39 protein-coding genes, 1 tRNA gene and 2 pseudogenes are annotated in these 42,142 nt (G+C 69.1%); 20 read left to right on the top strand and 22 right to left on the bottom strand.

What is annotated here, in order from left to right; all coding sequences use genetic code 11:
• Positions 1–211: 211 nt before the first annotated feature.
• Entirely contained in the window at positions 212–1,225 is a 1,014-nt protein-coding gene (locus ACTWQR_RS47635; RefSeq protein WP_443233577.1) for an NAD-dependent epimerase/dehydratase family protein, read from the top strand.
• On the opposite strand, the gene ACTWQR_RS47630 is transcribed toward ACTWQR_RS47635, so the two are convergent.
• Positions 1,226–2,554, bottom strand: coding sequence for a DNA-binding protein (locus tag ACTWQR_RS47630; RefSeq protein WP_443233576.1), 1,329 nt, complete (start codon positions 2,552–2,554; stop codon positions 1,226–1,228). It lies immediately after the preceding gene.
• A 268-nt stretch (positions 2,555–2,822) separates the two neighbouring features.
• Here ACTWQR_RS47630 and ACTWQR_RS47625 point away from each other — a divergent pair, with 268 nt between their 5' ends.
• The 7 genes from ACTWQR_RS47625 to ACTWQR_RS47595 all read left to right on the top strand — a co-directional run bounded on the left by ACTWQR_RS47625 (position 2,823) and on the right by ACTWQR_RS47595 (position 9,891).
• The gene (locus ACTWQR_RS47625; protein ID WP_443233575.1) at positions 2,823–3,365 is read left to right on the top strand and encodes an ATP-binding protein; all 543 of its coding nucleotides are present in this window, start codon (positions 2,823–2,825) and stop codon (positions 3,363–3,365) included.
• 236 nt (positions 3,366–3,601) lie between these two features.
• Entirely contained in the window at positions 3,602–3,916 is a 315-nt protein-coding gene (locus ACTWQR_RS47620) for a hypothetical protein (protein WP_443233574.1), read from the top strand.
• Positions 3,917–4,717: 801 nt separating this feature from the next.
• Entirely contained in the window at positions 4,718–5,641 is a 924-nt protein-coding gene (locus ACTWQR_RS47615) for a zinc-dependent metalloprotease (protein ID WP_443233573.1), read from the top strand.
• 6 nt (positions 5,642–5,647) lie between these two features.
• Positions 5,648–6,736, top strand: a complete 1,089-nt coding sequence (locus tag ACTWQR_RS47610) for a D-alanine--D-alanine ligase family protein (RefSeq protein WP_443233572.1) — start codon at positions 5,648–5,650, stop codon at positions 6,734–6,736.
• A 23-nt stretch (positions 6,737–6,759) separates the two neighbouring features.
• Complete coding sequence (locus tag ACTWQR_RS47605; protein WP_443233571.1) at positions 6,760–7,758, top strand: threonine/serine dehydratase; 999 nt, start codon at positions 6,760–6,762, stop codon at positions 7,756–7,758.
• Positions 7,736–8,470, top strand: coding sequence for a C39 family peptidase (locus ACTWQR_RS47600; protein WP_443233570.1), 735 nt, complete (start codon positions 7,736–7,738; stop codon positions 8,468–8,470). The genes ACTWQR_RS47605 and ACTWQR_RS47600 overlap by 23 nt, the downstream gene beginning before the upstream one ends.
• Positions 8,471–8,493: 23 nt before the next feature.
• A complete protein-coding gene (locus ACTWQR_RS47595; RefSeq protein WP_443233569.1) occupies positions 8,494–9,891 on the top strand; it encodes a UDP-N-acetylmuramoyl-tripeptide--D-alanyl-D-alanine ligase in 1,398 nt (465 codons plus the stop codon).
• On the opposite strand, the gene ACTWQR_RS47590 is transcribed toward ACTWQR_RS47595, so the two are convergent.
• Complete coding sequence (locus tag ACTWQR_RS47590) at positions 9,888–11,336, bottom strand: UDP-N-acetylmuramate--L-alanine ligase (RefSeq protein ID WP_443233568.1); 1,449 nt, start codon at positions 11,334–11,336, stop codon at positions 9,888–9,890. The genes ACTWQR_RS47595 and ACTWQR_RS47590 overlap by 4 nt on opposite strands.
• 182 nt (positions 11,337–11,518) lie before the next feature.
• Between ACTWQR_RS47590 and ACTWQR_RS47585 the strand changes: the two genes are divergently transcribed.
• Entirely contained in the window at positions 11,519–11,974 is a 456-nt protein-coding gene (locus tag ACTWQR_RS47585; RefSeq protein WP_443233567.1) for a hypothetical protein, read from the top strand.
• A gap of 68 nt (positions 11,975–12,042) precedes the next feature.
• Entirely contained in the window at positions 12,043–12,366 is a 324-nt protein-coding gene (locus tag ACTWQR_RS47580) for a hypothetical protein (RefSeq protein WP_443233566.1), read from the top strand.
• Positions 12,367–12,582: 216 nt separating this feature from the next.
• On the opposite strand, the pseudogene ACTWQR_RS47575 reads toward ACTWQR_RS47580, so the two are convergent.
• Positions 12,583–14,139, bottom strand: a pseudogene (locus ACTWQR_RS47575) (glycoside hydrolase family 13 protein); the annotation flags it as partial.
• On the opposite strand from ACTWQR_RS47575, the pseudogene ACTWQR_RS47570 reads away from it, so the two are divergent.
• Positions 14,139–14,778, top strand: a pseudogene (locus ACTWQR_RS47570) (IS256 family transposase); the annotation flags it as partial. The pseudogenes ACTWQR_RS47575 and ACTWQR_RS47570 overlap by 1 nt on opposite strands.
• 53 nt (positions 14,779–14,831) lie before the next feature.
• On the opposite strand, the gene ACTWQR_RS47565 reads toward ACTWQR_RS47570, so the two are convergent.
• The 5 genes from ACTWQR_RS47565 to ACTWQR_RS47545 form a co-directional block, all read right to left on the bottom strand.
• Positions 14,832–15,758 carry a hypothetical protein gene (locus ACTWQR_RS47565; RefSeq protein ID WP_443233565.1) on the bottom strand — a complete coding sequence of 309 codons (927 nt, stop codon included), beginning with the start codon at positions 15,756–15,758 and terminating at the stop codon, positions 14,832–14,834.
• Positions 15,759–16,011: 253 nt separating this feature from the next.
• Positions 16,012–16,623: a hypothetical protein gene (locus tag ACTWQR_RS47560; RefSeq protein ID WP_443233564.1), complete on the bottom strand. Its 612-nt coding sequence runs from the start codon at positions 16,621–16,623 to the stop codon at positions 16,012–16,014.
• A 902-nt stretch (positions 16,624–17,525) separates the two neighbouring features.
• Entirely contained in the window at positions 17,526–18,263 is a 738-nt protein-coding gene (locus ACTWQR_RS47555; protein WP_443233563.1) for a DUF2637 domain-containing protein, read from the bottom strand.
• The gene (locus ACTWQR_RS47550) at positions 18,256–19,215 is read right to left on the bottom strand and encodes a tyrosine-type recombinase/integrase (protein WP_443233562.1); all 960 of its coding nucleotides are present in this window, start codon (positions 19,213–19,215) and stop codon (positions 18,256–18,258) included. Before ACTWQR_RS47550 ends, ACTWQR_RS47555 begins: the two co-directional genes overlap by 8 nt.
• A 117-nt stretch (positions 19,216–19,332) precedes the next feature.
• Positions 19,333–19,406: transfer RNA gene (locus ACTWQR_RS47545), tRNA-Pro, on the bottom strand.
• A gap of 70 nt (positions 19,407–19,476) precedes the next feature.
• Between ACTWQR_RS47545 and ACTWQR_RS47540 the strand changes: the two genes are divergently transcribed.
• Together ACTWQR_RS47540 and ACTWQR_RS47535 are read left to right on the top strand one after the other, a co-directional pair.
• Entirely contained in the window at positions 19,477–19,884 is a 408-nt protein-coding gene (locus ACTWQR_RS47540) for a nuclear transport factor 2 family protein (RefSeq protein ID WP_443233561.1), read from the top strand.
• Positions 19,885–20,079: 195 nt separating this feature from the next.
• Positions 20,080–20,505 (top strand): excalibur calcium-binding domain-containing protein, encoded by a 426-nt coding sequence (locus ACTWQR_RS47535; protein WP_443233560.1) that lies wholly within the window; start codon positions 20,080–20,082, stop codon positions 20,503–20,505.
• Positions 20,506–20,561: 56 nt separating this feature from the next.
• Here ACTWQR_RS47535 and ACTWQR_RS47530 read toward each other — a convergent pair whose 3' ends face one another.
• The 5 genes from ACTWQR_RS47530 to ACTWQR_RS47510 all read right to left on the bottom strand — a co-directional run bounded on the left by ACTWQR_RS47530 (position 20,562) and on the right by ACTWQR_RS47510 (position 25,340).
• Positions 20,562–21,374 (bottom strand): MurR/RpiR family transcriptional regulator, encoded by an 813-nt coding sequence (locus tag ACTWQR_RS47530; protein ID WP_443233581.1) that lies wholly within the window; start codon positions 21,372–21,374, stop codon positions 20,562–20,564.
• Between the two features lie 291 nt (positions 21,375–21,665).
• Entirely contained in the window at positions 21,666–22,589 is a 924-nt protein-coding gene (locus ACTWQR_RS47525; protein ID WP_443233580.1) for a glycine betaine ABC transporter substrate-binding protein, read from the bottom strand.
• An 83-nt stretch (positions 22,590–22,672) separates the two neighbouring features.
• Positions 22,673–23,362 carry an ABC transporter permease gene (locus tag ACTWQR_RS47520; protein ID WP_443233559.1) on the bottom strand — a complete coding sequence of 230 codons (690 nt, stop codon included), beginning with the start codon at positions 23,360–23,362 and terminating at the stop codon, positions 22,673–22,675.
• Positions 23,359–24,024, bottom strand: a complete 666-nt coding sequence (locus tag ACTWQR_RS47515; RefSeq protein ID WP_443233558.1) for an ABC transporter permease — start codon at positions 24,022–24,024, stop codon at positions 23,359–23,361. Before ACTWQR_RS47515 ends, ACTWQR_RS47520 begins: the two co-directional genes overlap by 4 nt.
• The gene (locus tag ACTWQR_RS47510) at positions 24,021–25,340 is read right to left on the bottom strand and encodes an ABC transporter ATP-binding protein (protein WP_443233557.1); all 1,320 of its coding nucleotides are present in this window, start codon (positions 25,338–25,340) and stop codon (positions 24,021–24,023) included. The genes ACTWQR_RS47515 and ACTWQR_RS47510 overlap by 4 nt, the downstream gene beginning before the upstream one ends.
• A gap of 306 nt (positions 25,341–25,646) precedes the next feature.
• Between ACTWQR_RS47510 and ACTWQR_RS47505 the strand changes: the two genes are divergently transcribed.
• The 4 genes from ACTWQR_RS47505 to ACTWQR_RS47490 all read left to right on the top strand — a co-directional run bounded on the left by ACTWQR_RS47505 (position 25,647) and on the right by ACTWQR_RS47490 (position 29,807).
• Positions 25,647–26,648 carry an ornithine cyclodeaminase family protein gene (locus ACTWQR_RS47505; RefSeq protein WP_443233556.1) on the top strand — a complete coding sequence of 334 codons (1,002 nt, stop codon included), beginning with the start codon at positions 25,647–25,649 and terminating at the stop codon, positions 26,646–26,648.
• Positions 26,645–28,219, top strand: a complete 1,575-nt coding sequence (locus ACTWQR_RS47500) for an HAL/PAL/TAL family ammonia-lyase (RefSeq protein WP_443233555.1) — start codon at positions 26,645–26,647, stop codon at positions 28,217–28,219. Before ACTWQR_RS47505 ends, ACTWQR_RS47500 begins: the two co-directional genes overlap by 4 nt.
• Positions 28,216–29,136 (top strand): amidohydrolase family protein, encoded by a 921-nt coding sequence (locus tag ACTWQR_RS47495; RefSeq protein ID WP_443233554.1) that lies wholly within the window; start codon positions 28,216–28,218, stop codon positions 29,134–29,136. The genes ACTWQR_RS47500 and ACTWQR_RS47495 overlap by 4 nt, the downstream gene beginning before the upstream one ends.
• A 134-nt stretch (positions 29,137–29,270) precedes the next feature.
• A complete protein-coding gene (locus ACTWQR_RS47490; protein ID WP_443233553.1) occupies positions 29,271–29,807 on the top strand; it encodes a hypothetical protein in 537 nt (178 codons plus the stop codon).
• A gap of 211 nt (positions 29,808–30,018) precedes the next feature.
• Here ACTWQR_RS47490 and ACTWQR_RS47485 read toward each other — a convergent pair whose 3' ends face one another.
• The 6 genes from ACTWQR_RS47485 to ACTWQR_RS47460 form a co-directional block, all read right to left on the bottom strand.
• A complete protein-coding gene (locus ACTWQR_RS47485; RefSeq protein ID WP_443233552.1) occupies positions 30,019–31,050 on the bottom strand; it encodes a hemolysin family protein in 1,032 nt (343 codons plus the stop codon).
• A complete protein-coding gene (locus ACTWQR_RS47480; protein ID WP_443233551.1) occupies positions 31,047–32,381 on the bottom strand; it encodes a hemolysin family protein in 1,335 nt (444 codons plus the stop codon). Before ACTWQR_RS47480 ends, ACTWQR_RS47485 begins: the two co-directional genes overlap by 4 nt.
• Before the next feature lie 507 nt (positions 32,382–32,888).
• The gene (locus tag ACTWQR_RS47475) at positions 32,889–33,869 is read right to left on the bottom strand and encodes a threonine ammonia-lyase (protein WP_443233550.1); all 981 of its coding nucleotides are present in this window, start codon (positions 33,867–33,869) and stop codon (positions 32,889–32,891) included.
• A 389-nt stretch (positions 33,870–34,258) separates the two neighbouring features.
• A complete protein-coding gene (locus ACTWQR_RS47470; protein ID WP_443233579.1) occupies positions 34,259–34,684 on the bottom strand; it encodes a BlaI/MecI/CopY family transcriptional regulator in 426 nt (141 codons plus the stop codon).
• A gap of 192 nt (positions 34,685–34,876) precedes the next feature.
• Positions 34,877–35,014, bottom strand: a complete 138-nt coding sequence (locus ACTWQR_RS47465) for a hypothetical protein (protein WP_443233549.1) — start codon at positions 35,012–35,014, stop codon at positions 34,877–34,879.
• Positions 35,015–35,362: 348 nt separating this feature from the next.
• Positions 35,363–36,835 (bottom strand): beta-1,6-galactanase, encoded by a 1,473-nt coding sequence (locus tag ACTWQR_RS47460; RefSeq protein WP_443233578.1) that lies wholly within the window; start codon positions 36,833–36,835, stop codon positions 35,363–35,365.
• A 705-nt stretch (positions 36,836–37,540) separates the two neighbouring features.
• Here ACTWQR_RS47460 and ACTWQR_RS47455 point away from each other — a divergent pair.
• From ACTWQR_RS47455 to ACTWQR_RS47445, 3 genes are all read left to right on the top strand, one after another.
• The gene (locus ACTWQR_RS47455; RefSeq protein ID WP_443233548.1) at positions 37,541–38,368 is read left to right on the top strand and encodes an LLM class F420-dependent oxidoreductase; all 828 of its coding nucleotides are present in this window, start codon (positions 37,541–37,543) and stop codon (positions 38,366–38,368) included.
• Positions 38,369–38,468: 100 nt separating this feature from the next.
• Complete coding sequence (locus ACTWQR_RS47450) at positions 38,469–38,924, top strand: TIGR03668 family PPOX class F420-dependent oxidoreductase (protein ID WP_443233547.1); 456 nt, start codon at positions 38,469–38,471, stop codon at positions 38,922–38,924.
• 104 nt (positions 38,925–39,028) lie between these two features.
• Positions 39,029–39,430, top strand: coding sequence for a ChaB family protein (locus tag ACTWQR_RS47445; protein WP_443233546.1), 402 nt, complete (start codon positions 39,029–39,031; stop codon positions 39,428–39,430).
• Between the two features lie 156 nt (positions 39,431–39,586).
• Here the strand turns inward: ACTWQR_RS47445 and ACTWQR_RS47440 are convergent, their stop codons facing one another.
• The 3 genes from ACTWQR_RS47440 to rfaE2 all read right to left on the bottom strand — a co-directional run.
• Positions 39,587–40,483: a glycosyltransferase family 2 protein gene (locus ACTWQR_RS47440; RefSeq protein WP_443233545.1), complete on the bottom strand. Its 897-nt coding sequence runs from the start codon at positions 40,481–40,483 to the stop codon at positions 39,587–39,589.
• On the bottom strand, positions 40,476–41,462 hold the full coding sequence (locus ACTWQR_RS47435; RefSeq protein WP_443233544.1) for a glycosyltransferase family 9 protein: 987 nt from the start codon (positions 41,460–41,462) through the stop codon (positions 40,476–40,478). Before ACTWQR_RS47435 ends, ACTWQR_RS47440 begins: the two co-directional genes overlap by 8 nt.
• Positions 41,459–42,142, bottom strand: a 684-nt coding sequence (rfaE2, locus tag ACTWQR_RS47430) for a D-glycero-beta-D-manno-heptose 1-phosphate adenylyltransferase (protein ID WP_443233543.1), incomplete at its 5' end; no start/stop codon positions are given. The genes ACTWQR_RS47435 and rfaE2, both read right to left, overlap by 4 nt.

Raw genomic sequence — 42,142 nt, 5'->3', positions numbered from 1 at the left:
CAGCGGCCGTTCTTTCGTGCTTCGTTACTCGACATCTCGAAGCGTGAAGAACGGCCGCGTCACGTGCCGCCGGTTTCCGAGGATCTCAGCAGGTCGAGTGACCTGCGACGTTAAACGCCAAGCTGAGGATCACCATGAGTCTGAGCAGACCGCGCTGAGGAGTCGCCTGCCCCGCTTCCGCTATCGGGCCTTGGCGGGCACGATCAGGTACATGAGGCTTTTGATTATGGGCGGAACGTGGTTTCTGGGCAGGTGCATCGCTGAGGGGGCGATCGCCCGAGGGTGGTCGGTGACCACGTTCAACCGGGGCCGCTCAGCGGAAGACATCGCAGGGGCGGAGACGGTACGTGGCGACCGAACTGTGCCCGGCGACATCCACGGCCTGGCCGAGCACGGACCGTGGGACGCGGTGATCGACACCTCCAGCTCGGATCTCGCGCCGCGTGACGTCCTGCTCGCCTCGACGGTCCTTCGCGAGAAGGTTGCGCGATGGGTGCACATCTCCACGGTCTCCGTCTACGCCGGCTGGCCTCACCAGCACCTCACCGACAACTCGGCGCTCCTGGAATGCCCGTCAGACGCTGATGAGACGTACGGCTACACAGGCGAGGACGGAAGTCCTACCAAGTACGGGTTCCAGAAGGCCGGCGGGGAACGAGCGGTACTCGAAGCGTTCGGCGAGCGAGCTGTCTTCTTGCGCCCGGGCGTGATCCTCGGCCCTGGGGAGTACGTCGGCCGCCTGCCGTGGTGGCTGACCAGGACCAAACAGGGGGGACCCATCCTGGCTCCCGCTCCAGCCGACCGGCGCATCCAACCCGTCGACGTCCGCGATGTGGCGGTCTTCGCCTTGGACCAGGCCGCAGCTACGGGCAGCGGCGGTTACAACGTCACCCATCCGGAAGGGATCACCTTCGGCGACTTCCTGAGGGAGTGCGTGTCCGTGACGAGCAGCGTGGGGTCTTTGGAGTGGGTGCAGCCGGAGATCTTGGCGGAGAAGGGGGTGGCCCAATGGACCGAGCTGCCCTTGTGGCGTACGCACGCAGGCGTGTGGTCGGTTGATTCCAGTCGAGCGGCAGCTGCCGGTCTGCGATGCCGACCGATCACGGAGACGATCCGAGACACATGGGCGTGGTTGGCTGACGAGGGGCGTCCCGTGGACCACCCAAGGTGGGGGGCACACGGGATCGCGGCGGAGAAGGAGGCGAAGATCCTCGCCTCGTTGTGATCAGGCTTCTAGAGCAAGCAGTCCTACGTGCGGACCGAGCCGGTACGGCGGGGAGACGCGTGTGAAGTCCTCGATGCGCTCACACAATTGCCGAGGGAGCTGAGCTCCGTGGTACGTGGGTTGAGAAAGGTGCAGGCGCACTCGAGCCGTGCGTACCACGATGCCGGTCATGCGCTCGTCACCGGGGATGTCCCATACCGGCTCCAGTGCCTCGGCCGCGCCTTCGACGTCGTTGGACGCAAGGCGTGCCAGGGCAAGGTCGGCGGCTGCGCTGCCCAGGACGTGCGTGGACTGCGCTTCCTGCGGCTTCTGGGCGAGAAGCACGAGCGCGCGGCGTGCTGAGGCTTCGGCTTGGCCGCTGTCTCCGATGAGGAGTGCTGTAGTGCTGTTGGACATGGCCAACCGCTCGGCAGAGAAGCCGAACTCTCCGCCCACCGTGTCGTGTAGATCGTCACGCTGGTCGCGGCCCGCCTCCTCGGAGAGACGGATTGCGTGCTGCGCGGATTCCACGTCGCCCAGGTGAGCGTAGGCGCGGCCTTGGATCGCGTACAGGCGATGCCGCGCAACGTCACCAAGACCGCCGTGCACGAGAGCACGATTGGCCTTGGCCACAGCCTCGGTGGTCTCACCTGTGTGGTACGCGATATAGGCCAGGGCACCGTCAGCGAACGCCTGCAACGGGTCAAACCTCGAGGTCTCCGCGTACATCGCAGCGGTCCGAGCGAAGCTCCTCGCGCTCGTGAGGTAGCCCAAGTTGAATGCGGCCGCCGACAACAGTGCCGTTACCTGGCCGTTCAGGATCAGTAGCTGCTGTTGCTGCGCAGGGACCTGCGTCCTGTCCCGTTGACGCTCTACTTCCTGCCGTAGCGCGTCGGCCTTATCGAACGCCTTCAGCGGGGTGATGCTGTGGTACCCCCGGGCGAGGGTCACCACTTGGTCGCGGATCTCGTCAATGGTGTTGTCGGAGATGGAGGCCGTAGCGGTCGCATCGGCGCTCTCATGGGCTTCACGTGCGGTCATTTGGATTCGTTCTTCCAGGTTGTACGCGGGTGCCTGGGGATCGACGGCCGTGGACGGGGGCCCGAACAGCTGGTCCGCGGTATAGCCGGGGAACATGGCCTCAAGAATCTCGCAGGTCTCGGCGCTGGGCAGGCCCACGAGCCTGCCGCCAGTCCAGCGCCGGAACTGGCTCTCACCGCAGGTCGGGTTGTCTGGGCTCCTGCCAAAGAGCTTGACCCCGATGTCGGTGAACTCCTTGTTGAACCGGCGGTAGGACGTTTTGTCCCGATCGACCAGCCACTTCAGCAGTGTCTTCGGCCCATCGCCCATATCGCCCCCAGTGTTCGGTGCCGCCGTCCTGCGGCGTGCCTGCGGATCGATCCCTTCCTGGGAAGGGGATACCGCCAAGCAGCGCCGTCACAACAAGGCCTGGATAGAAGCCATTTCAAAGCTACCCCGAGGCCACTCCTGTCGCTCAGAAGTGGTCCAGAGGCCACCCATTGAGACATGGCGGAGCTACCTGGGCCGGGGGAACGCTGAGCGCCAACCTTCGCTGAGAGTGCAAGTCCGAGCACAATCGTGAACCAGGGAGTCCCCCATGCCGCCCAGACCTGACGGAACAACCAGCTTGATGGAAGCGCCGTCGCGTCGACCTCAGCATGGGCCCACGGACGTAATCCCGTCCTTCGACGTCGCGATCCTCGCTGAGCCATCTCGCGTTGAGCTCGCACGGCGCATCGCGACAGCATGGTTGAGGCACGTCTGCCGGATGCCGGCTCCCCGGGTGGAAGCTCTTCGCAGCGTGGTCTCGGAGCTGTGCACGAACGCAATCCTGTACGGCGAAGCCGGGTCGATCGGGCTCCGAGGCCGGATGCAATCGCATGACCGGGTCCGCCTCGAGGTCCTCGACTGGTCGCCCTCGGCCGTTCCTTCGCCACAGCCGGTCGGCCCGGAGGCAGAAGGCGGGCGCGGACTGTTGCTGGTTGACCTTCTTGTCGCGGACCTTGGCGGCACCTGGGGTTTCAGCAAGGACGGCACCGTCTCCTGGTGCGAGGTTCCCATCCACGCTCGACGCCGACACTCGCCCCCGCCCACGGCTCCCTCATCGACCCCGGAGATCCCCCGATGTCCTCGTCCGTAGCGCGATTCCCAGCGCGCTCAGCTCAACCGGAGGCCCCGTCCGAAGCCTCGGCGGCCAGCGAGCAGGAAGACTGCGCGGTCCTGATTCCGCTACCCATTCCCATCCCTGAGGACCCGGTGTGGGCGTGGACGACGTCCTTCGACGCGACTCCGCAAGCCAGCCGGACAGCACGCATCCAACTGCGGTGGCGCCTGACCGCCGCGAGCTGTTTCGCGCATATCCACTCAGCAACCGAGGTGCTCAGCAAGCTCGTTGACAACGCCGTCCAGCACTCGGACACGTACACAGGCGACAAGATCAGGGTGCGCGTGTTCATCCTCCGGACGAACGAACTCCTTCTTGAAGTGAGCGACAAGCGCAAGGACTTCCCGAACTTCCACGAGGCGATCAGCTGGGAGCCTGACCTGAATGGGCGTCCTCGGGGCCTGTGGTGGGCGCGCTACTTCGGAGCTCGTATCTCCTACGGCCCCGCAACGGACAACGACGGAGGGACCCTCCCGGGCAAGTCCGTCACAGCCCTGCTCCCGCCCACTCAGGCGGTGCCGGAGTGATGGCGACACAGCTCCCTCGCCGCGACGTTGACCCGGGCCGGGAGATACCGCCCGCGGAGGCAGTTCGGTTCGAGCCTCGCGCCTTCACGATCCGGCCTGACGAGGTCAACCGCGAATTTGCTGATCTCGGCACTCGTGTCAGAGGCCTCCAGGACCTGCAGCATGGGAGCCCCCTTCAACTCCCGCTGGGCGGAAACCTGTTCGATGCTGTGATCACCGCGAACGGCCCCGACGCGTGCTCAGTCGTGAACGCACTAGACGAAGTGCAGCGCGAAGACGGCGGCCCGGTCGATGCCTGCGGCCCGGTCTTCGAGGACCCCGCACGGTCGTTGTTTGTATGGCTGGTCGCGCCTGGCACGAGTGACCGGTGGCAGCCGCACCGGTACGCCGCGTGTCTGGGCCGGCCTCGCCAGGTCGTGTTGCCGCCGCTGGACCAGACGAGACCGCCCGGCGCGTACTGGCTGCGGCCGTTTCGGCGCGACCGGATCGTGCCCCCGGCCCCTCTGCGGGAGTTGCTCGACCATTTCCGCCCCGGGCCCGTGCCTCACGAAACGCTCCTCGGAGCGGCGTCGAGCGCAACCTTCTGATCTCCGCGCGCGACGACGGTGATCACCTCGGACCCGTCGTCGCGCGCGGGCACCACACCCCGCCGTCGAGGCCTGGCCTTGGCTCCCCGCTCGGCGGCGGGGGCGCGACATGCAGCACAAGACCCCCCTTCGCTCCCCGGGGCATGACGGTGGCCCGGGGAGCGAAGGGCCCAACCACACCGACCAGACCAACCACTTCTTGACAGGACCACCAGTGACCGTATTCACCATTCTCGCCGCCACCCGCCGCCACTCCGACCTGGGCGAACGGATCTCTGCGATCCTGCATACGGTGGCCCCGATAGTGGAGGAGACCACCAGTCTCTGTCTCCCGCCGGAGGTCCGTTTCCGCCTGGTGACCCCGACGATGTGGCGGGACGAGTTCCGGCAGAACCGGGAGCGCGCCCTGGCCCGCGACGTCGCCGACCTGGTGGATCTACCCGAGGAGATCAACCGCGTACGTGCCGCTCTCAAGGTCACCAGTGTTGTCCCGGTCCTGGTCTGGCCCTTGATGCTCGCCATCACCGTGAAGGCTGCCGACGGCCAGAGCGAGACGATCATCGCACCCCGGGCCCTGCACCACGGCGGGGTGGCCGACGAGCCCCTTCTCCACCAGGTGGTTGCTCATGAGCTGGTCCACCAGCTGCAAGCCGAGGCCCGGAGCGGCGTGGTGTGGCGAACCTACTTCGCCCGCCTGAGGGAGATCAGGCCGAACGGCGTCGTGGCCATCGCCGAGGGACACGCCCAATGGGCCGACCAGCAGGTCACGGAGCGGTTATTCGGTGAGCCGACCGATCACCGCACGCAGGCCCGGCGGTCCTTGCGCTACCGGCTCCACGAGCGTACCCCGCGCATCCGCCGACTCCGCCCGCCCCGCGCACTGTACGAGCAGGGAGCCCGCCTCATCGCACACACCGTCGAAGTGGGCGGCACCGACCTGGTCAATCGGGTGTGGAAGGACGCAACTCTGCTGCCCACCGACGGGGAGATCGCCGACCCCGATGCCTGGACCGACCGCCTCTCCGGACGACAGGAACGCATCGGGACGGAGCAAAACGGATCCGGTGGTCAGGGCTGTGTCCACTGTGGCACCACCACGGGTGGCTGTACCGACCCGAATCGCCACGGCCTGATGTAAGGCCGTGTGTCCCGCCCGGACCCGGGGCTCTGCGTCGAGCCTGCCGGACGGCAGATCGACCCCCTCAGCCGCTATCTCGGCCCCGACGCGGCAGCGTTCGCCGAGCAGAACCTGGAGATCACCATGCGCATCGCCCCCTTCCGCCCAGACGAGTTCACCCAACCCGTTGCCGTGGTCACCGGTGGCTGGTCACAGGAGCGCGATCGTTCCCTCCTGTCCGGCACCACCGTCGCCGACACCCTGGCGGACATGGGCATCAAGACCCGCTCCCTCGACCTCGCGGAACGCGAGGAGCTGCTCGATGGTCTGGACGGCGTCGGCGTGGCGTTCCTCGCCATTGCAGGCCGCGGAGCGGAAGACGGCCGTCTGCAAGGGCTACTGGAGACGCTCGGCGTCCCCTACACCGGCTCCGGCGTACTGGCCTCCGCCGTCGGCATGAACAAGCTCCACTCGAAGACGTTAGTCGCGGCCGCCGGCGGCCGTGTTCCCAGAGGGGTCAGGATCGCCCCTACGGCTACGGCCGAAGACGAGGCCGCACGCATCGAGCAACTCGTCGGCCTGCCAGTGATCGTGAAACCGGTCAGTGAAGGCGGCTCGATCGGGTTGCAGGTGGCCACGACCGTGGAAAGTCTCGCCGTCGCGCTTCTGGACGTCGCCGAGGGAGAGCTGATGGCGGAAGCGTTCCACCCGGGGCGGTCCGTGAGCGTCGGCGTCCTGGAGGACCCCCTCGGTGCTGTCCACGTGCTGCCGCCCCTGGAGGCCCAGACACCCAACGGCGTGTACTCGTACGCCGCGAAACGTGGCACCGCCGCGTGCGACTACCACTGCCCGGCGCGGGTCAGCCCCGAGACTCTGAAAGATCTACAGCGCCAGGCCGAGACTGCTCACCGAGGACTGCACTGCTCCTCGCACTCGCGGCACGACTTCGTCGTCAGCGATGACAATCAGGCGTGGTGGCTGGAGGCCAACACACTGCCCGGCCTGTCGCAAGGAGGGAACTTGGCCCGCATGGCGCGCGCCGACGGCATCTCGTACGAGGAACTGCTGCTGCACATCCTGCGCGGCGCGAACATCGACCGCCGCGCACGCCCGTAGAAGACGAGGCCCCTCCCGTGACGATGACGCTCACTCACGTCCTGCACGCCGTTGAGTCCCTGCGCGGTGTCACCGTACGCACGCCCATGCTCACCTCGACGGCCCTGGACCAGCAGGTGGGCCGCAGGGTGTGGGTGAAGGCGGAAAACCAACAGCTCACCGGCAGTTTCAAGGTGCGCGGCGCGTACAACGCGCTGACTGCTCTGGGCGCCAAGGACCGGCGTCGCGGTGTCATCGGCGCCTCCTCCGGCAACCACGCCGCCGCCCTCGCGATGGCTGCCCACCTGTACGAGGTGCCGGCCACCGTGGTCGTCCCCGAGGACGTGCCCGCCGTGAAGAGGCAGGCGATCGAGGCCCTCGGGGCGCGCATCGTCACCTACAACCGGTACACCGGCCGTCGCGAAGCCCTGGTCCACGAGCTGGCCCGCCGTCACGGCCTGGCGATCGTGCCCTCCGCGAACGACGAACGGGTCATCGCCGGGGCGGGCACGGTCGCCTGGGAGATGCTCCAGGAGGTCCCCAACCTGGTGGCGATTCTCGTACCCGTGGGCGGGGGCGGACTCGCAGCGGGCACCGCGCTCGCCGCGACCGGCCACGACCCGCAATTCCAGGTGTTCGGGGTCGAGCCGACCGTCGCCGACGACACCCACCGCTCCCTGCGCATCGGCCGCCGCATCCGCATCCCGCCGCCGGTCACCATCGCCGACGGGCTCGGCCACGCGGAGCCCGCCCGCATCCCCTTCGAGGTCAACCAGCGCCTGCTCACCGACATCATCACCGTCCCCGAGGACGCGATATCCGAGGCGATGGCCTACCTGTGGCACCACCTCCGCCTGGTGGCTGAGCCGTCCGGCGCGGTCGCGCTCGCCGGACTACTGCAGGCCACCGACCGCCTTCCGGATGGCCCGATCGGCGTGGTCGTCTCCGGCGGCAACGTCGGCTGGACCACGTACCGCACCCTGTTGGACATCGCCATGAACCGAATGGAGACCCCGCCCCATGCCGCCCCTGTGCTGCGCTGACACGCACACCCCCGCTCTCATCCACCATCCGGTGCCGATCGTCACCCAGTACGCCACCGCCGATCTGATCGGCCCGATCGCCTACGACGGGTACGACCCCGCCGATGACCCGAACTGGCAGATGACCGGCGCACCCTCCCAGGCGGCGTATGGCCGCTGGTGTCGCCACATGTGCGGTATCGCCTGCCTGCGCATGGCACTCCTGCACCGCGATGGCCAGGCGCCGAGCCTCTTCCAACTCCTGGCCGGCGCCCGCCAGTACGGCGGGTACGTCAAGCAAGACGACGGCACGGTGAAGGGCCTGATCTACGCGCCGTTCGCGACGTACGCGCACGACACCCACGACCTGCCGGTGACGGTGCACGGCACGCTCGACCTGGGCGAGCTCGTCGACCTGCTCGATTCGGGGCGCATGGTGATGGCCTCGGTCTCCAAGGAGATCCGCCGCCCCGAGACCGATCCTGAGCGGCGCGGCGGCCACCTCGTCCTCGCCATCGGCCGCCACAAGGACGACATCACGTTCCGCAACCCCTCCGGCCACACCCCGAACGCCCGCGAAGCCACCCTGCCCACGGGCCTGTTCGGCGACTTCTTCGGCGGCCGTGGCCTCTCACTCGAGCTGCGCCGTCCCCCACGGCACACCCCCACGCACGCCCCCGTCGTAACGGGCATTGCGTCCGCGGGACCGGTAGCGTCCACACCGATCACTTGACCAGGGAGAACACTGTGCAGCCCATGCTCTTGTCGACCATCGCCGAGGCCGTCGATGGACGGCTCGCCGACGCCCCCGACCCGCATGTCGTCGTCGACCAGCCAGCCGTGTTCGACTCGCGCGAAGCCAGGCCGGGCGCGCTGTTCATCGCGCTGTCGGGGAACACCGCCGACGGCCACGACTACGCTCATGCCGCCGTCAAGAACGGCGCCATCGCGGCCCTGACCACCCGCCCGGTCGGCGTCCCCTCCGTCGTCGTCGACGGCGACGTCCTGGCCGCCTTCGGGCGCCTGGGCCGCTACCTCGTGCGCCACACCCTCACGAACACACAGGTTGTGGCGATCACCGGCTCGGCGGGCAAGACCTCCACCAAGGACCTCATCGCCCAACTCCTGCCCGCCGCTGGGCCGACCGTGGCCACGCCGCAGTCCTTCAACAACGAGATCGGCCTGCCGCTGACCATCACCATGGCCGACCCGACCACCCGCTACCTGGTCCTGGAAATGGGCGCACGCGGCATCGGCCACATCCGCGACCTCACCCGCATCGCCCCGCCCCACATCAGCGTGGTCACCAACGTCGGCACCGCCCACGTCGGCGAGTTCGGCGGCCGCGACAACATCGCCCAAGCCAAGGGCGAGATCATCGAAGCCCTCCCCGGCGGCGGGCTCGCCGTCCTCAACGCCGACGACCCTCTTGTGCGCGCGATGGCCAACCGCACTCGCGCACGCATCGTCACCTACGGCCTGGCCCCGGAGGCCACCGTCCGCGCCGCCGACGTCACCCTCAACGAGCAGGGCCAGCCGTCCTACACCCTGCATACTCCCGAGGGCAGCGCCTACGTGCACCTGAAGTTCGTGGGCCGACCGCAGGTGCACAACAGCCTCGCCGCGGCTGCCGTCGCCCGCGAAGCCGGACTCCCCCTCGGCCAGATCGCCGAACTCCTGTCCGCCGCCACCACCCAGTCACCCTGGCGGATGGAGACCCACACCCGGGCCGACCACGTCACCATCGTCAACGACGCCTACAACGCCAACCCCGACTCGATGCGCTCCTCGCTCGACGCCCTCGCCGCCATGGCCCGCGGCCGCGACCAGCGCGCGATCGCCGTGCTCGGCCGGATGAACGAGCTGGGCGACGACGCACGGACCGCGCACGAGGACATCGGCCGCCACGCGGCCACGCTCAACCTGGACCAGGTCATCGTGGTGGGAGGGGACGAGGCCGGATGGATGCAGCAGGCCGCCAGCGACGCCGGGGCTCACGCCGTACACCTGCCCGATCAGGAGACCGCGCTGCAACTACTGCGCTCCACCCTCCAGCCCGGCGACGTCGTTCTCGTCAAGGCAAGCCGCGGGGTCCAGTTGCAGCAGCTCGCCCAGGCACTGCTGCAACCGGACCCCGGGACGGCGGGCGCCTAGACCGCCGCGGCGGCCAGCTCCACCAGCGCGGCCCTGAGCACCGGACCGGACTCGATCAGGTCACCGGTGCCGATGAGCACCACCACGTCGCCCGGCCGTGCCGCGTCAGCCGCCCAGACCACCGCCTCGGCCCGGGCCATCTCCACCGCCCGGACCGTGCCCCCGGCCTCGCGGACGAACCCGGACAGCGCCTGCAGCGACCTCTCCCGGACGCCGCGGGCGCTGCCCGTCAGCACCACCTCGTCGCAGCCGGCCAGCGCCGTCCCGAACTCGGCACCGAACGCGTCGAGCCGGACCTCGCCGGAGGGCTGGAACACCGCAAGTACCCGGCCCTGCCCGCCGACGAGGGTGCGTGCGGCCGCGAGATCCGCCGTCACCTCGTCGGGGTGGTGGGCATACGAGTCGTACACCCGCACCCCGGCCGCCTCACCGGCCGAAGTCATGCGCCGCCGCACACCCTCGAAGGAGCCCAGCTGCTCCACCGCCACGTCGCAGTCCTGGCCCAGCACGTGCAGGGCGGCCAGGGCCCCGGCGGCATTCAGCAACTGGTGCACGCCCGGCACCCGCACCGCCAGCTCGAACTCCAGCCAGCCCGGCCCGCACAGCACCGCCGTACTACGCCCGCCCGCGCTGACCACGTCCGCCAGCCGCCAGTCCGCCGACGCCGACACCCCGAACGTCACCATCCGCGGCCCGTCCCCGGCCATCACCAGACGGGACGCGAGCTCGCGGCAGCCGGGCGAGTCACCGTTGAGCACCAGCGTGCCGCCCGGCCGGATGCCGCGCACGCACGCCTCGTACGCGTCGACGTGATCGATCTGCGCGGCGTAGTTCTCCGGGTGGTCGTGCGTGACGTTCGTCAGGACCGCCACGTTCAGCACCATGCCGATGTGCGTACGGTCCGACTCGTCGATCTCCGCGACGAAGAACCCGCTCCCGCCCGCGCGGCCGCCGCTGGCCGGGCCCTCGAGGTCGGCACCCACCATGTACGACGGGCTCTGACCCATCCGGCTCAACGCGAACGCCAACATCCCGGCCGTACTCGACTTGCCGTGCGTCCCCAGCACGCCGATCGCCGTCCTGTCGGCCATCAGGGCGTTCAACGCCGCCGACCGGTGCACCACGGGCATGCCCCGCCGCCGCGCCTCGCGGATCTCCGCGTTGTCCTCACCGACGGCGTGCGTGAACACGACCGCGCTCGCATCCACCGGCACCTGCGCCTCGGCGTGCCCGGTGTGCACGGTGACGCCCAGACCGGCGAGCACCTCCAGTCCCTCGCTCGTCCGGGCATCGCTGCCGGAGACGGTGAATCCGCGCTCGGCACACACCCGCGCCACCGGCAGCATCCCCATGCCGCCGATACCGACGAAGTACGCCCGGCTCAGGTCGACCGGCAAGCCGGTCGACACACTCGGAGTGATCTTCGGGACTGCGGTTTCTGCCATGAAACAGCCTCCTCGGGAACGGCTCGCGCCGCCTCAACTCGCAACCAGCACCGCCTCGTTGGGCGACGCACGGCCACCGTCCCGCCCCGCCTCGTGTACCGTCTACGACCTGCGATGTTGCGAACGCCTTCGCAACACCACCCCACGCCTCAGCCCAGCCTCGTGCGCCCCACGGGCGCGCTATGAGCACTCCGAACTACCCGCTCGCCCTCGCCCTGGCCTGGGCCGGCTGGGGCAACAGCGAGACCGCCCGCCGCATCAACGCCCGCGCTCAACAAGAAGGTCACCGCAGCATCGCGGTCGACCGCTCCCGCGTGGGCCGATGGATCCGACACGGGGAGAAGCCCCGTCCGCCCGTTCCCGCACTGATGGCCGAACTCCTCACCGAGCGCCTGGGCCAGCCCTACACCCCAGAGTCGCTCGGCCTTGCCCCCGGCCGTCGCGTGCACGTCCTTCTCGACCCACTTGAACACGATGCCCTCATGGCGGTCGCCGCAGCCGCGAATATGCCGGTCGAGGCATACGTCCGCGCCCTGCTCCGCTCCGTCCTCGCCCCACACCACGAGACGGCCCGATCACCTCTTCTTCCAGGTCGACGCGCCCCGTCCCGGCGCGCAGACCGCTTCCAAGCGCAGTAAGGCGGGCTGCAGTCATCGACCTCGGGTTGCCCCGCGCTGTGATGGCGGTGCCGTCGAAATCAGGCCGGTTGCCGGAACTGGGGGGCGGCGACGCCCGCGCGGACACCCCCGCACCGGTCCCCTACCCGGCCGCCTGCCGGCCACAAGCCTGGTCAGCGGCAGCGGCCATCGCCCTCATGACCGCGCTGACCGGACTGGAGCCCGACGTACCCGCGGGCCGCCGCCTCCTCCTCCGCCCGACAGGCACACTCCCCGTCGGCGCACTGACCGTCACAGGACTCACCCTCGCCGGAGAACAACTCGACGTCGCCATGGGCACCGACGGCCGGATCGCATCGGTTAGGGCACCTGCGAGACTGATCGTCGAGGAACACACGGCGCCGCGCTCCTGAGGATCACGCCGGCAGACCGGTGCCACGACCGTTTCGCCGGAGTCAGCGGCGACTCGGCGGCGGACCTGCCGCCACAGGCAAGGCCCAGTTGCCCAGCCTGAGCAGCGAGGATTAGCCGTCTGCCTCGCCGGGGGGCTAGGGCCTGCCCGGCCAGCGGGGAGTGACACCGGACAGACCCTGGCTGATTGAGGGGCCGTTACACCCTGCTACGGGCTGCTATGCCCGGACCCAAGCTGCCTGGTCGGGTGCCAGCAGGCCGTCCTGGACGGGACTACTGGCCAGCAGGACCGAGGTGTGGTCGGGCAGCTGGTACGGCTCACCGGAGAGGTTGACCACGCAGACGAAGCCGGGGTCGCGGCTGAAGGCGAGGACTTCTGCGGGCGCGTCGAGCCAGGTCATGGTGCCGTCGCCAAGGGCGTCGTGCTCGCGGCGCAGCTTCAGGGCGGTGCGGTACAGCTCCAGCATCGAGGTCTCGTCGCCGGTCTGTGCCTCCACGGTGCACTCGCTCCAGTCCGCGGGCTGCGGCAGCCAGGGTGCGGCATAGGCGTCCTCGGGGCTGAAGCCGAACGGCTCCACTTGTCCGGACCAGGGGAGCGGGACGCGGCAGCCGTCGCGGCCCCGGTCGGTGTGGCCGGAGCGTTCCCAGATGGGGTCCTCCAGGACGGACTCGGGCAGGTCCTCGACTTCGGGCAGGCCGAGTTCGTCGCCCTGGTAAATGTAGGCGCCGCCGGGGAGAGTGAGCATCAGCAGGGCTGCGGCGCGGGCGCGGCGGGTGCCGAGTTCCAGGTCCGGGGGGCCTTGGGGCTGGTAGCGCTCGTTGGGCACCCACCGCGCAACCGTCTTGCGGGCGTAACGGCTGGTGTGGCGCATGACGTCGTGGTTGGACAGCACCCAGGTGGCCGGCGCGCCCACGGCCCCGAGCATGGCGAGGGAGTCGTCGATGACCGCGCGGAGGTCCTTGGCGTCCCAACTGGCCGTCAGGAAGTCGAAGTTGAACGCGGTGTGCAGGCCGCCGGGGCGGACGTAGGCGGCGAGGCGTTCGGGGGTGTCGGCCCAGGCTTCGGCGACGAAGGCCCGGTCGTCGGCGAATTCGTCGGCAACCGTGCGCCAGGTGCGGTAGATGTCGTGGACCTCGTCGCGGTCCCAGTGCGGGTGCGGGTGCGCGGTCTGTTCCGGTGCCAGGTCGGGCAGTCCGGGGTCCTTGATGAGTCCGTGGGCGACGTCGATGCGGAAGCCGTCGACGCCCCGGTCGAACCAGAACCGTAGGATCGACTCGAACTCGGCGTGCACGTCCGGGTGTTGCCAGTTGAGGTCCGGTTGTTCGGGGGCGTACAGGTGGAGGTACCAGTCGCCGTCGGGCAGCCTGGTCCACGCCGGGCCGCCGAAGGACGAGACCCAGTTGTTCGGGGGCTGGGCGCCGTCGGGGCCGCGGCCGGGCCGGAAGACGTAGCGGTCGCGCTCCGGGCTGCCGGGGCCTGCGTCCAGCGCCGCCTGGAACCAGGCGTGCTGGTCGGAGGTGTGGTTGGGCACGATGTCGGGGATGATGCGGATCCCGTGCTGGTGGGCTTCCTCGATGAGCCGCTCGGCGTCGGCGACCGTGCCGAACAGCGGGTCGATGGCCCGGAAGTCGGCCACGTCGTAACCGCCGTCCGCCATCGGGGCCTTGTACCAGGGGTTGATCCACAGGGCGTCCACGCCGAGCGACTTGAGGTAGGGCAGGCGGGTGCGAAGGCCGGCGATGTCGCCGACGCCGTCGCCGTCGGCGAAGCTGCGGCGACAGCGAGTCCAAGGCGTTCTGGACGAAGTTCCTGCGGTCCTTACGGGCCCGCGGCCTGGAGAATGTCCAGCTGGTCATCTCCGACAGCCACAGCGGACTGGTGGCCGCGATCCGCACCGTCTTCCTCGGCGCCGCCTGGCAAAGGTGCCGGGTTCACTTCGTGCGAGACGTCTTCAGCGTGATCGAGAAGGGTTCCGCGGAGATGGTCGCCGCCACCATCCGCACCATCTTCGCGCAGACCACCGCCGAGGCTGTCCGCACCCAGCTGGACGTGGTCGCCGACATGCTCGGACGACAGTTCCCCCAGGTCAAGACGATGCTGCTGGACGCTGCGACGGACATCACCGCGTTCGCGGACTTCCCGCCGGCCCACTGGAAGAAGATCTGGTCCACCAACCCGCTGGAGCGGCTGAACCGGGAGATCAAACGCAGGGCCGACGTCGTCCAGGTCTTCCCCAACCCCCGCGGCTCTGGACCGGCTCGCCGCCGCGGTCCTGGCCGAACTCCACGACGAGTGGCAGGTCTTCGACCGCCGCTACCTCTCCGAAGGCTCCATGGCCGAACTCTTCACCGCCAACCCAACCGAGGACGACCCGCAGCTTCCCCCGACCGAACCCAACCAACTCGGCCAGTGACTACACCACTGCAGGGCACATGACCCAGAGTTCAACGAGGAGAACCATGCAGATCACGCCTGATCACGGTTGCGGGAGCTGGTCTGCTTCTTCGGTCGCCGCTTGCTCGGCTTTCCACCCTTTAGTACGGCCTTTGGAGGCTTTACCTCGGTCGGCCCAGCCGACCTGCCACCCATGCGCGAGCTGGTCGCAAGAACTTCGTTAATGATCTGCTGCCGCACTTCCGTCGCACGCTCGGCATCTAGGCTTTCAGCGAGTCGTTCGGCCGTCAGATAGTAGCTGTTCAGAACGGGCTGATCGAAGTATCGGTTCAACTGGCCAACCGACTCTTTATACATGGCCAAATATGTTTTGGTGAGATAGCCAGACAGGAGAGTGGTGAACGCGGCGAGAGCACCGATGAACCAGCGGATCTCCTCCAATGGCACGTAAACCCCTCCGAAAGCAGCACACACCAGGAGGAACAATCCAACACCCATCGCCACCCGGGAAGACTTGAATGCCTTGTCGGCTTGCTCTGTAACAATCCGGTGGTAGGTGCCAATCTGCCCTTGGTTGAGTTCCATGAGGGTGGCCAATTCGGTGGCCTTCTTTAGCTTCTCTATAATATTGCGTTCATACTCCTTCTGCGCCTTCAAGGCTTCCGCGAAGCGCGCATTCTGATTCTTCATATACTGCCGTCGCGTGATCAGCCACGGAACGCCGACGGCGAGCAGGACGAAAGAGCTAAGAGCCAGGATGCCCACAATCCAGGCCACGGGCAGTTTCTCCGTGTCGCCCTGAAGTCTTTCTGAACCAGTCGATGAAGCAGTTAATAGAGTGGCAATGATGAAAATTGCATAGGTAGTGCACGCAACCCCTACAACAATGCCCAGCCTCCTGAAGCTGTTCGGCACCCCGGTGTACTCATTGACCTGAACGCCACGAAATGGTCCGCTAAAAGTTCCACCCCTGAAATCGAGGTGATCATCGTCAGTCATTTTAAGCCCCCTGATCAGCAGCGAGAGCCTAGCGCAAGACGGACGGCGAGGGACTCGGTTCCCGGCACAGGTGGCATCTAGCGCGGTGGCGTTGTGTTGCGCCCTCAAGCCGCCACTGTCGAACCGATCCTCTTGGCGGGTTAGGCAGGGCGCCATCTTGATCACCTTGCGTCAGAGTCATCGCGGACATGGAGGCACCGCACTTACCTCGGACAACTCCATCAACGCTCAGATGCCCAACTATCCGGCTAGATCACGGGCCTGTAGAGGGTGTGACACTTTGAAGGAGCCGGAGGCAGCCCTTACCAAATCCAGTGAGGATCCACTGTTCTTTGTCAGGTCCGCCCCCGCCGAATACGCCGATTGCGCCGTCAACAGCAAGCCCTTCGGCTACAAGCAGGGCAATCGACGCGTCCAAGACGTCATCAAAACCGGGGAGCTGCCCAAGTATCTCGGTCCTCGGCCAGCCCTGCCAGCGCCCATTCCCAGGGATGTCTCGCTGGGTGTCAGCGGGCCTCAGACGTGGTTGCCCGTTCAGCAGCGCCATGAGCTTGACTTCTTGCGCCTCAATTCTCGCGAGGGCGCGAACGCGAATCCGCTCCGCGTCAACTTTAGTGTCGTCCTGGACTCCACTGGCGAGACAGCGTCCCAGCGCGTAAATCTTGGCCTCCAGGGAGGTCTCCATAGCGGCTTGAACCGTTTCGGAAAGCAGGGCAAGCAGTTCAGGGCTGGTCTCTATCGTTTCAGAGAAGCGGTCGATGCTGGCATTGGCAATATCAGCCGCGACGACCAAGACTTGCGCCGCCTGCTCTTCCCTGCGCCTGACTATCAACCCAATCAACCGCCGCGCTGTCTCGCTGATCACTTCCTGCGTGATAGCACCAGCGACTGCGCCAACAGGCCCTGCCACGGCTCCGCCGACGATTGCTCCGCTTGCGCCGGCCGACAGTCTCACAGCCGCCTCAGCGGCTTGTCTTCCCCTCGACTCCTCTGCCACGCAAGTACCCTAGGACTCAGGGCACTTGGTCCGCTGGTGATCCACACTTTCGCCCCCCGGGGACTGCACAGGGGACGATTCCCTCGCTGCTGCCTTTTGCGTGTGAGGGGCGTGTGTATCGAAGAAGATCAGACACCCAGCAAGACTCCCCCGCAGGTCAGAGACCCAGATAGACATGGCATGAGCATGCTCTCCGGAGCCGTGTGCGCAGGTTCGAATCCTGCCGGGGGCTCGAACCTGTGCAGTTCCTGGGATGCTGCGGTGTCAGTTCCGAGCCATGGCAGTTCGAAGAGCGGCCTTAAAGCTGCCTTAAGCGCGTTATCGAAAGCCGTGAGCAGGCGACCCGAGCTGCGCTTTCGGTACCTTCCGGCCACGTGGCGAAGGCGGGGGTGTGCATCCAGGCGACGGCCTGGACCACGCGGGAAGAGACGCCGGCGCGCTGCCTGCAATAACGAGGGACGTGCAGGCCTTCATCCTGGCGAAGGTGTGCTCGACGCGGACCCGCATCTTGCGGTGGGCGGTATCGTCCGACTCCTCGCCCTTCAGCAGCCGCCGTCCGGGGCGGTTAGATCCTGCCTCAGCCATAAGTCGGCAGATCAGCAGCTACTAAGAAGTTACTAAGCCGCTACTAAGCCCCTTGCAGCAACCATCCAGTTGGCGTGACGCCGTGCCCTCCACGTGCCTTGGTCGGCGGCGATGAGCCTGAAACAGCCGACCGGCAGGCACTGCAGGCCACACGGCCCCGGTCTCCGCACGGCCTGCAGTTGCCCCTAGCGGGGCACAGCGTGGAGCCCGTTTGCGACTTCCGATGCGCTCCCTGCGCGTAGGACGGCGACCAGTGCGCGGGATCGTGCGGCGCCGATATGCAGGCGCTTGCGGAGCGTCTCAGCGGAGATCGGCCGCCGGTGGGTCTGCCAGTGCCGGGCATCTTCCGCCCGGGCGCGCTCGAGAAGATCCTGACCCTCGCCAGCCCGGACGGCAGGCTCGCCCGCCTGCACCCTGCGCAGCCGCCCGCCTGCGGGGCCAGGCCCGCCTGCCGGCGCACTCGGCGCATCGGTGGCGACAGCGCGGATACCGCTGATGGCCTGCAGCAGGCCGGGGCCGACCCCTGCCCAGCCGATCAGCAGGAGCGGGCCGACCGCGTCGAAGCCCGCCCGCCCGTACGCACCGACGAGCAGCGGTTCGGTGACGTTCAGGGCGAGGGTAAGCAGGCTGGACAGGAGCAGCAGCCTGCGGGCCGGGCGCAAGGCCGCGGCAGGGGCGTCATAGAGGGCGAGGTAGCGGATCGCCAGCAGTAGCGCCAGGACCGACAGGTCCACGGCCGGCGCGACAAGCGGGGCCACCCAGGCGGACACCCCCAGCCGCAAGGCCAAGGTCCACACATTGCCGAAACCGAAGAGGAAGGCCAGGCCCACCACCGCTCCCGCAATCACGGTGACAGCGCGGAAGGCCAACTGCTGCTCGCGCACCGCGCACCGCCGCACCGGCATCACTCCGGGCTCAGACATGATCACCAACCCCGATCCGCTGGTGGGTTTCCTGGGCCCGTTCGGCGGCGGCGCTGGCGCCATAGCGGCGGGGCATCTCCTGCGAGGTCCAGCCGAGCAGCAGCATCAGGTCGCCGGTGTCGGCGCCGGCGCGCTTCCATTCATGGGCGAAGGTGTGCCGCCACCGGTGCGCATGCACCTTGGCCAGCCCGGCCGCGAGGCCCCGCCGCTTGAGCATGATCTTGATGCCGTTGGGGGCCAGCGGCCGCATCCCCCGCTCGGCCAGCCACAGATCCGGCAGGTCGGCCGCCTTGTGCTTGGCGCGGGCCCGCAGATAGCGGCTGACGGCCCGCGCGGTCTTCGGCCCGAACCGCACGCGCCGGTCTTTGCTGCCCTTGCCGTGGTAGTGGACGGATTCGGTAGTCAGGTCGATGTCGTCGAGCATCAGGTTGCCGACTTCGGACAGGCGCGCTCCGGTGTTGCAGTACAGCCGGATGATCGCCTCGTCCCGCAACTGCACGAAATCCCTACCCTTGCAGGTGCCGAGGACCTTCGTGGTCTCCTCGTCACGGATGACCGGGACCAGCTTCTGCGGCATCTTCGGCTGCCGGACCCGCTCCATCGGCGACCGGTCGATCTCGCCCTCATCCAGCATCAGCCACTTGAAGAACTGCTGCAGCGCTTTGTGCTTGTTCAGCGCGGTCGACGCCGAACGCGTCTCGATCATCCACGCCTGGAACGCCTCGACGTGCGCTCGCGTGACGTCGACCGGATCCTCGGCCGCGTCATCGGCGTCCGGATCCGGCGCATACTCCCCCAGGTAGCGGCCCAACTGCGCGGCCGCCAGCAGATAGTTGTACCGGGTGGTCTCCGGATAGTTCCCCGACCGCAGTGAGCGGTCCCAGTCGCGCAGGAAGCCCGACCAAGTCGTCGACAGCTCCGCAGTGATCTTGTCCAGGTCCAGCAGCGGCATCCTCGCAAACCTCCGAGTAAAGGCGCCTATGAGCGGCGTGCTCAACCTCGAAGATCGGAAACGACCCATACGAAAAGGGCCCCCACAGGCTTTCACCTGCGAAGACCCTTCACACTGTCGGGACGACAGGATTTGAACCTGCGACCCCTTGACCCCCAGTCAAGTGCGCTACCAAGCTGCGCCACGTCCCGATGTGCCCGACCGTGGAGTTCCACGTGAACACGCAGGTAAACCCTACCGTACGTTGACGAGAGGACACTCATGCCGCTCAGCCTCGAAGACCGTACCGCCATCACCGAACTACTCTCGACGCACGGTCATTTGTTCGACGCTGGAGAACTGGATCGGCTGGACGAGCTGTTCACGGCTGACGTCATCTATGACATCAGCGATTTCGGACAGGAGCGGCCCTTGGCGGGAATCGCCGAGATCCGGGAAGCCTCGCTCGCTCTGGGGTCGGCGAATCCGGTCGGGCATCACGTCACGAACGTTGTCCTCGCCGAGTTGGACGAGGGACGCGTACGCGCCCTGTCCAAGGGGATCGGCATCAACGCGGACGGCACGAGCGGCAGCGTGACGTACGAGGACACAATCGTGGCCGGCGACGGAGGTTGGCGCATCAGCCACCGCAAGGTTCTCGCGCGAAGGGTTCCGTTGGGCGGCAAGTGAAGCGCCCCCACCCTCCATCCCCCACTCCGCACCACAACTGGCCCTTCACACTTTCATCACAGTTAGGCCACCAGTTGCCCATGCGGCCTGCCGTGCCCGGTCCGCCCCCATACGTTCGTCCCTTCTGGGCAAAACCTTGGGGGATTCGTGTCGCAACATCCGCACTGGGCTCCACAACCACAGCCACAACCGTCGGTGGGCCCGAGCCCGAAGTGGGCGCGCAAACGCTACGTACTGCCCGCCCTCGGTCTCGCCTTCTTCATCGGCATAGGCGCCGGCGCCGGTAGCGGAACCGACTCCGACCTCGCGGCAGCCAAGCCGAAGCCGGCCGTCACCGTCACTGCCACGGCGACCGCGACCGCGACGGAGACCGCCGAGCCGGAACCCGCCGCCACGGTCACTGTGCGGGCGACGAAGACCGTGAGGGCGACCGTCACGGCGCAGCCGGCCGCGGGCGGCGGTTCCGACGACGACAGCGGTTCCGGCGGGAGCGGCGGAGACGTGTACTACGCCAACTGCAGCGAGGCGCGCGCGGCCGGCGCCGCACCCGTGCATCTCGGGGAGCCCGGCTACGCCTCGCATCTGGACCGCGACGGGGACGGCGTCGGCTGCGACACCTGACCCTGGCTCTGCCCCTGTCCCGCCTGTCCTCCGGTCCGGTACGAGAGGTCAGACGCTCAGTTGACGAACAGTCCCCGTGCCGCCGCCCGCGCGTCGAACTCCTCCAAGCGGGCCTGAGCGTCCGGCAGACCGTCGCACATGGCCTCCAGGAGGACCTGGCCGAGCAGCATGGGGGCGCTCACCGTGTCGAAGACCAGGCCGGTGCCCACGGCGGCCGGGAGGAGCAGGTCGCTGTGGGCGGCCACCGGGGCGAACGTGCCGTCGGCGACGGTCACCACGGTCAGCCCTGTGCCACGGGCGTGGTCGAGCGCGTCGAGGACCTCGGTCGGATGGCGCGGCAGCGCGAAGCACAGGAGTGCGCTCGCGCCGGCGTGCCGGGCCGCGTCGATGCGGTCGGCGAGCAGTGAGCCGCCCTCGTCGAGCAGACGCACGTCGGGGTGCACCTTTGCAGCGAAGTAGGCGAAACCGCGTGCCTGGGCGGCGGAGGCGCGCAGTCCGAGCACCGGCAGCGGCCGGGAGGCGGCGAGCAGTCGGCCCGCGCGTTCCACGGGCCCGGGGTCGGCGAGCAGGGCCGCCAGATGACTCAGATTGTCGATCTCTGCCTGTACCGCTTGCTGATACTGGTTGGTCGACCGTCCGTCCGCGGCCGTACCGACGGGTGCGAGGTCCCGCAGGTGTCTGCGCAGCGCCGGATAACCGTCGAAGCCAAGGGTGACCGCGAAACGTGTCACCGACGGCTGACTCACCCCGGCCAGGTGCGCCAGTTCCACGCTCGACAGGAAAGGTGCGGCCGCCGGCTGCCGGACCAGGCAGTGGGCGATGCGGCGCTGCGTCGGCGTCAGCCGACGCCCCTCGAAGAGCTGGTGCAGCCGTGCGGACGCGCCGACCCCATGGGGCGTACCAACGTCAGTACCGCGGCCAGTACCAGTACCAGCACCAGGGCCACCGTCGACACCGACGTCGGCTCCGGCTCCGTCCGTATCGCTCACCTTGATCCCCCAGCCTGTCGTACGAGTCCCGAGCTCCCCCGCGTGGTGCCAGTAGTGCCAGGAGCGCTGGGGCGGACGGTGATCGTGCGGCCGAATCCACCACCGGCACCGTCCGCCCCGGACACGAATGCTCCAAACAGGTCCGGACAACCGGTCCGGACAACCGCCCGGTCAGCTCGCGAGGCCGGCCTTCGTCAGCCATTCCTCGGCGACGGCGCTGGCGTCCTCTTTGTCGTTGACGAGCTTCTTCATCATTTCCAGCAGGTCCTCGGTGGTGAGCTTGGCCGAGATGGCGTTGAGCGCCGACTTGGCCTCGTCGTTGACCGCGGACTTGTAGACGAGGGGCGTGACGTTCTGGGAGGAGAAGAGGTTCTTCGGGTCCTCCAGCACCACCAGCTTGTCCTCGATGATGGCGGGATCGGTGGTGTAGAGGTTCGCGGCCTGGACCGTGTCCTCCTTGAGCAGCTTCAGCAGTGTGCTCTGGGCACCCGCGTCGAGCGGCTGGAACTTCCCGAACTCGACTCCGTAGATCTTCTTCAGGCCGACCAGGCCCTGATTGCGGGTCTTGAACTCCGAGCCGCCGCCGATCGTCATGTCGCCCGCGACGGGCTTGAGGTCGGCGAGGGTCTTGAGGTTGTGCTTGGCGGCGATATCAGCGGTGACGGTGACCGAGTCCTTGTCCTCGGCCGCGGCGGAGTCGAGGATCTCCACCGACTTCGGCAGCTTCTGCTTCAGCTCGGCGTTGATCTCGTCGGTGGCCGTCGCGGTGCTCTTCGGGTCGACCGCCACCGCCAGCAGCGCGCCGTTGTACTCGGGGAAGACGCTGATGCCGCCCTTGACCACCTGGTCGTAGTAGACCTCGCGGGCTCCGATGTCGAATTTGCGGGTCACCTTCAGCCCCTTGTCCTCCAGGGCCTGGGCGTATATCTCCGCAAGCAGCTGGTTCTCGGGGAAGTTCGCCGAGCCGACGACGATGGCCTTGCCGTCGCCACTGTCGCCGCTGCTGCCCGTCAGCGGATTGCTGTCGTCGTCACTGCTGCCGCAGGCGGTCAGCGCGAGTGCGGTGACCAGGGCGAACGCGGCACCGCGGTACATGTTTCTCATGGGTGTTTCCTTTCTCAGGAGCTCTCAGGAGCCGTCACGAGCTATCAGGAACGCGAGCTCAGGAATTCAAATACTCAGGATCTGGTCGCCGAACCTTGCAGACCCGGCGAGACGATGACGCGCCGCAGCGCGGTGAAGAGAGCCTGGACGATGAGCGCCAGAATGACGACGACGGCGGATCCGCCGATGACCAGTTCGTAGTTGTTGCGGGCGAGTCCGTCCACGATGAAGCGGCCCAGACCGCCGAGACCCGGATACGCGGCGACGGTCGCCGTGGCCACCACCTGGATCGCGGCGACCCGCAGCCCGAGCAGGATCAGCGGCAGCGCCATCGGCACCTCGACCTTCAGCAGGACCTCCCACCCGGTCATGCCCATCCCCCGCGCGGCGTCCCTGGCGTCGGGGTCCACGCCCCGGACTCCCTCGAAGGTGTTGATGAGGATCGGCGGGACCGCCAGCGCGACCAGGGCGACCAGTACGGGCGTGGTGCTGAGCCCGGCGAGCGTGACGACCAGCACGACCAGGCCGAAGGTGGGGATGGCCCGCGCGAGGTTCGCCACGCTGGCGACGGCGAACGCGCCACGGCCGGTGTGCCCGACCAGCAGCCCGAGCGTCAGCCCGATCAGCGTGGCGAACAGCAGCGACAGGCCGCTGTAGGTGAGGTGCTCCAGGAGCCGGTTGGGGATGCCGTCGTCCCCCTTCCACTGCTGGGACGCCGTCAACCAGTCGCCTACGAGCTGGAGTTGGTTGAAGAGATCGTTCATGCCTTCGCCCCTTTTCCGCGGGCCCATGGGGTGAGCAGCCGCTGGGCGAGTACCAGCAGGGCGTCGGTGGCGAGGGCGAGCAGCATGATCAGTACGGTCGCGGTGATGATCGGGGTCGGGAAGTCGAGCTGGAGGCCACGGGTGATGTAGTAGCCGAGACCTCCCTGGCCGATCAGCTGCCCCACGGCGACCAGGCTGATGGACGAGACCGCGGCGACCCGCACGCCGGCGACGACGACGGGTACGGCGATCGGAAGTTCGACCTGGACGACACGGCGCACCGTGCCGAATCCCATCGCGGTGGCCGCCTGCCGTACCGGTTCGGGGACCGACGCCAGCCCGTCCACGACATTGGGTATGAGGACCGACAACGTGTAGAGCGTCAGCGGGATCATCACCGTACGTTCGGTCAGCCCCGTGTACCGGACGAAGATCATGAACAGGGCCAGTGACGGGATCGAGTACAGGATGTTGGACGCCGTCAGAGTCGGCGGGTAGAGCCATCGCCAGCGGTGGCAGAGCATGCCCAGGGGCACGGAGATGATCAGTCCGAACAGCACCGGCAGGAGTCCCAGCCGCAGATGGACACCCGTGTAGTCGGCCAGCTCGCCGAGATGATCGCCGATCCATGCCCACCGGATCAGCGGTTCGCCGTCTCTCATCGCTCGCCACCGCCCGCGCTGCCGGTGGCCGCGTCATCCGTGGCCGCGTCATCCGTGGCCGTGTCATCCGTGGCCGCTTCCGCCTCGGCCGCTCCCACCTTGGCCGCCTCGGCCGCCGAGTCTTCGACGGCCTCCGCCTCCGCCTTGGCCACGTCGGCCTCGACCGCCTCGTCGCCGACCGCTTCCGTACCCGCCGCCTCGGTCTTGACCGCCTCCGTCTTGACCGCACCGTCTCCCGCCATCGCGGCGGACAGTTCGTACGCGTCCGCGACACCCATGACCGCGCCTTCCGCGTTCACCCCCACCGCGAGGCGGGAGGGCGACAGGAGCGCCGAGTCGAGGGCGGCCCGCGCCGAGTCGAGGGCGAGGCTGAAGGTGTGGCCGAGCGGTATCAGGGTCGCGTCGGCGAGCGTGCCGCCGTCCGGCAGGTCGGCGACGGCGGCCCAGCCCAGCGGTCGCCGGTCGGCGTCGACGACGAGCACCCAGGGCTCGTCGGCCGCGCGGGCCTGCGCCGTCGGGGAGGTCGCCGACAGCACCAGACCGTCGCGCAGCGGCAGATCGGCCGCCTTGACGAAGGACAGCCGGCGGATGCCACGGTCCTGGCCCACGAAATCGGCCACGAAGTCGTCGGCGGGGTGCGCGAGCAGACGCTCCGGAGTGTCGAACTGCGCCAGCTTGCCCCCGGTACGGAACACCGCGATATTGTCGCCGAGTTTGATCGCCTCGTCGATGTCATGGGTGACGAACACGATCGTCTTGTGCAGCTCCTTCTGCAGCCTGATGAACTCCGCCTGCAGCTCGCCTCGCACGATGGGGTCGACCGCGCTGAACGGCTCGTCCATCAGCAGCACCGGCGGGTCGGCGCCCAGCGCCCTGGCCACCCCGACGCGCTGCTGCTGTCCGCCGGAGAGCTGGTACGGGTAGCGCTTGCCCATCTCGTTCGGCAGCCCCACCAGCTCCAGCAGCTCAGCCGCCCGCGACCGGGCCTTCTTCCGGCCCCAGCCGAGCAGCAGGGGCACGGTCGCGATGTTGTCCAGGACGGTCCGGTGCGGAAAGAGCCCGGCGTGCTGGATGACATAGCCGATGCCACGGCGTAGCTCGGGGGCGGCGACCTCCCGGATGTTCTGGCCGCGCAGGCTCACCGTCCCGGCCGTCGGATCCACCATGCGGTTGACCATGCGCAAAGTCGTGGTCTTGCCGCAGCCGGAGGGACCGACCAGGACCGTGATGCCGCCCTCGGCCAGCTCCAGGGACAGGTTGTCCACGGCGGTGGTGCCGTTGGGATAATTTTTGCTCACTGCGTCGAATCTGATCAAGGCTGCCCCTTACCCGGCTGCATATCTTCATGCAGAGTTGTGGGTGGCTGAATGAGAGTCAATGTTCTTACGTAAAGGGCACGTTACGTTCGCCCAACGAAGCGAAAAAAGCGCCCGGAATGCACGCGTTTCCCAAGTGATGCCCCTTTCCGTGTCCGTCGCCGCCGACCCGACAGCCGCCCTCGGCAGACACGCACTCCGGTCACGCCGCCGGCCTCGTACGTCGCCATTTCGGATGTTGTCGGACATAGCTAGACGCATTCAGACGCAGTGAGACATGACGCAGTGAGACATAGGGAGACACTCATGGAACCGATCTGGTTCACCTTCCTGAACGGCTCGGACGTCGACCGGCTCGAACTGTCCGACACCGAGGTGCTCGACGCCGTCGAGCAGGGGCTGCGTGCCCAGGGCCTCGGGCAGACGGTCATCGAACCGCGCGTCCACCTCATGCCCGATCCCGCGTTCAACGGTCACTTCAACGTCCTCCGCGGCTATGTCGCCCCGCTCGGGTTGGCCGGAGTCAAGATCGTAGGCGACTACGTCGGCAACTACGAGGCCGGGCTGCCGTCCGAGATGGCGCTGCTCAACCTCTTCGATCCGCGTACCGGGATGCCGGTCGCCGTGCTCGACGCCACCGCCATCACCGAGATGCGCACCGGTGCCATGACCGCGCTTGGAGCACGCCATCTGGCCCGCCCCGACGCCAAGGTGCTCGGCCACATCGGTGCCCGCGCCACGTCGTACTGGAACGTCCGCCTCCTCGACCGGATCTTCGACCTCACCGAGATACGCGTCCACTCGCGCCGCCCCGAGAGCCGTAAGGCCTTCGCCGAGCGACTGGAACGAGACCTGGGCAAACCCGTGATCGTGACCGAGGACTGGAAGACGTGCGTCGAAGGCGCGGACATCGTGGTGGAGGCGTCCCGGCTGGACCGTCCGCAGCCGCTGCTGAAGACCGAATGGATCGCCCCGGGGGCCCTGGTCGTACCGTACGGAACGATGAGCGCCGTCGAACTCACTCTCACCGACATCATGGACAAGATCGTCGTCGATGACTGGGGCCAGTGCCGGTCCGGGCAGTTCGGTGCCCTGCGTGCCCACGTCGAGTCCGGCAGGCTCAGTGAGGAGACCCTGCAAGGCGAGCTGTGCGAGATCGTGGTCGGTGACAAGCCCGGCCGTGAGCGCGCCGACGAGACGACCCTGTTCTGGCACCGTGGACTCTCGCTGTCCGACATAGCCCTGGGAGCCGCCATGCTCAAGAAGGCCGAAGAGCGCGGCCTCGGTCAGAAGCTGCGGTTCTCATGACGGGCACACTCCCCGCTCCCCCGCCCGCCCCCCGCCCCGCCGCCGGTCCCCCGGTCGTCATCGACGGCCGGACGCTCACCTGCGACGACGTCATCACCGTCGCCCGACACGGCGCCCGGGTCGTGCTGGCGGACGAGGTGCTCCCCAGGCTGGCCCGCGACCGCGCCGTCGTCGACGACATCGTCGACCGCCAGGTGCCGACCTACGGTCTGACGACGGGGCTGGGCAGCCGGTCGTCGTACGCGCTGCCACGCGACGAACTCGGCGAGTTCAGCGTCCGTACGGTCCGGGGCCGGGCCAACGCCGTCGGCGATCCGTTGCCCGTCCCCGTCGTACGCGCCGCCGTGCTCGCCCGCGTCAGCGGCATCGCGGGCGGTGGCAGCGGAGTGCGGCCGGAGCTCCTGCGGCTGCTCGTCGCCATGCTCAACTCGCGCGTGCATCCGGTGGTACCCGAGGTGGGGTCGATCGGCGCCTCCGACCTGTGCCAGATGGCCCATGTGGGCCTGGTCGCCATCGGCGAGGGCCGCGCCGAACTCTCCGGCGAGGTCCTCGACGGCGCGGAGGCACTGCGACGGGCCGGTCTGGCCCCCGCCGAACTCGGCCCGAAGGACGGCCATGTGCTGTGCAGCGCAAGCCCGTTGGCCGCCGGTCAGGGTGCCCTCGTCCGCCATGAAGCCGCGGCCGTGCTCACCCTGGCTCAGGCGGTCACGGCGCTCACCTTCGAGGGCTTCCGGGCGAACACCAGCCCGCTCGACGACCGGGTACTGCGCACCCGTCCGGCACCCGGGCAGTCCCGGGCGGCCCGCGAGCTCCTCGCCCTGCTGGACGGCGGTGAGCTGAGCGATCCCCGGAACGCGCGTCGAGTCCAGGACCCCGTCAGCCTGCGCTGCTCGGCCCAGGTGCACGGCGCGCTGCACGCCGCCCTGGACTTCACCGGTGCCGCGCTCGAACCGGAACTCAACGGCTGCGGCGACAATCCGGTGGTGCTGGCCGGCACCGGCGAGATCCTCTCGTCCGGCAACTTCCACACTCCGGCCCTGGCCCTCGCCCTCGACACGCTCGCGCTGGCCCTGACCCAGACGGCGTCGATCTCCGCCGAGCGCATGCGGCGGCTCCTCGAACCCGGCGTCAGCGGACTGCCCGCCAACCTCTCGCCGTACGGTCCGGAGCGTTCGGGCTTCGCGCCGCTGGCCAAGACGGCGCAGGCCCTCGTCGCAGAGATCCGTATGCTGTCCGCTCCCGTCTGCACCGACCCCCGCCACGGCGCGGACGCCGTCGAGGACGACTCGACCAACGCGGCGCTCGGGGCACGGCGGTTGACGACGATGCTAGTCCGGCTGCGGCAGCTGCTCGCCGTGGAGGCGGTGGCCGCCGCCCAGGCCGTGGACCTGGCCGCACCGTCCGCCCTCGGCCGCGGCCCCGAACTCCTGCACCGCGCGATCCGCGAGCTCGTCCCGGGCCTGGACGACGACCGGCCCTGCGGAGTGGACGTGGACCTGGTGAGCCGCGACGTTCTGGGCTCCGACGACGTACGGAGCGCACTGCGCGCCTTGATGAGAGGAGCATCGTGACCAATGTCGACGTGCACCAGCATCTGTGGAGCACCTCGTTCGTAGCGGCCCTGCGAGCGCGTAAGGAGCCGCCGTTCCTGGACGGATGGACCCTGCACATCGCCGGTGAGCCGCCGTACGAGGTCCCTCCCGCCGACCACGATGTCGCCCGTCGTACCGAACTCGCCGCCACTGACGGTCTCGACCAGGCGCTCGTCTCACTGTCCGCCCCGCTCGGCGTGGAGTGGCTGCCTGCCGACGAGGCGCGTCCCCTGCTCGACGCCTACCACGAGGGCGCCGCCGAACTGCCAGACCCATTCGGCGCCTGGGCGGCCGCCTGTGTCCGGGACATCGACGCCGACGCGACAGACCAGGACCTCGACCAGGGGTTCGCCGGCCTCCAGCTTCCGGCCAACGCCCTGGCCGACGCCGCCGGTTACGCCCGGTGCGCCCCGCTGCTCGATCTGCTCGAGGCGCGCGACCTCCCGCTGTTCGTCCACCCGGGTCCGGCGACGAGCGAGCCCCTGGGGCCCGGCTGGTGGCCCGCGATGGTCCCGTACGTCCAGCAGATGCACTCCGCCTGGTTCGCCTTCCGGGCCTTCGGCAGGCCGCGCCATCCACGACTGCGGGTGTGCTTCGCGCTGCTGGCCGGGCTCGCCCCGCTGCACGGCGAGCGCTTCGCCGCGCGGGGCGGAGGCGAGGGTCGGGGGGAGGTGGATCCGTACGTGTTCGTCGAGACGTCCTCGTACGGTCCGCGCGCCGTCGACGCGATCGTCCGCGTCCTCGGCAACGACGTCGTCGTCCAGGGCTCGGACCGGCCCTACGCCGAGCCGCCGCAACGTCCCGGCTTCGGTTTGGGCGGAGCCGCCGCGTACGCCTTCCGCATCGCCAATCCGCGGCGCCTGCTCACCGGAAAGGTCATCACTGGAAGGGATTGACCGTGTCCCGGTCGAGGCCGGTCTCCCGGCCTTCCTGGTGGCCTCGTCGTTGGTTCTGGCGAAAGCGTCACCCAGGCCTTGTCGGGCCGGCCAAGACAGCCCACCGCACGCATACCCAGCACAAAGGGATGACCATGAACTCGCCCCCGATCGACACCGCCGCCCTCGCCCGACTCGGCGCGTCCGACCGCCCGTTCCAGCCCGACGAATGTGCCGACCGGGCACACCGCGCGGCGGCCTTCGTCGACACGTCCGCGCTCGACCGCTCCGGCCCCGGCTCGTATCTGCTGCTGTGGCGGAACGAGCACTCCGAAGCGTGGCTGAACACCTGGTGGGAAGCGCGCGACACCGGCTACCACGACCACCAGGGTTCCAGTGTCGGCGTGCACGTCGTCGAAGGCACCGCCTGGCAGGAGGGGTTGCCGGTGGGCGGCCCGCGCCGCGCCCGCCGGTACGGGCCCGGCGAGTCGTTCTCGTTCCCCGGGTCGGGCGTCCACCGGATGGATCACGACGCCGGAGCCGTGACCATCCACGTCTACTCGCCGCCGATCCAGGCCATCGGACACTACGAGATCATCGACGGCGAACTGCATCGCACGGCGGGTGATCCCGACGAGGGCTCACCCGCGAGCCCCCGGCTGCTCGAAGCACTCAACGCGATCGAGCGCTGACCTGGCGGCGGCGGAGCCGTCATGAAGACGCCGTACGGGTCCGCGGTGCCGCGGGGCGAATGCCCCCCGGAACATGTCACCCGAGGGCCGGGGCACAAGCCGCTCATGATCTTGGTGTACGCCGTACCGGCACGGGTGTCTCTTTACGAGTACGAGACACCCGTGCCGGTAAGAGAGGCCGCTCGCCTGCCCCGGCCACGTCACCGGGTGATCAGGCGGCGGCCGGAGTCGGCCCCACCAGCTCCGTCAGGACGTCTTCCATGGTCACGAAGCCGAGCACGGTGCCCGTCTCGCCGGTGACCGCGGCCAGGTGGCTGCCGTCGGCCCGCAGCGCGGTGAGCGTGTCGTCCAGCGGGGTGTCGATACGGACCCGCGTGACGGGGTGCAGGACGCCGCGCGGGAAGGGCTGGTCCCGGTCGGTGACGCCGAGGGTGTCCTTGATGTGGAGGTAGCCGAGCAGGGCCTTGTCCGGTCCGGTGACCGGGAATCGGGAGTACCCGGCACGCGCGGCCGTCCGCTCCAGCTCGGCCGCGGTGATCGTGTGGTCGACGGTGTGCATCCGCTGGGCCGGGACGAAGATCTCGCCGACCGGGCGCGTACCCAGCTCCAGCGCGTCGCGCAGCCGCTCGCCGTCGGCCGGCGAGAGCAGCCCGGCCTGGCTGGAGTCGAGCACCATGCGAGCGAGCTGGTCGTCGGTGAACACGGCCTCCACCTCGTCCTTCGTCTCGACCTTCAAGAGCTTCAGCAGGGCGTTGGCGAAGGCGTTGATGCCGAAGACCACCGGCTTGAGGGCACGGGTGAGGGCGACCAGCGGCGGTCCCAGAACGAGCGCGGTCTGCGCGGGCGCGGCGAGCGCGATGTTCTTGGGGACCATCTCGCCGATCAGCATGTGCAGATACGTCGCCACGGTCAGCGCGATCACGAACGCGACCGGGTGGACGAGACCGTGCGGGATGTGGGCCGTCTCGAAGGCGGGCTCCAGCAGATGGGCGATGGCGGGTTCGGCGACCGCGCCGAGGACCAGCGAGGAGATCGTGATGCCGAGTTGGGCGGTGGCCATCATCGCGGAGATGTGTTCCAGGCCCCACAGCGTCATCCTGGCCCGCTTGTTGCCCTCCTGGGCGCGGGGTTCGATCTGACTGCGACGTACGGAGATCAGGGCGAACTCCGCGCCGACGAAGAAGGCGTTGGTCAGCAGGGTCAGGGCGCCGATGGCGAGCTGCAGGACGGTTGTCGTGCTCATCGGGAGTCCTCCATGACCTGCTGTGGAACCTTGACCGGTTCCGTGATGCGGACGCGGTCCGCGCGGTGGTGCTCCACGTCGAGGACGTCGAGACGCCAGCCGTCCAGGTCGAGCACGTCACCCTTGGCCGGTATCCGCGCGAGGCGGGTGGCGACCAGGCCGGCCACCGTCTCGTACGGCCCCTCCGGCGCGCGCAGTCCTATCCCGGCGAGCTCGTCGATCCGTACACCGCCGTCCGCCTCCCACGCGGCCCGGCCGTCCTCCCCCACGGGTGCGGGCAGCAGGTCGGCCACCTCGATCGGATCGTGCTCGTCCCGCACCTCGCCGACGACCTCCTCGACGATGTCCTCCACCGTCGCCACGCCCGCCGTGCCGCCGTACTCGTCGATCACGACGGCCATGGTGCGACTCGCCCGCATCCGCTCAAGCAGGCGGTCGGCGGGCAGGCTGTCGGGTACCAGCAGGGGCGCGGTGGCCAGCTCGGTGACCGGGGTGACGGCCCGCTTGCCGGGCTCCAGGGCGAGTACGTCGCGGATGTGGACGGTCCCGACGACCTCGTCCAGGCTGTCGCGGTAGACCGGGAAGCGGGACAGCCCCGTCGCGTGCGTGAGGTTGGCCGCGTCGGCGGCCGTGGCCTGCGCCTCCAGCGCCTTCACATCGACCCGCGGAGTCATCACGTTCTCGGCGGTCAGCTCACCCAGGTGCAGCGTACGGACGAAGAGCTCGGCGGAGTCCGCCTCCAGCATGCCCTCGGCGGCCGAGTGCTGGGCCAGCGCGACGAGTTCCTCGGGGCCGCGGGCAGAGGCCAGCTCCTCGGCGGGCTCCAGGCCGAAGCGGCGTACGAAACGGTTCGCGGTGTTGTTCAGATGCCGGATGAACGGCCCGAACGCGGCCGTGAAACCACGCTGCGGTCCCGCCACCACCTTGGCGACGGCCAGCGGCCGGGAGATCGCCCAGTTCTTGGGCACCAGCTCGCCGACCACCATCAGGACGACGGTGGAGACGACCACGCCCAGCACGGTCGCCACGGTCGACGCCCCGCCGCCGAGCCCGATCGCCTCCAGCGGGCCGTGCAGGAGCACGGCCAGGGACGGCTCGGCGAGCATGCCGATCACCAGCGAGGTGACGGTGATGCCCAGCTGCGCCCCGGACAGCTGGACCGTCAGCCGCCGCACCGCCTTCAACGCACCCTCGGCGCCCCGCTCGCCCGCCTCGGCGGCCCGCTCCAGGTCACCGCGCTCGACGGTGGTCAGGGAGAACTCGGCCGCCACGAACAGAGCGCAGGCCAGCGTGAGCAGCAGGGCCAGCAGAAGCAGCAGGACCTCGGTCACCGTGCCACCTCCGCTTCCTCACGCGTGTGCGGCAGGCGGGTCATGGCACGGCTGGTACTGGGAGGCTCACCCATTGCGGGACGTGGCTCCTTCTCGGCTCGGAGGGTCGGGCAGACCCTCGGGGGTCGCGAGGGCGGATACACCCTCACGTTCATCGTAAAGGACGGGCAAAGGCACCTGGTCAAGTCCCTGGCCGACCATCAAGGGCGGCCCCTTTCGGACTTTCCCTCCTCGAGCGCCGGGCACACGGCCTGCGCCGCCCCGAAGGCTGTGCTTCTACTCGCCTGTAGAGGGAGAACGTGAGGGCGTCCAGGGTTGTTCCCGGGCCCGCACACGAAGGAGGGGGCCGAGCCCCGGAAGCTTCGCCGCCTCTCACGGCGGCCGCCGGTCATCCGGTGGCCAAAGCCATGCTGGAAGGGTGCGAAACAGCGTCGGCGTCCCGGATTCGGTAGCGCCGGAGCAGTACCTGCGCACTTCTACGGCGTCAATCAAGACCTGGCGGGTCAATCAAGACCTGTGGACGGGAACCGCGCCGACCCAGCGGTGATACGCGTCCACGTCGACGTTGCTGCCACACACGATGGTGACCACGTGCCGGCCGACGAAGCGGTCACGGTCTTCGAGGATCGCCGCGATGCCAAGCGCGGCCGACGGTTCGACGACGAGGCCTGCGTGGTCGAGGAGCATCCTCATACCGGCGATGATCGACGCCTCCTGGACCAGGACGGCGTCGTCCGCGACCAGGAGGAGGTCGTCCAGGACGGCCGGGATGGGACGCCGGCCGGCGACGCCGTCAGCGATGGTGTCGGTCGAGTCGGTGGTGACGACGCGCCGCCTGCGCCACGAGTGTGTCATCGCCGGTGCGCCCAGCGGCTGGACGCAGATCACCTCGGTTTCGGGTGCCACGGTCTTCACCACATGACCCACGCCGGTGGCCAGCGCCCCGCCGCCGAGGGCGATCAGGACGGCGTCGACCGACGGCAGGGTGTCCACCAGCTCCAGGCCGATGGTCGCCGCGCCCTCGCAGGTCTCGATGTCGAGGCTGTCTTCGACCAGTCGGATGCCGTCGTACCGCGCGATGGCCGCCGCCCGCTCGCGAGCCATCTCGTGGTCGCCGTCCACCAGCTCCAACCTGGCGTCCAACGCGCGGATGCGATCAAGCTTGGCCACCGTCGCGAAGCGGGATGCCACGACGGTCACGTCGAGCCCCCGGACGCGACCGGACCAAGCGAGGGCTTGGCCAAGATTGCCAGCGCTGGCGCACACCACGGCTCGCGAGCCATTGTCGGCGAGCAGGCTCGCGACCACCTCGGTGCCGCGGGCCTTGAAGCTGCGGACCGGATTCGCCGTTTCGAGCTTGATACTCACCGTGCACCCGAGGTCGGGCTCCAGCGCCTCGCAGCGGTACAGCGGAGTGTCAAGAAAAGCCGGGTCGATTACCCGGCGAGCCGCCCGGATCCGAGCGGTGTCGAGGCGCGTCTCCTGCACGACACAGCAGCGTAGTGCCGTCGGCCCCTGTTCCATCGAGCAATTGTCAATCCCGGCTGGTCGGTTGAGGTTGATCATGCTGGGTGAGCCTCGGGGCGTTCGACGAGGTGGCCGCGTTCGAAGCGGGCTCCTGCGCGGACGAGGGCGACCAAGTGCTCCGCTGGAAGAACGGTGATGCTGTATCGATTCGCGGCTCCGCCACGGGCGCGGGCCGGTGGGGGCTGGTCGCGCCCCGCGACGGAGCCGCATATGTCACAGCCCCGCGCCCCCTTACGGGGCGCGGTACCGCACCGACCTCAACCAAGGCCGCTCAGATGGGGGTGCGTGCACGGATCGCCGGCGTGCCTGAGAGACGCAGCCGCCTCGACCGAGTGAACAAGCTCGGTCGCTCAGGGCCGAGCAGTCGACTCTTGCTTCTCGGCCTTCTCGGCCTTCTCGGCCTTCTCGGCATCGGGCTGACTCATCAGTTCACGCAGCAGCCGTTCGTCCTCCGGGCCGAGCATGGTGACGAAACTGGCCAGCACCGCCCCCCGGTCGGGCTCACTGTCCAGCACCTTGCGCATCCTCCGCGCGGCCAGCCCGGCCACGCCCGAGGCCGGTGTCCACACGAACGACCGGCCCGTACGGTCACGGGTCACCGCGCCCTTGGCGAGCAGCCGGGTCAGGATCGTGATCACGGTCGTATAGGCGAGATCCCCGCCGAGCCTCTCCCGCACCCAGCCCGCGGTTGCCGGGCCCTCCGCCTCGCTCAGGGCCGACAGGACCTGCGCTTCCAGCTCGCCCTGCCCCCGTCGCCGGGGACGCTGCCGCTCCATCACGCCCTGTCTCCCTTCGACTGGCGGGCCCGTCACGTCCACTGCCGGGCCCTTCACGAGCGGTCACGAGCGGCACATCGTATAGACACCCGACCGCGCCCGACCGCGCCCGGCTTCGCTTCGGCTCGCGTTCGCAGCGGGCACCGGCACGGCTTCTACATAAGCGTAGAATCTACCTTGCCCACAACGCGGTCATACGTCACGCCCGCGCAGCGCTCCCGCCGCGACCAAGGGCAGCGCCGCCGTATATCCGGCGGCGAGTGCCGGCGAGGGCCACGGTCCGAGGCTGCCGACGGTCTCCGGGGTCGCGCCGGAAGTCTGCGTCAGCAAGCAAAGCGAACGGCGGCTCCGGACGCGGAAAAGCGACGGCCCCGAACGGGGAAAAGCGGGAATGACACCCAGGCCACGAGAGGGTTACCGCATCAGGTCGGCAGGGTGGAATCGCTGGCAGGGTGGCGCGCGGATTCCAGCCGGTTCAGGACAGTCGGCCCTCGCCCGCCAGGTGATCAAGGGCTGCGAGGATCGGCGACCGCACGTGCGCGCCGACCGCGCCGCAGAGAGTCCGCGGGGTCTTTCATTCCGTCAGGTCCGGGGTTACCGGGTGACCGGTTCGCCGAGCGTGGGCGGGTGTCTCGTCCCGAGACGCCCGCCCACCTCATGGCGGTTGGCGGCCGACGGTCAGACAGTCACGCCGTCGATCTCGAAGGTCTGCACGGAACCGGCGGCGAAGGGCACGCTCAGGCTCTTGCCGTTCAGACGGGCGTCCGTGCGCGCGGTGTAGAGGTCGCCGCCGCCGGAGGTGACGGTGTTCCAGCGCCGTACGAGCCCGCCGGAGCCACCGGTGACCTGGCCGAAGCGGGACAGGTCGAAGGTGAGGGTCTGCGCGGCACCGGAGTTGACGGCCACGATGACCAGTCGCTTCGCCGCCGCGTCGTGGGCCGCGACCGCGTATCCGACGCCGGTGTCCAGGATGGTCATCCCGGGGCGGATGTGGCGGCTGAACTGGGCCATCACGTAGTACTTGGGCTGGACGGTGGTCGGCTGCAGGCTGCTCGCGTCGTACGCGATCATCGCCCAGCCCGTGGAGGGGTCCATCACCTGCCAGTAGACCCAGGCGGTCGGGTGCAGCCAGCGGAAGTCCAGGCACAGGTTGCTCGCCATGGTGAGGCCGGTGGCATCCTTGTCGCCGGTCTCCGAGTTCCAGAGTTTCTTGCCCGCCGTCGTCACGACGTCCGTGTAGAGGAGGTCGCGGCGGCCGCCCGAGCCCTGGTAGCCGTGCACGTTGAACTGGTTGACCAGGGCCTTCGTCGATGACCCGAAGGAGTTCCAGGTGGTGCGCGCCAGGTCGTAGCTCGTCTCGTCCGACGCGGAGATCCGTGTTCCCGTCAGACCGCGCTTGTCGAGTTCGCTGCGCATGTGCGGGAGTACGGCCGCCTGGACGGAGGCGTCCATGTGGCAGCCCTCCTGCGTGCCGGTGGCCGTCCACCAGCTGGACGAGGGCTCGTTGAAGGGGTCGACGGTCGCGAAGTTCACGCCCCAGTTGTTCTTCGCACGCAGGGCCACGGCGGCCAGGTGGGAGGCGTGCTGGCGGTAGTTCCACGTCTGGAGGTTGTTGCCGCCGCCGGACGCGCCCGAGGGATTGTGGTTGAGGCACATCCACCACATCGGCGAGTTGGCGAACAGCTCGCTGACCGCGCCTCGTTGGGTCGCCTTGACGAGGGCGGCGCGCTGGGCGGCGTCCGCCGTCCAGTCCCAGGCCGAGGACGTGGGGTCCTCGTTGTTCCAGTCCTGCCAGAAGCCCTCGATCTGCTTGAAGGCGGGGATGTTGGGCGAGGCCACCATGCTCTGGCCCTCCACGCTGTTCCAGCTGCACGCGCCCAGGTTGTAGCGGGCGATGTTCATGCCCAGGCCCGGCAGCGTCCGGCCGTTGTACGCCACGGACTTGGTGGTGAAGAAGATGTCGGCGAAGTCGTCCCGCGCGCCGAACACGTTGGCCCACCACGCCAGCGAGGTGCCCCATCCCTCCCAACGCCCATAGTTGGTCCCGGGGTTGACGCCAATGGTCGCGTCGGCGCGGGCGGTGCCCGTCGCCAGGGCGCTGCCCAGCAGCGTGCCGCCCGCCGCCGCCAGCAGCGATCTGCGCTTGATCATGGAGTCTCCTGTCGCGATCATGCCCCCACCTCACTGAAGAATGAGGTGGGGGCAAACGGTTGTCGAGACGCATGACAGCGCTTTCTGTTTCGATTAACCTTGCGAGCCTCCGTAGAGCCGCTTACTGAACCCCCGCCGTCCGCACGGAGCGCGGGCTCAGCGCCCGCCGCGCAGCGGCTGTCGGACAGGAGGCGTGCCGGGCGTCGGGGCGCAGGCGGGGGTTCAGGAACAGGCTCTGGGCCTTGCGGACTCCCGTGTCACCAGCGAGGGAGCTTGTACTCGTACTCGGGGTGGATGCACCGTCCGGATCGCGACGCCCGCCGGGCAGTTCGGTGGCCACGGCCACCTCCTCCACATACCGCACGAGGCCTCGCCGCGACGCGCTCACCAGGTAGGACGGCCAAGGGCCGCCGGCCCCGCCGATGGCCCCATGGGCACGCCCCGCCCAAGTTCACATGCGTGAACTATCTTCAGCAAGCCAAATATGCGCAGCCAGCCAAGAATCGCTTCAGCCGTATGTCAAGACATGCATTGGAGTCTTCACCGTTGCCACACGCGCCCCAGAAGCTCTCCAGGCCGAGCCGCGCGGGCGGCGGCCGAGCGAGCATGGCTCTGCCTCTGGGGGGTACACCGCTACCAGTCCTGGGCTAGCCCAGGACGGATACCGAGAAGGAATTACCGACGACGGATGTGAGGTGCTGGTCGATGAAGTTCGGGGTGTCGACGTTCGTGACCGACGAGGGCATCGGGCCCGCGGAGTTGGGTCCCGCTCTGGAGGCCCGTGGCTTCGACGCCTTGTTCCTCGCGGAGCACACGCACATCCCGGTCGCCCGCGAGACCCCGTATCCAGCCGGCGGTGATCTGCCGCGCGTGTACTACCGCACCCTGGACCCCTTCGTGGCGCTGGGTGCGGCCGCCGCCGTCACTCGTGAGCTGCTGCTGGGGACCGGCATCGCGCTGGTGGCCCAACGGGATCCGATCATCACCGCGAAGGAAGTGGCCACCCTGGACCGGATCTCCGGTGGCCGCGCGGTCTTCGGGGTCGGGGCCGGCTGGAACCGCGAGGAGATGCGCAGCCACGGCACGGACCCCGGTGAGCGCGGCCGTCTGATGGACGAGCGGATCCGCGCGATCATCCGGCTGTGGACGGAGGACACGGCGGAGTTCCACGGCGACCTCGTCGACTTCGACCCGGTCTTCTGCTGGCCCAAGCCGGTACAGCGACCGCGTCCGCCGATCTACGTGGGCGGCGGCAGCGACCGCGCCTTCGCCCGGGTCGCCGAGTACGGGGCGGCGTGGATGCCCAGCGGCGTCCACCCCAAGGAGCTGGCCGGCCAAATCGACCGCATGCGACAGGTGGCCGGTGACCGGCCCGACGTGGTCGTGTACGCCGCCCCGCACGACCGCGAAGCGCTCGACATCTACGCGCGGCTCGGCGTCGAACGCGTGCTGTTCTACCTGCCGACCCAGCCGGAGGACCAGACGCTGAGCACGCTCGACGAACTGGCCGAGGCCGCGTCCGCCTATCGCTGACGGAGAGCCCGCCCGTCACGGCTGACAGGGCCCACAGGGCCGACAGGGCCGACAGGGCCGACAGGGCCGACAGGGAATCGTCGGGGAATCGGAGTTCATCGTGCCGGACATGGACGAGGAAGAGGCGCGGCGCCGGTTCGTGGAGGCCCGCGTGGCGCGCCTGGCGACGGTGGACGCCGAGGCGCGGCCGCACCTGGTGCCGGTCGTGTTCGCGCGGCACGGTGATGAGATCGTCACGGCCATCGACTGGAAACCGAAGACCACCCAGCGGGTGAAGCGGCTGCGCAACATCACCGTCCACCCGTCCGTCAGCCTCCTCGTGGACGCGTACGACGAGGACTGGGACCGGCTGTGGTGGGTTCGCGCGGACGGCGACGCCCGTATCGTGCCGCCGGACGAGCCCGAGGCGCGGGACGAGTACGCCACGGCGATCGCCCTGCTGCGCGAGAAGTACGCCCCGTACCGGCAACGGCCCCCGGACGGCCCGGTGATCGCGATCACCGTCCGGCGATGGCGCGGCTGGCGGGGCGGCGCCTCGCCGGCCCCGGGCCTGTGAGGACCGCGTTTTCCCGTACGCGCGTGGGGCACCCGTAAGTCTCGTTCCCTTTGGAGACGTACGTCTCGTCCTCCCTTCGGAGATACGGAGATGGGGTGGTCCCCGTGCCTGGACAGCAGGAACTGCCGTCAACCCTGGAGCGGTCCCCCAAGGAGGCACAGCGCACCTGGGTCAAGGCCCACGATTCCGCCGTCGAGCAGTACGGCGAGGGCGAACGGGCGCACCGGGTGGCGTTCGGCGCGCTCAAGCACAAGTACGAGAAGGTCGGTGACCGCTGGCAGCGCAAGGAGGGCGGGCGCAAGGGGCCGTCCGATCCGCAGTCGGCCCGGCCGCGTCAGCAGGAGGCCCGCAGCGGCGAGGGTGTCGACGAGCAGGCCTCCAAGGAGCACCTGTACGAGATGGCCAAGCACCTGGACATCGACGGACGTTCCCGCATGACCAAGTCCGAACTGCTCGACGCCATTCGCAAGGCGAACCGCTCGAAGACGCGAGAGGCCAGGAGCTGAGCTCCCGGCTGGGGAGCCGAGCGCCCGGCGGGCCCGGCGGGCGGGTGGCTGCCCAAAGGCCTCAAGGCCTCAAGGCAGGGTTCAAGGATTCAAGGGCAACGGTACGGCTCAGCCGATCAGCCGCGACATCGTGACATGCCGATCAGCCGACGCCGATCAGCCGACATAGCGGCGAGCCGAGGAGTCCCGCTGCGCCGGCTCCAGGAGCCGCAGCCGGGCCTCCACCTCGGCCGGTACGACCCGGCGTTCCCGCAGCACCCACGGAAGACCGGCGAACGCCTCCCCGAAGGCACGCACCGACGCGCCGTCGCGTGGGACCGTACGGGCCAGCCGGAACGTGCGCCGCAGTGCGGCCCACGTCGGCCTGCGCAGCCAGGTGAACCAGAGGGTGTTGCGGATTCCGTGGATCCGCCGACGCGTCGAGTCCCCGGCCCGCGACGGCTGGTGATGGATCGTCAGCTCAGGCGCGTACACCAGCCACCAGCCCCGCACGGCGAGATCCGTGGCCAGGAGTTCCTCCTCGCCGCCGAGCCACAGCCGGGGCGAGAATCCGCCGACGGCCCGGAAGGCGTCCGTGCGGATGACGGTCGCCGCCGCGAGGAAGGATCCGAGAGCGGGTCCGGGCAGCCAACTCGGACCTGGCAGTGGGGACTCACGCAGCTCCCGCACCACCGGGTCCTCAACTCCCTGCGGCTCGACCACGATCCGGGCGGTGACCGTGGCGAGCCGTGGATGCTTGTCCAGGAGGTCGGCGGCGCGGGCGAGCGAACCCGGCTCCCACCACGAGTCGTCATCACAGAACGCCACATACGGCGTACGCACCTCACGCACCGCCACATTGCGTCCCACCGCACCCAGATTCCGCCCCGCACGCAACAACCGCACACCCGGATACCTGCGCGCCACCGCCTCCACCGTCCCGTCGGACGAGGCGTTGTCCGTCACGATCACCGACGGACCCTCCGGCAACCGCGCCAACTCCCCCAACGTACGCAACAGTTCATCCCGCCGATCCCGAGTGATCACCACCACCGTGACCCGCCCGTCACTCATGAGGACGGTCCGTCCGGGCGATCGCGTCCAGCACCTCGTCGGGCTGGATCAGGAGGAGTCGGGGGTCGGGGTGGTGGCCGTGCGGGTCGCCCTTCGGGCCGGGGTGCCACAGGGCCTGGTGGCGGGGCAGTGGGGGCGGGCCCCACAGGCGTGGCGGGACCGGTCCGAAGAGGGTGACGGACGGTGTCGCGTGGGCGACCGCGAGGTGGGCGATGCCCGTGTCGCCGCTGACGACGGCCGTCGCCTCGGCGACCAGGGCGGAGAGCTGTGGGAAGGGCAGGCCGTCACCGAGCACGTCCTCGTCGGAGAGGCCGGCGAGCTTGGCGACATGGGCGGTCGGTTCGTGTTCGTCGGCGCCTCCGGTGACGACGACCCGGTGTTCCCCGCTGCGCAGCTCGGCCGCGACGGCCGCATAGCGCTCGACGGGCCAGCAGCGCGAGGGTGCGCCCGCGCCGGGGTGGACGACGATCGCGCCCGGTGCGGGGGAGGGGGTGGGCGGTCGGTCGAGCAGCAGGTCGTACGGGTCGGCCGGGATTCCGTACGCGGTCAGCAGGCGGCACCAGCGGGCACGCTCGTGTTCCTCCTCCCGCCAGACGGGGCCCTCGACTTCAGGGGTTTCCGGGTGGGCGAAGGCGAGCAGTCGGCGCGGGCTCAGGCCCAGCAGCAGCCGGTGGCTGGGCGGGCCGTTACCGTGCAGGTCGACGGCGATGTCCGGGGGCGGCCCGGACCAGTCGAGGGTGTGCGGGACGGCGCGGCCTGGAGCCGAGGCGGGCAGCAGGGTGTCGACCGCGCCGGTCGCCTCGGCTGCTTCCGCGAGGTCTTCGGGGGCGGCCAGGACGATTTCGTGGCGGGGGAAGGCGCGGCGCAGCGCGCGGAGAGCCGGTACGCCGGCGAGGAGGTCGCCGAGTCCGAGGGCGCGGAGCACGAGCAGCCGTGGCGTACCCCCTGTCCCCACTGTCCCGCCTGTGCCGCCCGTCATCGCGAACCACCCACCGCCGCGGAGGCCCGTTCGGCCAGGCGTGTGCTGGAGCGGCCGTCGAGGTAGGGCAGCAGGACCGCCTGGCCGCCCCACTGTTCCAGGAGGGCGGCTTCGGGCAGTTCGGCGAGGCCGTAGTCGCCGCCCTTGACCCACACGTCCGGTCGCAGGTGGGTCAGGAGTCGCTCCGGGGTGTCCTCGTCGAAGACGGCCACGGCGTCGACGCATTCCAGGGCGCTCAGGATCCTGACCCGGTCGGCGAGGGGGTTGACGGGGCGGCCGTCTCCCTTGAGGCGGCGGATGGACGCGTCGGAGTTGAGGCACACGACGAGGCAGTCGCCGAGCCGTCGGGCGGCCTGGAGCAGGCCCACGTGGCCGGCGTGCAGGAGGTCGAAGCAACCGCCCGCGGCGACGACGGTCCCGCCCCGCGCGCGTATGCGCTCGACGACGAGAGCGGCGTCCGGGTTCCGTGGCACGTCGGGCTCCGGCTCCCTCGGGTTGTCCAGGGCCTGTGCGCCGCTCGTGGCGACGTATGCCGTTGCCTCCTCGACGGCCGCGCGCACCGCCTCCTCGACCAGGGCCCCGTCGCCGAGCAGGCCGGCGGCGGTGGCGGAGAAGCGGTCTCCGGCGCCGCACGCGTCGCCGCGGTGTGCGCTCTCGACGGGCACCAGCAAGGGGTGCGC

The organism is Streptomyces sp. 2A115, assembly GCF_052245575.1.
GTDB lineage: Bacteria > Actinomycetota > Actinomycetes > Streptomycetales > Streptomycetaceae > Streptomyces.
Note: the sequence above shows the minus strand (reverse complement) of the source record. Positions and strands in the feature narration are given on the sequence as shown.

Coding starts and splice junctions, on each gene's coding strand:
- ACTWQR_RS47595 (WP_443233569.1), top strand. CDS start 8,494: ATGCTCTTGTCGACCATCGCCGAGGCCGTCGATGGACGGCTCGCCGAC.
- ACTWQR_RS47625 (WP_443233575.1), top strand. CDS start 2,823: ATGCCGCCCAGACCTGACGGAACAACCAGCTTGATGGAAGCGCCGTCG.
- ACTWQR_RS47440 (WP_443233545.1), bottom strand. CDS start 40,483: ATGAGTGACGGGCGGGTCACGGTGGTGGTGATCACTCGGGATCGGCGG.
- ACTWQR_RS47500 (WP_443233555.1), top strand. CDS start 26,645: ATGACGGGCACACTCCCCGCTCCCCCGCCCGCCCCCCGCCCCGCCGCC.
- ACTWQR_RS47470 (WP_443233579.1), bottom strand. CDS start 34,684: ATGGAGCGGCAGCGTCCCCGGCGACGGGGGCAGGGCGAGCTGGAAGCG.
- ACTWQR_RS47635 (WP_443233577.1), top strand. CDS start 212: ATGAGGCTTTTGATTATGGGCGGAACGTGGTTTCTGGGCAGGTGCATC.
- ACTWQR_RS47600 (WP_443233570.1), top strand. CDS start 7,736: ATGCCGCCCCTGTGCTGCGCTGACACGCACACCCCCGCTCTCATCCAC.
- ACTWQR_RS47605 (WP_443233571.1), top strand. CDS start 6,760: ATGACGCTCACTCACGTCCTGCACGCCGTTGAGTCCCTGCGCGGTGTC.
- ACTWQR_RS47435 (WP_443233544.1), bottom strand. CDS start 41,462: ATGACGGGCGGCACAGGCGGGACAGTGGGGACAGGGGGTACGCCACGG.
- ACTWQR_RS47460 (WP_443233578.1), bottom strand. CDS start 36,835: ATGATCAAGCGCAGATCGCTGCTGGCGGCGGCGGGCGGCACGCTGCTG.
- ACTWQR_RS47555 (WP_443233563.1), bottom strand. CDS start 18,263: ATGTCTGAGCCCGGAGTGATGCCGGTGCGGCGGTGCGCGGTGCGCGAG.
- ACTWQR_RS47550 (WP_443233562.1), bottom strand. CDS start 19,215: ATGCCGCTGCTGGACCTGGACAAGATCACTGCGGAGCTGTCGACGACT.
- ACTWQR_RS47630 (WP_443233576.1), bottom strand. CDS start 2,554: ATGGGCGATGGGCCGAAGACACTGCTGAAGTGGCTGGTCGATCGGGAC.
- ACTWQR_RS47565 (WP_443233565.1), bottom strand. CDS start 15,758: ATGACTGACGATGATCACCTCGATTTCAGGGGTGGAACTTTTAGCGGA.
- ACTWQR_RS47540 (WP_443233561.1), top strand. CDS start 19,477: ATGCCGCTCAGCCTCGAAGACCGTACCGCCATCACCGAACTACTCTCG.
- ACTWQR_RS47525 (WP_443233580.1), bottom strand. CDS start 22,589: ATGTACCGCGGTGCCGCGTTCGCCCTGGTCACCGCACTCGCGCTGACC.
- ACTWQR_RS47485 (WP_443233552.1), bottom strand. CDS start 31,050: ATGAGCACGACAACCGTCCTGCAGCTCGCCATCGGCGCCCTGACCCTG.
- ACTWQR_RS47455 (WP_443233548.1), top strand. CDS start 37,541: ATGAAGTTCGGGGTGTCGACGTTCGTGACCGACGAGGGCATCGGGCCC.
- ACTWQR_RS47515 (WP_443233558.1), bottom strand. CDS start 24,024: ATGAGAGACGGCGAACCGCTGATCCGGTGGGCATGGATCGGCGATCAT.
- ACTWQR_RS47585 (WP_443233567.1), top strand. CDS start 11,519: ATGAGCACTCCGAACTACCCGCTCGCCCTCGCCCTGGCCTGGGCCGGC.
- ACTWQR_RS47490 (WP_443233553.1), top strand. CDS start 29,271: ATGAACTCGCCCCCGATCGACACCGCCGCCCTCGCCCGACTCGGCGCG.
- ACTWQR_RS47520 (WP_443233559.1), bottom strand. CDS start 23,362: ATGAACGATCTCTTCAACCAACTCCAGCTCGTAGGCGACTGGTTGACG.
- ACTWQR_RS47590 (WP_443233568.1), bottom strand. CDS start 11,336: ATGGCAGAAACCGCAGTCCCGAAGATCACTCCGAGTGTGTCGACCGGC.
- ACTWQR_RS47505 (WP_443233556.1), top strand. CDS start 25,647: ATGGAACCGATCTGGTTCACCTTCCTGAACGGCTCGGACGTCGACCGG.